Here is a 48,059-nt window from a genome sequence, read left to right as displayed (position 1 = left end):
CAATTCTCCTAGTTGTCAATCTGAACCTGTAACCATCGCATATCCATTTGACCAACCTAAAACTTTGCAACGGAACCCTCAGTCGACCTTTACGACCATTTTTCCAAAGTTGTCTCCAGCCAGCAGTTGGTTGAATGCTGCCGGAGCATTTTCAAGCCCTTCGACCACATGTTCCTTGTAGGTAATCGAACCGTCCTTAAGCCAGCCCGTCATATCCTGAACGAATTCGCTGTAAACCTCGGGACCGAAATTGTCGAAAATGATGAAACCCTGCATTCTTACCTTCATCCGCAGCAGGGTACCCATAATTACGGGGCCCATATCCGGTCCATCCGGCAAACCTGGCAGATTATACCAGGATACGACACCGCAGACTGGGACGCGCGCGAACGGGTTCAAAAGTGGTAAGACCGCGTACAGCACTTTGCCGCCGACATTCTCGAAGTAAACATCAATGCCATCGGGACAAGCGTCGTGCAATCGCGTTGCCAGATCAGCCGCACGGTGGTCTATACATGCGTCGAATCCAAGGTTCTTTACCACGTGTTCGCATTTTTCGGGGCCACCTGCGATACCCACCACACGACACCCTTTAAGTTTTGCGATCTGACCTACGGTTGCACCCACCGGTCCAGCCGCAGCCGCCACAACAACGGTTTCACCCGCCTTTGGTTCGCCGATCTTCAGCAACCCCGCATAAGCCGTGTAGCCGGGCATTCCCAGAATACCCAACGCCCATGACGGATTGTCCGGCGTCTTTCCAAGATTGACGACCTGCTCACCAGTTGAGATCGCGTAATCCTGCCAACCACTCGTGTTTAGAACGTAGTCCCCGGCTTCGTACCCTTCGAGGTTCGATTCCACTACCTGCCCCACAACCTGTGCCGTCATGACGCCACCGATCGGAACCGGTTCAGCGTAGGATTTCGCGTCATTCATACGACCCCGCATATAAGGGTCCAGAGACAGGTACACCGTGCGCACCAGCATCTCTCCGTCGTCGGGTGTTGGAACGTCCGTGATTTCAAGCCGCAGCGTGTTTTTGTCCGGGTGCCCGATGGGGCGTTCAGCAAGAACTATTCGACGGTTCGTGTGGGATGCTTGGGGCATTGAAATCTCCTGACGAATGAGTGTGGCGCAACGCAACCAAGCAAGATTGTCAAGAACTGTCCAGTCAAAATACCTTCCCCATTAACGAGGGCACCGATTGCGCAATTCAATGCCACCCATTGGTTTTGTCACATTATCCGTCGTTCCGCTGCTCGCACCTAGGTTTGGAAGTAGACCGCATCGCAGATTTCATCGCCCATCAGCTGCAAGCGCCGCCGATATCCTCTGCTAATCAATACCACGCGGTGTGGCTTTATGTTCGATTCAATTTGAGCCTGCGCGAAGTTGAGGACATGATACTGCAACGTAGGATCGAAGCATTCTACGCAACCATCCGGCGCCGGGTTGTCAAGTTCTAAGAGGTGGTCGCAGATTTTCGACCAGCTAGCAGCTTATTTTAGATGGATCAGGGTTTCATTCAGGCTGCCATTCTCACGGGTTCCGTTTTGCTTTCATAAGATTCGCCTGGCGTCAATATTCCATGCGCCGAATGCGGACGTTTGGCATTGTAGTAGGCCATCCAATCGCCGATCCCGGCGCGAGCCTCTGAATCGGTTTAAATGCCCGTAAGTAGATGCATTCGTATTTCAGAGACCGCCACAGCCGCTCGATCATGCGATTATCGATCCAGCGGCCCTTGCCATCCATCGAGATTTTGACGTCCGCATCTTTCAAGGCCTGTGTCCATTCGAAGCCAGTGAACTGACTGCCCTGATCAGAATTCATGATCTCGGGTGGGCCGTGCGTGGCAATTGCCTCTTTCAAAGCCTCAACACAGAAGCCGGCTTCCATGCTATTTGACAACCGCCAGGCCAAGACCTTGCCAGGCATTGCCAAGTTGATCGCGTTGTCCTTCTTGGATGGCGCGGTCCCATGACCATAATGACCTCATTGCCGCGGCTGAAAGGCTTCCGTTTTCCTCGCGAAATCATCGCCTATGCGGTGTGGGCATATCATCGGTTTGCTCTCAGCACGGCGGATGTCGAGGACCTTCTGGCGGAGCGTGGCGTCATCGTCCGTCGTGAAGCGGTTCGTCTCTGGGAGAACCGTTTCGGGTCTCAGTTCGCGGCTTGTATCCGACGCGACCGGCCCCGACCGCACGACAAATGGCATATGGACGAAGTGGTCGTCCCGATCAACGGCGTGAAACATTGGCTGTGGCGTGTGATCGATGGCAATGGAGATGTACTCGACATTGTGAATCAGCCTCGCCGTAATGCCAAAGCTGCAAAGCGTTTCTTCGGGCGACTGGTTGCTGCCTACGGCGAACCACGTGTCGTGATCACCCAGTATCGTGACATTGCTGCGCAATGCACTGCCGGGCAAAGATGAAGGGCCGGTTCAAGTCACCACGCCAGGCGCAACGATTTCTCGTCGCCCATGACCAAATCAGTACGATCTTTCGTCCCCGCCGCTATCGCCTTTCCACTCTCTCCTACCGCCATGCCAGAGCCGACGCGTTCGAGCTGTGGGAAGGGTATGCTATGGAACTATCGGCCTGATTGCGCGGCCTCACGCATATTCCAATCCACGTCAGATAACTTGGCAATGGCCTTGAACTTATTTCCGGTCGATTGTCTTCGGTGACGGAACACTCGATGTTAACACTCTGCGGGATAAGTCGGGTATCTTCAGAATGGTGTATCGCTATTCTGCTGAGTGGCCTTCAATAACCTGACAAAGACCAATTGACTGAATGCTAAAAACTGACACAACTATGACTAACAATCTTCTATGCAACTACAGCAGTATCGGCACTGAAAACTGTGATCAAACAAAGAGATATCGAGCGTGACGTCGGGCAAACCTTGCAAAGGCTGCGGCAGGAACGCAATCTGATCCTCTCTGAGCTAGCTACAACATCGCAGGTCTCGGCCTCGATGATCAGCCGTATTGAGAACGGAAGCGTCTCTCCGTCTCTTGGCACGCTACAGGCTTTGGCGGACGCGATGGATGTTCCTCTGATGGCCTTGTTTGCGGACACCGAAGTCTCCGCCGACGTACATCATGTCAAAGCGGGCGAAGGTCTCATGTCCCGACGTATTACGCAGGGCCACGTGCATAACTACCTGTTGCTTGGGAAACATGGCGGGCCGGGAGGTCTGTTTCAATCTGCCCGCATCACCATTTCAAAGGACCAATCTGGGACGTTGCCCAGGTACCAGCACGAAGGCTGTGTTTTTCTTTATATGATTAAGGGCGACGCAATATACAGGTGTGGCACCGAGGATTTTGTTATGGCAACTGGCGATACCCTAAGCTTCGATGCCAAGCTGCGTCACGGGTTTGGCAAGATCGTGTCGGATGAGATCGAATTCATCACTGTATCAACTCGCCCGCAGTAAATTCAGACCGTGATTTGGCACCCTCAGACCGTATAACCTATCGGACCCGTTTCATATTCTTGTATTATGTGAAACTATGAATAATCCGACCGCATATCCCAATCAGGCACTGAGCCCCCATGAAAATTACGTTCAAACAGGTTGATGCATTTCGAACCGTCGTCTCCACCGGAACTGTAACCGAAGCGGCGGCGATGTTGGGCATCTCACAGCCCGCGGTCAGCCGCCTGCTCTCGGATTTCGAGGCCGAAGTTGGTTTTCAGCTATTTCAGCGTTCTGGCCGGGTCCTGGTACCCACGGATGAGGCACGCTTGCTGGTGGAAGAGGTTCGACAGGCCGTTAGCGGCATGGAGCACATAAAGGAATCCGCCACAGCCATTGGCAAGTTCGGTCACGCGCGGCTTAACCTTGTGATCACCCCGGGGGTTTCCTCTCAGCTAGCTCCGGATCTGCTTCAGGAGTTTTCTGCCACTTGGCCACGGGCCATGGCCCGAATGGAAATCGCGCCCAGCGATGACGCCGTCGAATGGATGGTTTCGCAGAATTACGATTTCGGGATCACAACAACCCAACCCGCCAACCCGTCCTTTGACAGCCTGGTTATCCGGAACAGCGACATCTGTTGCGTCGTTCCAACCGGCCATCCTCTGGCAGAGAAGACCATAGTTCAGGCGCAGGACCTGGCGGGTAAGAACTTTATCTCCTATATGCCGTCCTCACGCTTCCGGTTTGAGATTGACCAGTTTTTTGAGGCCAAAGGCATCTCACGTCAGATGCAGTATGAGACCCGCACCACCGACGCGGTGTGCCGTCTGGTCGCGCGCGGTCTAGGAGTTTCGGTTGTCGGAGCAAGTCTGGATTATCTCAAAACCATTCCCGATTGTGTCGCGCTGCCTTTTGCGGCGCCTCTGACGTTTCGCGCAGTCCTGTTCTGGTCGAAGAACAAGCCCCTGTCCGCCGTGGGACAGTCCTTTTTGAAGATCGTGCAATCGCAGATCAGCGACGATTAAGCGCCTCGCGAAAACTGGCGCGCGCCTGCGCACTGTGGATATAGGCGTAGTCCCGAGGGTAAGGGGCACCTGCCGTCAGTTCCATCGAGACGAATTGCGGGCCGGTGGATGACAGAACCTGAGGCACCGCAGCTGAAAACTGATCCAGCTCGGTAAAGCGCTGCACGCTGGCATACCCGGCAGCCCAGGCCATGGCCGCAAAATCAACCCTATCCGCACCAGGCAGGGGATGCGACCCGTTCACCTCATAGACCCGGTTAGCCGACAGAAAATGATAGAGGTTCGTCACCCCTGAATTGGCAATCGTCACCAATGTCCCAAGATTCATCAGCAGGCTGCCATCGCCATCCAGAACGATGACCCGCCTGTCAGGATTGGCCAGCGCCAGACCCAGACCATGGGACGACGCCTGCCCCATCGCCCCGACGGCGACGTAATTAAGGTCGCGCGGATTCAGGGCAAGCCAGTCGAAACAGCTCTGATAAACAGCAACAACAATATCGTCCTCGCGGACATGAGGGATCAGGGCCTTAAGCGCTGCGTCGCGGTGCATGGTCATGATGCCTCCGGCGCCCGGCCGATCAGGAAAATGTGGGGCCTCGAAGTTGCATAAGCCGCTTCAATCGCCTGCGGGATATGAGCCTCGTCCCCTGGCCATTCGATCAGGGAATGTGACAGTTCCATCGCATTCAACACCGGCCGAACAATCCGCACCCCGTAAGAGGCCGATTGGTCCGGGTGAATATGTGGCTCCTTACCCTGCAGGCCAACCATCATAACGACCGGCAGTTCATAATCGACGCCAATGGCCCGGATCGCATTCAATGAATCCATCAGACCCGTTTGCTGCATCATCAGGATCGCGCGCGTGCCGTTATAGGACATCGCCCCGCAGATGCTGACGCCCTCATCCTCCTTGCAGATACGGGTCAGGCGAAATTCGGGATCTCGCGAAATCGGCCAGAGCAGCCCGTCACTGGTGACGATATCCGGCAATGCCACGATTTCACCAACACCCGCCGCTTTGATAGCAGCGATGATAGCCGCACCTGAAGGATGCTTGACCTGCGGCGTACATTCGGTCGGTAGAGGGGACGCAACCATCAGGCACCTCCGTCCAGAAATGCGGCAAGCCCATCTCGCGCCGCTTGCAGTTCATGCCTGTGACCAATGGTGATGCGAATATAATCACGGTAGGCGGGTGAGGCGAACCGACGCACAGCAATCCCCTGTCCGCGCAAGAAAAGATCGGCCGCTTCGGCAGATTTCCCGGTGTCCGGAAAATGAACCAGCACGAAATTGGTCTGACTTGGGACAACATGCAGACCCATTTCCGTTAGCGCGGCGCTAAACCAGGCCCGGCTGTTCAAATTGGTCTCTCGCACGAAACGGGTATGTGCCGTGTCTTCTAACGCCGCAACTGCTGCTGCGACCGAAGAGGACGCCACCGGGAAGGTCAGGCCGATCCGACGCACATTGTCCACCACATCGTTGGACCCGTACATCCAACCAACACGCGCACCAGCCAGCCCGAATATCTTGGAAAACGTCCGGCACATGACCACGTTGTTGGCAGCCTCTACCAGCTTATGCGCGGGCTCATAATCTGCCGCATCGACATATTCCTCATAGGCAGCGTCGATGATCAGCAGGACGTTTTCCGGTAGCGCGGCATGCAGGCGGCGCAGCTCTGCGCCGTTCAGATAGGTGCCTGCCGGGTTCTCCGGATTGGCGAGGTAGACGATCCGGGTTCGTTCGGTCAACGCATCGATCATCCGGTCGACCGAAGGTTTGAATGCGTCATCCGCGACCGACACCACCTCGGCATCGTTGGCAAAAGCATAGTTGGGCACCTTGAGATAACCATTGGCGCTGCGGATCAGCTCGGTGCCCTGCCCTAGATAGGCGCGGGCCAGACGGGCCAGCAGATCGTCCGATCCCTGTCCTGTGGTAATCCGGGCCGCATCCAACCCGTACTGCGCGGCAATCGCCGGGCCCAGGATATCGTCTGGGTTTTCCAAATAGCGCTCGACATTACTGATTGCCGCACAAGCGGCTGCGCGGGCAGACGGGCTGGGACCAAACACGCTTTCATTCGAGTTCAAAAGAATCGCAGGCGGTGGACCGTCAGCAGATGCTCCACCAACCATATGAGGTTTGATCCTGCCTATTCCTGATTTTGCGAGGGTAATGCCCATCCAATTCCTCCGGCACCACCAGATGGCGGCAATGGCAATTTTCACCATATATCACATAGCATGGCATTTTAAGCAATTCACTTTCAAAAAAATTATGGTATGAAGGCTGTGACTCAGCAAAAGAACCCGGATGACCGATACGTTTTCGCCCCAACCCAGCAGGCTTCACCTGACCATCGATCTGGATGCGCCAGGTCGACAGTCCGGTGATCTAATGCTGAAATGGTCCGACAATGCTGTACCGTTGGGATACCACCCGGTCCCGATCATCAGCTTACGTGGGAAACCCGGACCTTCTGTTCTGATTTTGGGCGGCACTCATGGGGACGAATTCGAAGGACCCGCCGCGATCCTGCGGCTTGCGGCACAGCTGAACCCATCTGACCTGACCGGACAGGTGATCCTGATCCCGGCCTTGAACGCCCCCGCGTTTCTGGCTTCATCGCGGGTTTCGCCATTGGATGGGCAAAACCTGAACCGGGCTTTTCCTGGCACCGCGAATGGCGGCCCGACAGCAATGCTGGCGCATTTTGTTGAAACTGTACTGCTGCCGCGCGTAGATGCCGCCATTGACCTGCACTCGGGTGGCAAGGCATCTGTATTCGAGCCCTGCGCCTTAGCGGCGCGGGGGGATGACGAGGACCTGACCGCTTCCAATATGGAACTGGCCCGCGCTTTCGGGTTGCCTCTGATCTGGGTGCTGGGCGCACATAACGACAACCGAAGTGTGAATGCCGCAGCCGCGCGGGTTGGGGTCCCGATGATCGCAGCTGAACTCAGCGGCGGAGGTGGTGTCGATCCGCATGCCGCGGACCTTGCCGAATCCGGGCTCAAACGCTGTCTGAAGCATTTAGGTATCCTGCCCGGCAGTGCACCGGACTCTGTTCCGACGCAATGTGTCGAAATCGCCGATCCATTGCATTCGGTCCATGCACCCGCAGATGGGCTGTTTGACCGACGCTGCACCGCAGGACAACAGGTTAAACGAGGCGATCTGGCAGGCACGCTGCATTTCCCCGCCGAACCGGAACGCTCGGCCGTCGAACTCACCTTTCCCACAGCCGGGCATGTTCTGGCTCATGGCAATCGTGGCATGGTGCGCCGTGGCGATCTGTTGGCATTGGTGGCTCAACCGGTGTCCGAGGAACGTTGAATGAAAACCTATTCCCCGTTCATTTCCGGTGCCTTTGTCGATTGGGATGGTGAAACCCTGCCCAGTATCGACCCCGCCACCGGTCAGGTGTGGAGCATGATCGCCCGTGGCAACACTCAGACCGCCGACATGGCCATCCGGGACGCCGACCAGGCCTTCCGCAGCGGGCCATGGGCCAAAGCCGGGCCGATAGAACGGGCGGATATGCTCGACCGTCTGGCTGACATGCTGGAAACCCGGTGGGACGACCTTGTCACACCCGAAGTCCGCGACAACGGCAAACGCATTACCGAGGTGCGCGGGCAGTTTGCCGGGTTGCACAGCTGGTTTCGATTTTTTGCGACAGAGGCACGCAAGCTGCAGCCCGAACCTCAGGCCAATTCCATCCCCGGTGTGCATAGCGTGGGCCACTTTAAGCCCTATGGCGTCGTGGTCGCCATCACGCCCTGGAATTCTCCGCTGATGATCCTTGGATGGAAGCTGGCCCCGGCACTGGCAGCTGGCAATACGGTTGTTGTGAAACCCTCGGAAATGGCTTCAGCTTCAACCTTGGAATTCGCGCGCCTGGCACATGAGGCGGGACTTCCGCCCGGAGTGCTCAACGTTGTCACCGGACTCGGTCATGAGGTCGGCGAAGCACTGGTCCGCCACCCTCTGACACGCAAGGTCACCTTTACCGGTTCGGACCTTGGCGGACGAAAAGTGGCTGAGGCTGCCTCAGCCGGTGTAATCCCGGCGGTGCTGGAACTGGGCGGGAAATCTCCGCAGGTGGTGTTTGCCGATTGTGACATGGACAATGCGGTCAACGGAATTCTGTCCGGCATCTTCCTGTCAAATGGCCAGACTTGCGTCGCCGGATCGCGGCTGATCGTTGAGGCCGTGCTGAAGGACAGGCTGTTGTCCCGCCTGATCGACCGCGCCCGCGCATTGCAGATGGGGGATCCGATGGACCCGGATACTCAGATCGCACCGCTGGCCAATGAACCGCATCTACTAAAGGTTACGGCAATGATCGAACGCGCCAAAGCCGACGGCGCGGTTTGCTTACTGGACGGCACCGCCACAACGGCAGGCCGAAATGGGTTCTATATCGGACCAACGGTATTCGACGATGTGACCCCCGGCATGCAGCTCTGGCGTGAAGAAGTGTTTGGACCGGTTCTGGCCGTCACCTCTTTCACCACCGAAGACGAAGCCATCGCACTGGCCAATGACAGCGACTACGGGCTTGCTGCCGGTGTCTGGACCACCGATGCCGACAAGGGGGCGCAGGTAGCTGAGGCAATCGAGGCGGGCACTGTTTACATCAACCATTATCGCAGCGTTGACCCTGCCTGCCCCATTGGTGGGGTCAAACTGTCGGGCTACGGGCGTGAATTGGGCCCGGACGCCATAAGGGATTTCTGTCAGGTCAAATCGATCTGGACCGGCACCACGCCGGTGTCCGATCCGTTTCCCTGACCACCGATACGCACGGAGGACGGCATGAACGATCATTTCTCAGCCCCCAAGGGCAATTTCCGCGGTCACGACCAACAAAAAGTCTGGCAACAGCAACCTGACCCGGAACTGACCGAGGTTGGCCCCGGCACTCCGTGCGGCGAATACCTGCGCCGGTTCTGGATGCCGGTAGCAATGACCGGTCAGATTGGCGACCTGCCCTATCGCCTGCGTATTCTGGGCGAAGATCTGGTTCTGTTCCGCGAAAAGAAAGAGGGCAAGCTGGGTCTGACCCATCTGCATTGCTGCCACCGCAACATGAGCCTGGAGTTCGGCATCGTTGAGGAAGGCGGAATTAGATGCTCTTACCACGGTTGGAAATACGGCTTGGACGGCACCATTTTGGAAACCCCGTGCGAGCCACCCGCCTCACAGGTCAAGAAAAAGGCCTGTCTGGGGGCTTATCCGGTGATCGAATACAAGGGTTTGGCCTTTGCATTTATGGGCCCCCCAGAGGAGCAACCCCCATTCCCAGTGATGGACACATTTGATGATGATGGCGACGAGTTGGTACCTTACCTCATCAAATCCCCGTGCAACTGGCTTCAGGTGATGGAAAACGCATGGGACCCGTTCCATGTTGTCTACCTGCATACTCTGGCCGTACGCAGCCAGTTCATCGACGCCTTTGCTGAAATGCCGATGATCGAGTTTCACGATAGTCAAACGGGCGATTTTTACACCAATGTCCGACGAGTCGAAGATATCGTCTGGGTGCGCATACATGACCATATGTTGCCGTCGTTCACGCAAAACGGCGGCCATTTCCCGGTGCCAGACGAGCCGCGCTATTTTGGGCGCTGCGGGCTGTCGCGTTGGATAACCCCGATTGACGACACCAACACGATGGTCATTGCATGGCGCCACTTCCGGGATGCGTCAGCGAATGACGATCCCAAGGGCCTGACAGACAAGAGTAAAGTGGGCTTTGGGATGACAGATTTTTATGGCCAGGATCCCGATCGACCCTATGAGATGCGCCAGCGGGACCCCGGCGACTATGACGCCTGGGTCAGTCAGGGGCCGCGGAACATCCATGCCCGCGAAAACCTCAGCTTTACGGATCGGGGCGTGGCCAAGGCACGCCGCCTGCTGCGCAACGCCATTCGCGCGTTGAAAGACGGTCAGTCCCCTCCGCAACCGACCGACAGCTTTGCCGGTCAGGTGATACCGACCTATGCCGGGGACACAATGCTACGCATCCCGCTTCAGGACGGTCGCGACGATGGTGCAGTGCTCAAGGAAATCTCGCATCAGGTGGCTGAGATCTACAAATCCGGCGACCATTTGCAGGGCGAGGCCCGTAAGACGTTCATCGTCGATGCGCTGAAAAAGTATGAGGCTAGCTGGTCATGACAAATCGTGTTCCTCATAATCCGGGCCGGGTCGACTGGTCCGGCGAAAACCCCGGCATTTATCTGAAACAAAGCTCGACGCAGGACCACTATGACACGCTGGCGCTGTTCTTCCGGGTGGTTTTGTCGCCCTATGGTCGGGGCCATGCCGCATTGATCCTGGGCGCACCGGATCAAGCGCAGGGTTGGCCGCACGCACCCAATCTGATCATGACGGACAACCAACGCATGATGCGCTGGATCGTGGATGGTTGGGTCACGAAAATGCCCACCTTCATCGGAAAGCCAGGCCTCGACGCGATGAGTTGGCTGGACTGTGACAGCGTCGAAAAACGCCCCGGCGATTTGAGATCGCGCTATTCCGAGACCCTGCGCGGCTCGGGCGTCACGGTCGAGATGATCTGGCAGGAAATGGGCCCACCCTTGCCAGTTGAGGTCACTAAGGAAAACTCGGCAACCAAAGAGCATGAGATGTATTCAGTGTTCCTTGAAGCCAAGGCGGCGCAGGTCGTCATCAACGGCACCCCGCTCCCCGGTCAGGTCGCAAGCCGCCAGTTCTTTGGCCGCACCATGTCGACCGCCTTTCTGGCCTTTTCCGAAACCTGGGTGACCCCGCAGGAGGATCTGTGATGCCGTTGAACGAACCGATCACCCCCGGAACCGTCGACTGGACCGGCGAGAACCCCGGCATCCTGCTGAAAGACGACAACAACAATTTCACCGCTATGGCGCTGTTCTTTCGCGTGGCATGGTCTCCGGTTGGGCAAGGTCAGGTGCTGCTGCTGTACGGAACGCCAGATCAGGTGGACGGACCGCCCGTGGCACCGAATGTAATCCTGAGCGACAATCCCGATCTGACCGCCTTTCTGAAGACCAATTTCATCAGCAAACTGGCCGCTTTCGCAAATGCTCCCGCTTTTGCCTCCCTGCCCGAGATAGGCGCGCAGGTCGTCCGATCCTCGGGCGATCCTATGAGCCATCGCTATACCGAAACCATCGCCGGGGAAAACCTGACGGTCGAACTGGTCTGGGAGGGGCTCGAGCCACCCCGGGCGCTGGAGCTCTCTCCGCATGAGGTCGCTTCGGGCGAGCAGAACATGTTCTCGTTACTGGTGCCCGCACAATCGGCGCAGATCATCGTTAATGGTCACACATTGCCGGGCAAGTTGGGCACACGGGTGCAGGCTGGGTATGAAACGACGACTGCCTTCCTCTATTTCTCGGAAACATGGATCATCCCGCCGGAGGATACTTGATGCTGCATCCGGCTGATCAGCTGGCATTCGACAAGGCCATGGTGACACAACCGGTCTGGAACCGGTTCAATACCGCGTCCGAGGCGCTGACGTTGGACGAAAATGTCCTGCTACATGCCGGTCCCGCCTTCGCCAGCCCGGATCAGATCACCGTGCCGATCCTGAACTCGGCCTGTGTCGCCGCAGTCTGGCAAGGGCTAGCACAGAATTTCGATCAGGCAGAGGCGATGATTAACGCAGGCGAGATCGTGCTGAAACCAGCGCAAGACCACGATGTCGTGACACCTCTTGCTGCCGTGGTTTCGGCGGATATGCCGCTGCACACAGTCTATGACGCGTGGCGTGGCGAACAACGTGTTTACGCGCCGATCAATGCAGGTAGCCGCCCGGCCATGCGGTTGGGGCTACGGTCCGAGGCGGTGCTCAACCACATTCGCTGGCTCAACACCCGGTTTCTTGATGTTCTGGAGAAAGGAATTGCCGAAGGGATCGCTTTGGTCCCGCTGGCCGTGATCGGCCTGATGGGCGGGGATGATTGCCATGGCCGCACACCTGTGGCCGCACAGGCGTTGATTGCTGAACTCAAGGATCGCACCACCAGCGGGATCACGGATGACGACGTGTTGGCCTTTATGGACAGCTCGCCCTCACTGTTTCTCAACCTCTGGATGGCGGCGACCAAATGCATGATGAAACTGGCGGAGGGTATTGAAGGGTCAAGCTTCGTCACCGCTGCAGGCGGTAATGGGCGTGAAGTCGGCATCCAGATCTCGGGCCTGCCGGGCCGTTGGTTCACAATCCCGGCCAGCCCTCCCAAAGGAGCGTTTGACGTGGATCTGCCGCAGGACCGCGCCCTCGGAGCGGTCGGGGACAGTGCCGTGGTCGAGGCATTCGGGCTGGGGGCAATGGCCATTGATCTGAGCCCTGAACAAAAGAAGGGTCTGGGTGCCTATCTGCCCGACGACGCACAAGCGCGCATGTCCGGTCTGTCAGTCGGGGCGCATCCGTATTTCCGGGCCTTGGATGTTCGGCTGGGCAGCACGGCGCGGGGTGCCGTGGAACAGGGTTCGGGGCCTGTGATCGGGCTCGGCATTCTTGACCGATTGGGCGAGGCCGGTCGCTTGGGCGGTGGCATCTACGACATGCCAGTCGCCCCCTTTGCCGACGCGTTGAAAGCGCTGGAGGCATGACCGGGCTGAACCATCATTCTGCCCATGAACTTGCCACATTGATCCGGGCAGGTGAGGTGAAGCCTTCCGAGGTGATGGCGGCCCATTTGGACCGGATCACAAACCGTGAACCCGTCATCGGGGCTTTTCAAACCCTCGATGCGGTCCGCGCCATGGAGCGTGCAAAGGCCGCCGATACTCTCCCCGTTGGTAGGCCGCTCCATGGCGTGCCGTTTGTGATCAAGGATATCATCGACACCGGTGACATGCCAACAGGATGGGGTAGCGACCTGTATGCCGGGCGCCGCCCCGACCGCAATGCAGTCTGCGTTCAGGCTTTTTTGGACGCGGGCGCGATCCCAATCGGAAAAACCATCTCCACCGAATTCGCCTACTTCAAACCCGGCAAAACCGCCAATCCGGCGAACCCGGCGCATACGCCGGGTGGCTCGTCATCCGGCTCTGCCGCAGCTGTGGCCGATTTCATGGCTCCGCTCGCATTTGGTTCGCAAACCGCAGCCTCGCTGATCCGACCAGCAGCGTATTGCGGGGTCTGCGGGTTCAAGCCAACCACCGGCCGGTATGTTCTGACGGGTGTCATGGGCTTGTCTCAAAGCCTGGATACACTTGGCCTGTTGGCTCGTGATCCCCGCGATTTTGTGCTGACCGACGCGGTAATGTGCCAAACTGACCCGGCACCGCCAGTTGAGTTCGACGAGGTTTTGCCTCGGATCAGCCTAATGCGCGGCCCGCACTGGCGGGACGGTTCGGTCGAGATACGGGACACCTGCATGCGTGCGTTGGCTGCCCTTGCCGCAACGGGGGCAGAGACCGGAGAAATTGCCTTTCCACCCGTTTTTGCCGAACTCACACAGGCTCAGATCACCGTCATGGGCTATGAGGTCGCGCGGCAGCGCGCTGCAGAATACGCTATCGGCATGCCCGCCATCAGCCCGCAATTTCATGACCTTGTCACGGCGGGGCTGGCCGTCACCGACGCAGAATACCAAGCTGCGCTGGACCTGCGCGACCGGGCGGGCGCGATGCTGGACCAGATGTTCCGCGATGTCGACGCTCTGTTGGTCCCGTCGGCCCCCGGATCAGCCCCTGCCGGTTTGGGTGCTACCGGAGATCCGCTTTTTTCCCGGATGTGGAACCTGTTGCAGGTGCCCTCGATCGCTTTGCCATTCGGGAACGACCAGAATGGCCTGCCGCTGGGCATTCAATTGATCGGTCGAAAGGGGGATGACGCCCGCCTGCTGGACATCGCGGTCTGGGCCCATGAACACTTGTCGAAATGACCGCTTAAGGAATTAGGGGCAGCAGCAAAGCAAGTGATACGGGAATGCTGACGGCTGCTATCAACGTCTGCAACGTGACAATGGCCGCCATCAGCGGCGCGTCTCCACCCAAGTGCTTGGCCAGCGTGTACGAAGACGCACCGGTCGGCACCACCGAATAGACGACGGCGATCTGCAGAACCTCCCGCGGCAACCCCACCAGTAATCCGATCACCAATACTGCCAGAGGGAAGACAATCATCTTGCCCGTGAAGGCCAGAATTAAGGGCAGCGCACTTGCGGCCATGGCCCGGACTCTCAGATTGGCACCGACGGCCAGCAATGTGATCGGCAAAGCGCCTGCACCCAGAACATCCGTCACATCATGCACGACCGCTATCCTGTCACCGATCAACTGGTTGGCACAAACCGCCAGAAAGATCGAAATCACGTATGGATTGCGCGCGAGTTCCCGCAGGATTGCAACGGCCAGGCTGTTGGTTCGATCGCCTTTGAGCGCACCAACCATCAGAACCACCATAACAATATTGGTGGTGGGCACGAGAATTGCGGTCGCCAGAATCGCGATATCCAGCCCCGCTGGCCCATACAAGTTGGCAGCCAGCGCAAGCCCGATGAATGAGTTATGTCGCGCGCTGCCTTGCAGGATCGAGGTGGCCTGCGGCGGCGCAAAACCCAACAAACGGGCGCTAAGAAGCGCAAACAGAAGCGCCACAGCGAACCCGCCCAGTATGGCAACCGAGTAAAGACCCAGAGCCGACTTGTCCAACGGCGACAGGGAAATTTTGCTGAACAGAAGGCATGGCATCAGAACCCAATAGACAAGTTTGTCATTCAGGTTCCAGAAATCCGTACTGGGAATGCCGCCTTTGCGCAGGGCCAAACCCAGCGCAATGATCAAAAAGATCGGCAGAATCGAGGTGAGTGTCGAAAGCATTACAATTCGCAGACAAAACCGGACCGGCTCGACCGGACAGTGTCATGACAAGCGTTTCTACGCAATGCGATGTCGGATAGACCCGACTCCTTCAGCCCGGGGTATCAGCATCATCGTCGATGACAGCCATCGCGTCGATCTCGACCAAAAGCGACGGATCGGCCAACCCCTGCACAACCACGCCTGTCGAACAGTGATGAACACCTTCGAACCAGCGATTGATCGCCTCGTAAACGGCCGGACGGTACGAAATATCGGTGACGTAGACTGTCAACTTGCAAACATCAGTCAAGCTTCCCCCGGCCTCTTCCATCCAGCGCTGGATGTTGCGGCAGGCCTGATCTGCCTGCGCGCCCGGGTCGCCTTCGCCAACCAATGTGCCATCCATCAGCGTGCCGACCTGTCCCTGCATGAAAACAAAGTCACCCTGGGCGCGGATCGCTTTGGAATAAGTTGCTTTCGCATGATAGCGCGTCTGGTACTTGTGGATGTGCGTTCGCGCCATGCCGATCTTCCCCTCAAGTCGTTGCGCGGATCAGATAGTCTTCGACCATATCCGCAAAGCTTTGTTCGACCGCGAACTCAATACCATCCTGACACCGCATCACCAAAGCCTTGAGTCCAAATACTTCGGTATAGGAAACCGCGTCCGTCCCGAACACGCTGTCATGCAGGTCCATCGGGCAAGCAATTGCCATTACCTGACCTGCATCTGGGCCGATTATGCGAAAGAAGGTCATCGTGTCCGAGACCCGAACAATACTGATGTCTGCCGGGCAATCCGTGGGCTTCAGCCGGGCTTCCATCGCGTCTTCCTGGGCCAGTGGGGCGCGGGTGATCCAGTGGTTACGACCAATGTAGAACAGTTCGATGCCGTCCTTTTCTGTTCGGCTGTTAGGGCTGAGCGGCAAACTCGGCAAAGCGTCCCCAGCCCATTGCGATACCGCGTCAGGCGCGCCTTTGAGGTCGAACAGAGCCATCAGCCCACACCGTTCAATTGTGACGTCATAACTCATCTCAGGACCTCAGCAAATTACCTTCGGGGTCGTGAAAGACCGGTTTCGTAACCGTGACCGGGATCACGTCATCCTTCAGCCGGACGTGGGCGGTTTCACCCTGCCGCGCGTGGCCATCTTCCAGCAACGCCAACCCAACCCAGCGGTTGTTGACAACGCTCCATACACAGGCAGTGACCAACCCGTCGGTGGCTTCTTTCCGACCTCCAGGCGTCAGTGGTGCACCTTCGGGGATTTGCCGGTTGGTATCATCCGCCAGAATTCCGACCAGCTCGCGCCGTGTACCGCCGCCTGACCTGCGCAGCTGGACCGAGCGTTTGCCCAGATAGTCAGGCTTCTTCTTGGACATCGCCCATCCCATTCCCAGATCATAGGCATCCACCGTGCCGTCGACCTCATGCCCCAACGACAGGAACCCTTTTTCGACCCGCAGTACATGGCTGGATTCCGAACCCACAGGCAGGATACCAAAGGGCGCACCGACCTCCATCACCTTGTCCCACAAGGCCGCCATGTGGCGCGGGGCTACGTTGACCTCATAGGACAGTTCACCGGTGAAACTCACCCGCACCACCCGCGCAGGGAAACCGGCGACAGTGCCTTGACGGAAAGACATGAAAGGGAACGCCTCGGGCGCGAGGTCGATATCCGAGCCCATCGCCTGCAAAACTTCACGCGCCTCGGGACCACAGATAGTGGCATTATTCCACTGGCTGGTGACAGTGGTAATCAGCACCTGCCAGTCGGGGAATTCGGTTTGCAGCAGCTTTTCCATATGCTGGTTCACCGCATCCGCGTGACCGGTCGAGGTTGAAATCATCCAGCGGTGGTCATCCAGTCGGAAGGCCACGCCATCGTCCAGGATCAAGCCATCTTCAGACAACATCAACCCATAGCGCCCGTCACCCGGTTTCAGCGTGGACATAATGTTGGAGTAGATGAAATCCAGGAATTTCGGAACGTCCCGCCCCTTCAGTTCAAACGTGCCAAGAGGCGAGCCGTCATAGACACCGACGCCTTCACGAACAGCGCGGCATTCGCGGTTCACCGCCTCTTGCAGGCCTTCACCCGGTTTCGGGAAATAGCCTGGACGCCGCCAGCGCGCCCCGGCTTCATACATCACAGCGCCGTTGTCTTTATTCCATTGGGTTACAGGGGTATGTCGATAGGGGAATAGCCGCCAGTCTTCCCGTAACCCGCCAATCGCACCGAACGAAACAGGCGTGTAGGGGGATCTAAAAGTGGTTGTTCCAACCTCTTGCAGCGGCACGCTCTTTTGCATCGCAACAGTGCCGATGATGTTGATATTGCCGGTCTTACCCTGATCGATCCCCATGCCGCCGGTCGTGTAGCGCTTGACGTGTTCCACATTGTCATAGCCTTCGCGCAAGGCCAGATGAACATCGCTGACCGAGACATCGTTCTGCACATCCAGAAACGCCTTCCCGCGCTGTCCCGGCACGTTGACCCGCCAGAGAGGTTCGATCGCGTAGGCCAGGTCTTCGCCGCCACCAACAATCCTATCCAGCGTCAGATCACCAGCCGCTGCGCCCACAGCGCGACAATTCTGAACCGCCTCGTCAGGAACGAAGGCTGCCAGATCCTCATCAAATCGCAACGTGCTGCGGGATTGCGACCAAAGATGAACGGTCGGGTTCCAACCGCCGGAACAACCCAGCACATCACAGTCGATCCAGCGACCCGCCCCTCCGGTCACAGGAACGGCTTTGACAGCGCGCACGCCTTTGCGCCCGCGTACGTCACCAGCAACGGTTGCGGCGTGAACCGGAATATCCGGCACCAGCTTCAAAGCCTCAGGCGGAACGGTTTTGCGACAGTCGAGGATGGCCTCAACTTGCATACCGGCTGCTGCCAGATCGGCCGCCACGGCATAAACACTGTTGTTGTTTGTAAACAGCACCACACGCTGCCCGGGCTTAACGCCCCAGCGGTTGACATAGGCCTGTACCGAAGAGGCCAACATGACACCGGGTCGATCATTGTCACCAAAGACCATGGCACGTTCGGTGGCCCCGGTTGCGATCACAACTTCCCCCGCTCGCACGCGCCAGCTGCGTTCCAAAACTCCATCCAGTTCGGGTTCGCGTTCGTTCACGATCATCAGATTGTGCTCGCGATAAGCCCAGACGGTTGCATTCTGCAGATGGGTGACATTCTCCATCCCACGCAGCTCAGCCACCGCATCCGCGACCCAGTCCAAGGCTGAACGCCCACCGATAAACAGGTTGCGGTTCAACAAACTACCACCCGCCTCGGTACCCTCATCGGCCAGAAACACGCGTTTTCCGGCGCGACCAGCCTCAAGCGCCGCTTGCAGCCCGGCTGGGCCCGCCCCCGCGATCAGCACATCGGTATGGGCGTTTCGGGCCTCAAAACGGCCCGAAGCCGGGGGGCTTTCGGGTGCTGCCGCCAACCCTGCAGCCCGGCGGATCGAAGGTTCGAACAGATGCCAGTTCGGCCATTTGAACGTCTTGTAATAAAACCCTGCGGGGATAAACCGCGCGAGTAACTGATTGATCCCGCCCAGATCGAACTCGGGCGACGGCCAGCAATTGACCGAGCGTGCGCTGAGCCCGTCCCGAAGCGGTACCGTGGTCGCAGGACGGTTGCCCGAGGCATCCTCGCCGTCCAATTCCACCAGCGTCGCAGGTTCTTCGACCCCGTGCCCCATAATACCGCGCGGGCGGTGATACTTAAAACTGCGGGCGGTGACACGAATACCGTTGGCCAGCAGGGCCGAGGCCAACGTATCGCCCTCAAACCCTTCATATGGTTTGCCATTGAAGGTGAAATGCAAAGGGCGATTTCGGTCGATGCGCCCGCCCGAGGCGCGGCGGTTACGTTGTGCCATCGGGTGCCTCCACAATGTCATGGGTCCGTGTATCACGCCAGATGGTGAACCATTCACCGCATCCCCGTGCGTGCCACCATTTCTCCTGAACCGGACCCAGTGGATTCGGCGTCACTGTCAGATACTCGACCCATTCCTCATCGCTGACGGCATTGGGATCGGGGCGGACCGCCCCTACCGGGCCACCATGGATAAATTCGCTTTCATTGCGCTTGCCACAGAACGGGCAGGTTATTTTCATCATGATCCTGTCCTTTCCTATCGCGCAGTGGTGGTTCCGGCTTCCATTACGAAATCCAGATGCCGGAACCTGCCCAGTGTGAAGGGTGCCATCAGCGGGTGCGGTTCACCTTTGGCCACCAGATGCGCCAGCGTCAGCCCGCCCGCCGGGATAGCCTTATACCCGCCCCACCATCCGGCGGTGACAAACAGGCCCGGCACTTCTGTCTGATCCATGATGGGTGAGGCATCATGGGCAATATCCAGATGCCCGCCCCACTGCCGCATCAGTTTGAGCTTCTTGAAACTGGGAAAAAGCGACAGCATGGCAGTCACGGTATCCTCGAATACATGTTGCTTTATGTCTCGACGGAAGCTCTGACCCATATCGGGCGCGCCGCCGATGACCATCTCACCTTTGTCGGACTGGCTGAAATAGAACCCGCTGTCCGGGCAATTCACGATCACATCAACCAGCGGCTTGACCGGCTCAGACACAAAGGCCGTCAGGTTCATCGTCCGCAGCGGCAGTTTAAGGCCCGCAGTTTCGGTCAGCGTCGTTGTATGTCCTGAGACTGCCACGACCACTTTCTTTGCCCGAACGGTGCCCCGGTTGGTCTCGACCCCTTCGATGGACCCATCAGCCCCGCGCAACAGGGATTGCACCGCTGTTTGCTGATGAATCTCAACCCCGCGCGCGTCAGCTGCGCGGGCATAGCCCCAGGCCACCGCATCATGCCGGTTCACACCCGCATCCGTATGAACCATGCCGCAGATCAAAGGCAGCCGTGCATCTGGGCCGCCGCCAGTCAACGCAGGAATGCGGCGGCGCAATTCTTCGGTTGTGATCTGTTCGTAGGTCGAGCCGTAGATGTCCATCACCAACTGCCGCCGCCGCAGCTCGCGCAGCTTGGGCCAAGTTTGAACCACATCCACCATGGTTCGTTTGGAATGCATCATGTTGAAATTCAACTCGCCCGTAAGCCCTTCGTACATGGCAACGGATTTGACATAGAACGGGATCGATTCATCCCTCATGTAGTTCGACCGAATGGTCACCGTATTTCGCGCGATGTTGCCGCCGCCCAGCCAGCCGCGTTCCAGCACGGCGACATTGGTGATGCCAAATTCCTTGGCCAGATAATAGGCAGTTGCCAACCCGTGACCCCCTGCCCCGATCACCACGACATCATAGCGGTCTTTCAACGGTGGGCTGCGCCAGACCTGCGGCCAGTTCCGGTGCCCGGTTAGCGCATTGCGAGCGAGCGAGAAAACAGAATAATTTTGCATGATGGTAATAATATTTATCACTATGCACATTTAGTCAATAAATTTATCGACATGCAAAACAACTCGCCACGGGTTCTATTCCAAAGCGGAAATTGCGGCTAAGGTAACGGAGAAAGGTGACGCAATGAGCTTTCGCGTGGAACAATTCCATCGACGTCTTGCCGGCAAATGGTCGGCCCGGTCGCTTTGGCCCTGCTTCATCATAAACTGCCGCAGTTCACCCGCCTCGTAACGCCAAAAAAACCGGGCGCAACGCGCCTGCCCTCTGCAACCACCTCTGTGAATGAGGTGACAGAAATGGACGTTACATGACACAAACACCTGACCTGAAAACCGTTCAGAATACCTATGCGCGCGACGGAGTCGTGCTGCTGAAACAAGTGCTGTCGCAGGATTGGCTGAGTAAGCTGAGCCAGGCCGTCGATGACGAAGTTGCCAAAGGTGACCGTTACTTTGCTTACAAAAACATGCGTGAAAATCCCGGCGTGTTTCAAGACTATTGCCTGAACTCTGATATTGGGCAGCGTGTGGCAGAGGTAGCAAACAGCCCCTGGACCTCGCTGATCTACGACCAGATATTTGCCAAAGAACCGGGTACAAAAACACAAACCGGCTGGCATACGGATCAACCCTATTGGCCGGTCTCAGGCCCGATCATGACCATGTGGATTGCGCTGGACCCCGTGGACCCCGACAACGGTGCGTTGGAGTTCGTAAGGGGCTCGCATGCCTGGGGCGCCAAATACCGGCCCTTCAGAACGGACCAGCTTGGGGGCTTTTTGCACAATCTCGAAGTGGACAACCCAGACTATATCGACATGCCCGATTTCGAGATGAACCGCGCCGACTACGACATCTTTCACTACCCGAAGATGAAACCCGGTGATGCGCTGGCATTTGACGGTATGATTGTACATTCAGCTATGGGCAACCGCACCTCAACCCGGCGCAGGCGCGGCTATGCGATCCGTTTCGCTGTGGACGGCGCAACCTATGAGCCCCGCGATACTGTCACCGAATGGCTGCACGACGAAAGCTTACGCCCCGGTGCGCCCTTCGCCGGGGGCCGGTTTCCAGTGATCTACAGAGCGTCATAACAAGCAAGTGGTAAACTCCGCCCTTCTTGCCAAAAATTCGGTCGGCAGGGCGGGGGTCAACTTCAAATAACCCAATCAAGTGAAACTACGTGTGTAACCTTCGCAGACGGTGCCTCAAGCCTGAACTGTTGTACTCACAGGAGTGGTTTCGGCTTCGATCGCGCGATCAAGCGTTTTGCGGAACAGTTTGGCACCCGCGTCCAACCCGAGATCTATATTGGGCGTCTTGGCGTACTTCATACCCTTGTGGACTTCTTCCAGAACGTCCTTGTCCTCAAGAAACGCCATGCGCGCGCCGTCATTCATGAATTTGGACACTTCGGCATTTTCGGGGTCGGAATTTCGGTGCTGAAACCAGAAGTATCTGGTGCGGTCTTCATCGATTGGGGTCATGAAATTATAGGAGATATTGATGAACGTTTCAGCAATGGGTTGCTTGTCATACCCGCCGGTCCCGACCGGCGTATAGATGGATTTGTTCAGTCCGATCGCGGGCATGCACATCTCATAGTGCTGTAGCCGGTCGCAATCGCCGTCAAATGCCACCAGTTTGGCGTAATAGGGCGATGGCGGTTTGTTCCCGATCCAGCGCGAGACGACGACGCCACGGTCGGTCCGCTCGACGTTCAGCGGCTCTTCATCCGTTCCGGCGCCTGCAAAAGAAGAAACATGCACCCAGGCGACATGGCTGGGATCAAGCAGATTGTCGCAGACCCACAGGTAATGGCAGTCGATATCCATTACCCCACCGTCGGTCTTGCCCCAGCTGTCATCGTCGAAATTCTCGATCGGGAAAATCTTATCGGGATCTGCCAGTTCCGGATCGCCCATCCATATCCAAAGGAACCGATACCGATCCACAACCGGATATGATCTAACCACCGCCCGCCGCGGGGTCATGCCGCGCTGCGTCGGGCTGTCCGTGCACTTGCCCGTGCAGTCGAATTTAAGCCCGTGATAGCCACATTCCACTACATCCCCGATCAGGTTGCCCTTGGACAGAGGCAGCTTGCGGTGCGGGCAAGCATCCTCCAATGCGACTGGCCTGCCATCCTCCTGCCGGTAAAGCACGATATTCTCGCCCAGAAACGTCTCGGCCTTCAGCTCGCGACCGATATCTTTGCTCCAAGCGGCGACATACCAGCAGTTTCTCAGATACATTGGAATGCTCTCCAGATTGTCAGATGGCTTATGCAAGTATGAGCGGCAAGCCGATCTTGCACCATGCTGGAATGGTAATGACTCGTATAAGTCAGGCTAATTCCCGGCGCCCGCGGCTGGCGGAATGTCCGGCTGCGCCCCAACCTCGGCACGGATCCAGTTCAGAAACTCACCGACTTTCGGGCTGTCCTTAGTTTCATGGGGTCGAACCAGCCAATAAGACAGCGGAGACTGCGTCAGCTCCGGAATTGGTCGCACCAACCGTCCGTCGCACAACGTGTCAATGACAAGAGGTTCCCTTCCTAAAGCGACGCCAAGCCCTTCGATGGCCGCCTGAACGACCAGATTGGATTGTCCAAATCGCCGTGTTCGCAAGGGCCACGGTAGCGTTAGCCCGCATTGCCGCGCCCAGAAATCCCACGTCGGGCTGGCGGGCCCATGATGCAGGTTCTCATCCACCAGCATCGTGTGTCGCGCCAGATCTTCGACCCCACGCAAGCTTGGTATCAAAGAGGGAGCGCAGACCGGAAACAGCTGCTCGGTCATCAGAAGATCGACCTGATAGCCAGGGTAATCACCCAGGCCATAGCGAATACCGATATCCGCATCCGCCCCTGAAAACGGATATTGCCCGGTATCCGTGGCAATGGAAATCGACAGGTCCGGATGAGCAAGATCAAAGTTTAAAAGGCGCGGAAACAACCAGTTGAACGCAAAGCCCGGCAGACATGAAATCACGATGGTCCTGTCGGTGCGGGTCTTGTCCCTCAGCTGGGTACAAACGTCCGAAATACGCCCCAAACCTTCAGAAATGGCCAGCGCCAGCAGTTCTCCTTCGCGGGTCGGACGCGATGACCGCGCACCACGTACCAGCAAATCGAGACCAAGCCATTCCTCAAGCGCCCGCACATGCTGACTGACCGCACTTTGGCTGACACCCAACTCAGCTGCTGCCGGGGAAAAGCCGGAATGTCGGACAACTGCCTCGAAGGCGCGCAGGGCGGAATAGGGCAGGTTTACGATCATATTAGTCACCCTAATGTCAGGCATAATCACTTTCAAATAGATTAGGCGCACAACCCGAGCCTAATCTATACTGACCGGAACCCGTAGGAGACGCGAATGTCGGACATCACACCCGAGCGCGGCGCGCGAAATCTATTGACTAATTGCGCCCACGCAACGGCAGGCGACCGGTTGTTGATCGCTTATGAACCTCCCGAACACGGCTATTTCGATGCGGATAGTGTCCAAATCGTCACGCATGCCGCGCGATCCATGGGGCTGTCGGTTGATGCAGTGAACGTAGGTTTTAATCCGGACAATCCACACCTTTCCGCGGATCTCCTGGCGCGGTTCGAAACCGCCGATATCATCCTGTTTCTGGCCCGTCTTGGGGATCAGCTCCGGTTCTCGGAAATGCCGCAGGGCAAGAAGATCATTGTCAGTTTTGCCCTGAGCCGCGAGCTTTTTGGCTCTGGTTTTTCCAACGGGCATCACGATGCCTTCCTCGACATCAAGGCAGGGATCAACAGCGTTCTGAATAGGGCCGCCGACGTGCGGGTCACCTGCCCTCTGGGCACGGACTTTCAGGGGCGGCCTGAGATGAACCTGGATACGACAGGCGATACGTCGATCCTGCGCTTCCCCATGTCGGTCTTCACACCAGTCCCGGCGCACAGCTTTTCGGGCCGGGTGGCGTTGAAATTTCTGACGGGCACCGGATCAAAATACTATGATGATTATACGGTAGAGTTCGAAAGACCGGTGTTTGCGATGCTGGAAAACGGGCGTCTGACAGGGTTTGACGGCGATCCTGCCGACGCCGCACGGGCCGAGGCTCATTATGACCGGGTCGCGGGTCAGTTCGGCATCGACCGCAATTTCGTGCATTCCTGGCATGCGGGCATCCACCCGGGCTGCGGCTACCCATGGGATATGCGCGAGAATTTCGAGCGTTGGGGCGGGTCCGCTTTCGGCAATCCGCGTATTTTGCACTTCCACACCTGCGGTGCTTATGCCCCAGGCGAAATCAGCTGGAACGTGTTTGATCCGACGATCGTAATCGACGGTGTGACCTTCTGGGAAAACGGGGCTTTCCACGCCGACCGGCTGCCCGGCGGAGCCACCATTCTGGACAAGCACCCCTGCGCGGCCGCTCTGTTCGCCGACCCCGATCTGGATATCGGTCTACGCCGCACTGGGTGAACCTTCCCGCTTGATCGAACGCGTGCCATCGCGCTAAACTGATTGCAATAGGGCCACCTGACAAGGTCCTATGGTGCGGAGCACTCCCGTCTCCGGTGCCGGTATATGCGATGAGGGCGCAGCCCCCGCACCGGCAAAAATGTGGAACTCACATGTTACAAGCAATCGTTACGCCCCTGTCTCAGGCACTGGCCGAAGGCAAGCTTACGCGTGAAGAACTGAAAGGATTCATGCAACGGTCCGACGGCCCCGGCCTGCGCCATCTGGCGCTTTGGGTACTGGTACTGGCTGGCACAACTTCCCTTGTCACCCTAGCCTGGAACAGCTGGCTAATCTGGCCCGCAATGTTCCTGCAAGGCATCGTTCTGGTGCACCATTTCTCACTACAGCATGAATGCGTACACTATACGGTGTTCCGAACCCGGTGGCTGAATGATTTGGTAGGTCAGATCTGCGGCCTGATCATCATTCTGCCACATCGGTTCTTTCGCTACGAACATTGCGATCATCACACCTATACGCAACTGACCGGGGAAGACCCCGAATTGATCCCTTTGCCCGAAACAATGGGAGAATATCTGCTTTATCTGTCCGCCCTGCCCTATTGGCGCGGCAAATTCACGGAACTGTTTCGCCACGCCAGCGGCAATCTCAGCGAGACCGAGCAGCGGTTCATTCCGAAAGTCGAACATCAGGCCGTATATCGCGATGCCCGTAGAATGCTGGCTATTTATGCGGCGATCTTTCTGGCCATGGCCATCACGGGCTGGTGGGGGCTGATCTGGTATTGGTTCATCCCTCTGTTTCTGGGCGAGCCGGTGATGCGCTTCATCCGGATGACCGAACATGTCGGACGCCCGACCGTCGCGCAGATGTCGGAAAATACGCGCACCAATCTGGTTTCGGCACCGTGGTCCTTTCTGTGCTGGAACATGAATTACCACGCGGAACATCACTATGTCGCTTCGGTCCCGTTTCACGCGCTGCCGCGCCTGCATGAGAAGCTAAAAGACCACATCCATATCGAGCCCGGCGGCTATCTGGCTGCCCACCGCGAAATCCTGCGCCAGATCCGGCACAAGGAGGAGGCGTGATCCATGACTGATGTAAAACCGTGGAAAGACGTGATCGAGGCTGCTCGGTTGGAAAAAAATTGGGTCACACGGGTCGAACTCGGCTCACGTATCATCGCAATCTACGACACGCCCGGTGGTATCTATGCCTCACTAGCGCTGTGCAATCATGGCGGCGCGGATCTGTGTGACGGGTATTTCGATGGTTATGTCATCGAGTGCCCCCTGCATCAGGGCGCGTTTGATGTGCGAAATGGGCACCCGGTTTCAGCGCCTGCTACGCGGCCGATGAAAGTGTTTGAATCCCGGGTCGAAAACGGCATGGTTCAGATCAGAGCATAGCCCCGCTTGCCCTTAACCCGGTGCCGGCAACCCCGGCATCGGGACATATCCGGGCAAAGCCTCAACACGCGCGATCCATGCCCGCACCGCCGGGTATGGAGACATCGATATTCCACCCTGATACGCCAGAGCTATGTAAGGATAGCAGGCCAGATCTGCGAGGGTGGGACGGTCGCAGGCCAGCCAGAGATGGTCTGACAAGTGTTGCTCCATGATCTTCAGGGATTTCCGCCCAAGCGCCAGCGGCTCAGCCAGATCGGTGTCGCGTTCAAACAGAACAATCGCCCGGGCCATTGCAACGCCGTGGAAGATTTCATTCACAGAAAACGACAGCCATTGCTGTATGTCGCCGTGTTCTTTCGGTGTGGTCGGGGCCCATTCGGCTGCGCCATATTTCTGTGCCAGATAGACCATGATGGCAGTACTGTCGCGCAGGACGAACCCATCATCGTCCAGAACCGGTACCTTGTTCAGCGGATTGACCTGCAAAAAAGCGCTCTGGTTTTGGTCACCGTTCAGCAAGTCTACGTCGACGACCTCATGATCCCGCGCCAGCATGGACAGCAGCAGTCGTACTTTGTGACAACTGCCCGAAAGCGGGAAATCATAGAGGCGTATCATACTGGCCTTTACGTCAGCGCTTATCTGACCGTTTTTCAAGCCGCGCAAACAATCGGCTAAGGCCGAAGCAAACCACAAAGTAAAAAGCGGCCGTGGTGATCCACGCCTCAAAGATCATGCGGGATGAGGCCACAAGCTCAACCGTTTTGTAAGTCAGTTCCTGTACAGAAATCAGCGACAGGATTGAGCTGTCCTTGATCAGCGATATGAACTGATTGGCGAGCGGTGGCACCACTTTCTTCATTGCCTGCGGCAGTACCACATAACGCAGTTCCTGGATGCGGCTCATACCGATAGAGCGCGCGGCTTCCCGCTGACCTTTGGGGATCGACTGGATACCGGCACGCACAATTTCACCAACGAATGCGCTCTCAAAAAGGGCCAGCACAATGACGCCCGAAACAAGCGATGGGAAGCGGCGCATTTCACCGAAGAAGAACTCCCAGATCTGATTGTTTTCCTGCCGCGCGATGCCGCGCGCCCATCGTTCCAGATTCAACGCATCGATCAGCTGTTGGGACAGGAAGAAGAAGAAAATGAAAACGACAACAACCGGCGGCACATTGCGCAAGAATTCCAAGTAGGTGCGCGCCAGCATACGGATGGTCAGATTGGCTGAACATCGCGCAACACCCAAAACAGTGCCCAGTATCAAAGCCAGAATGCCGGAATAAACACTGATGCGGATTGTCGCCGCCAAACCCTGCAGCAGCAGATTGGCAAAGTACTCCTCGCGACTGGAATGCCAGCCGACGATGTAACCCGGGATCTGTTCCCATCGCCATTTGTAGTTCAGCGTGCCTTCAATCGACAGCCAGATATACCCAAAAAACACGACCAGAACACCGACGATCAGGTAGTCGGGCCATCTCAGTTTATTCAGGAAGTTTTGCACCGGGCACGCTCCGCGTTGGTTTCGAGGGCGGTACTACGTCCGCCCTCGTCAGTTTGGTTACTGCGCGACCTGATCGGCCCACTCGTTGCCTGCGAACCAATAGTCATGGCGTTCTTTCAGCCAACCGGAGCGCCAGTTCTGCGCAATCCAGTTATTGAAGAAGTTCAGTGCGTCCGGATCGCCTTTACGCAACCCAAAGGCTTCTCCACGCTGGTCATAGAGACTCTCAAACGGAACGACTAATGTGTCAGGATATTTAGCAGCATCGCGGTTAGGTGTCGGCTGAGCCGCCATCGACGCGTGGGCATTACCGTTCAATACTTCCTGAGTCGACGCTCCGTCTTCGTCAAACAACAGCAGCGTTGCGTCGGGGAAGTTGGCGGCTATAACCACGGCTGGTGTCGCACCGCGACGCGCGACAAATGTGACCTCGGGGTTGTTGAAGTCTTCAAGCGTCATCCCAGCAGTCAACTCTTTGTTGGCCAGGATTGCCAAACCTGAATAAGCATACGGATCAGTGAAGTTGATTGTCAGGTTCCGCTGTGCAGTCATGGACATACCGGAAATAATCACATCAAAATTGCCCGCCACCAATGCTGGAATAATACCATCCCAAGCAGTCGGCACGAATTCAACCTCAACGCCCATATCTTCAGCCAGCTTGCGGCCAACATCCAGTTCATAGCCGATCAGATCGCCATTCTTGTCGCGCATCGACCATGGCACGAACAGCGACAGTCCAATCCGGATCACGCCATCCTGTTTGATAGTTTCAATCACACTTTCGCTGGATAGTTCCTGCGTAGCGCTCTGCGCCCAGCCTGAGGTCGCCACACCGGTAGCCACGACCGCGCCGAGGGCAGCCCCGAGCATTCTGCGAGAAAGCTTCATCTTGGTTCTCCTTGTTGTCCGACATATTTTCTGGGTTATTGGTCGACGGCATATTTCTTCTCCAGATGGCTTACGCCAATCGACAGGATCAGGGTCACCACCAGATAGACCAGTGCGATGGTGAACCAGATTTCGAAACTCATGTATGTGTCTGAAATGATGTTGCGTCCGAAGGTCGTCAGCTCGGCCACTGCAATCACGCTGACAATGGCCGAGGATTTGATGAGGTGAACGACCTCGCCGGTCATCGGCGGCAGCATGAAGCGGACAGATTGTGGCAGGATGATATATCGATACGTCTGGGAGGGGCTCATCCCGATGGATTTAGCGGCCTCCCACTGGCCAGTGGGGACGGCGTTGATCCCGGCCCGAAAGATTTCAGAAATCAAGGCAGAATGGAACACGGCCAAGGTAAGGATACTGGCCGTGTACCGGTCAAATCCAAAGATCGGCCCCAGAACATAATAGAAAAGGTAGAGCAGAACCAGCAGCGGGATGTTACGGATCAGCTCCAGAAATCCAACCGCAATTGCAGACCCGATGACCAGGTCCGACAGGCGCAGCAACGCCACGAGCAGGCCTATAACCATAGCCAGAATGAAAGCTGTGACCGACAATTTGATCGTCGCGACCAGCCCGATGGGAATTTCACCCCATTCAAACCCGACCTCGGTATTGCGATACAGAAACTGCGGCACCCGGTACCATTGCCAATTATACCCCATGCCCTGCGCGCCTGTATATGCACCATAGGCGATCAGCCCGACGATAACGGCATAGATCCCGACCGAAATCAGGATCGAGTCAAAAAACCGCTTTAAAAAAGGCGGCTTAGGCAGCGGCTGACCTTTTGGCCGGGAGATGCCCAGATCGCTCATGTCAATGCGCCAAAATCTGATCTAGGAACAAACGGCAGCGTTCGCTCGAGGGGTTGGTGAAAAACTGTTCGGGTGGTGAGACTTCGACGATCTGGCCCGCCTCCATAAAGACCATCGTATCAGCGACCTTACGGGCAAAGCCCATCTCGTGCGTGACGACAACCATGGTCATGCCGGTGTCGGCCAGCTCGACCATCACATCCAGCACCTCATTGATCATCTCGGGGTCCAGCGCGGAAGTCGGTTCGTCAAACAGCATGATCCGAGTTTCCATGCATAGAGACCGTGCAATTGCCACCCGCTGCTGTTGCCCGCCCGACAGCTGTGCCGGGTACTTGTCGGCCTGTTCCGGGATATGAACACGTTCAAGATAGTTGCGTGCAGTTTCTTCGGCCTGCGCCTTGGATATCCCGCGCACTTTCATCGGACCGATCGTTAGATTCTCTAGCACTGTCAGGTGTGGAAACAGGTTGAACTGCTGGAAAACCATACCAACTTCCTGCCGCAGCTCGCGAATTTCTTTGGCTCCGTCATAAACCTCGATCCCATCGATCACGAGGCGGCCGGAATTGTGCCACTCCAGCCCGTTAAAGCACCGGATCAGCGTCGATTTTCCCGATCCCGAGGGACCGCAGATCACGACTTTTTCACCCTGATGGACCGTCAGATCGATGTTTTTCAACGCGTGAAACGCGCCATAATATTTATCCAGATTGGTCACTTCAATCATCGGAGTGGCTTGGTTCATGTCGTACCTGCTTGGGTTCGGGACACCATGCGAATTTTTGTTTTGATGGACCGCGCGCACAAAGGAGTTTCCTCCACCGCTCCTGCAAAGGCAGGCCGGCGTGTCGTGGTGCCAGGCCTGACGAAACAGCCGAGGCCGGGCTGGCGCTGCGATTGTTTGGGGCAGTCGGGCAAGGCCTGAGCCTCCTCAAATACGTTGCACACTAATTAATATGGTTGCTTAATATGCAATACTCGTCAATAAAAAACTCAGAGGACAATTTTTGATCTGCCCTCAGATAATACTGACGACCAAGGGAGGAACCGCAAATGTCTGCCTGGATCAGCATGATATCTGACGAAGATGCTGACTCGCATCTGAAGGCCACTCTGGATCTGGCGCGCACACCGCACGGCACTGTCGACAATGTCATGCGGGTGCATTCCCTGCGGCCTAACACCATGAAGGGGCATGTGATTCTGTATCGCGCCTGTCTGCACGATAAGGCAAACAAAGTTCCCATGTGGTTTCAGGAAGTGATCAGTTCCTATGTATCCACTCTCAACACCTGCCCCTATTCTTATGCCAACCACTGGTCTAACGCCCGGCACCTGATCGGCGACGCCGCACGCGCCGACAAGATCGAAGCCGCCCTCGAGGCACATCGCCCGCAGGATGCGTTCGACGGCGCACATTTGGCTGCACTGACCTATGCTGAAAAGCTGACACTTTCGCCGGGTACGATGGTCGATTCTGATGTGGCAGCCCTGAAAGACACCGGTTGGGAGGATGGCGAGATTCTCGAAATCAACCAGATCGTAGGGTATTTCAACTACGCCAACCGGTTGCTGAATGGCCTTGGAGTCACCACCGATGGCGATGTGGTGGGGTATTATAGCAGCGACTGAAAGGACGGATCATGCAAGGAGACACTCCAGGCAGACAGATCGACCGTGCCATCGGCGCCTCGCTGAAGGAACTGCGCCAAAGTCGGAAGCAATCCGCTCGTAGCTTGGCAGAACAGTCCGGTATCTCAGCCGCCATGATCAGCCGGATCGAAAATGGGTTGGTTTCTCCCTCTATCGACACTCTGGCGGCACTGGCCGAAGCGCTCGAAGTTCCGATTGTTTCTTTGTTCCGCGAAGCGCGTACAGATCACACTGACTACACTCTTGTGCGCCATGGCGAGGGACTGAAATCAAACCGTATCTCGGCGGGGCACAGCCACGAGTATGTCAATCTTTCACTGCATTCTCGTAAAGACCTGCGATTTCAGGCGCGTCGCGTGACTTTATTGCGCGAAGGCGGGCCGCCACCCACTTATGTCGGCCACGGCGTAGTGTTTGTACAGGCACTCGAGGGCCAAGCCGTTTACCGATATGGCGAGGCCCGCTTTACGCTGTCAGCTGGAGACACGATCAGTGTGGACGCTGAACTCAACCACGGGTTCGAAGATGTTCTGACCCCTGAGTTTGTCTTTCTAACAGTTCAGGCCGAGCGCCCATGACACCCAGTTAACATGGCTCAGGCAATCGACCTTAATCTGACCCAAGGGTCCATTGCAGGCCATTTCCGAACATTGGCGATACCCGGCGCGGTCGGAATGCTTTTTAGTACACTGTACAACATCGTCGACATCTTCTTTGCCGGGCTGTTGTCGACAAGCGCCCAAGCCGGGCTGGCCCTTGGCTTTCAAGCTTTCTTCCTCTCTATTTCTGTGGGCGTCGGGCTAGGTGCAGCTATGAGTGCACTGGTTGGAAACGCTCTGGGTTCAGGCGACAACCGAGCGGCACGGCGCCTAGCGGCCCAAGGGATAACTTACGGAATCGTTGCGTCTTGCCTGCTTGCGCTGGCAGGGCTTTGGTTCGGCCCATTGTTAATCAAGCTTGTCTCGGAACCAGGCGTTTATCGTGAAGCCGGGATTCGCTATTTCTATTGGTTGCTGTTGGCAATGCCTGGGTTCCTTCTGGCTCATGGGTGTAATGGCATCTTGCAGGCCCATGGCGACGCGGTGTCTATGCAACGGGCACTTATTGTCGCGTTTCTGGCGAACATCATTCTGAACCCCCTTCTGATCTACGGAATTCCGGGCGTGATCCCGGGCATCGGCTTCAACGGTTTGGCTTTATCCACGGTGATCAGCCAGACAGGCGTGATGATCTTTTTGATCCGGCAGGTTCTTCGGCGAAGGCGAATGAAACGTATGCGCGCGGCCTATTTCAGACCACGCCTAAAACGGTTTGCAGAAATTTCGCTGCAGGTTCTGCCCACTGCCTTTTCGTTTACGATCATGTTGTTGTCGGCCTTTGTCCTGCAGTTTGCGCTGAAGCCGTTTGGTGAACATGCAATTGCTGGTTATGCAATCGCTATACGGCTTGAACAGGTTTTGTTGCTGCCCATTCTGGGTGTCACGGGTGCCCTACTGCCAATCGCCTCACAGAATTTCGGTGCTCGGGACAGCCAGCGGGTGCGCGCCGCGTTGTTCTATTGCTGGCGCGTTGGGTTTTACATGTCACTGATTGCGATCCCGATCCTCTGGCTTGGTGGTCCCTTAGTGATGCGCCTCTTTACAGCGGACCCCGAGGTTGTTCGCGTTGGTGTGGGATATCTACGAGTCGACAGTCTGATCCTGCCTTTTTACATGATGCTGTTTTCAATCAACTCACTTTTGCAGGCCTTCAAAAAACCTATTTGGACCGTTTGGATCAGCCTTTATCGTCAGGCCTTTGGGGTCGCGTTCTTTGTTTGGGTGTTTATTGGCATATTGGGGTTCAACGAAACCGGGGTGTGGTTCGGAACGGCAGCGGCCGTAGTGACCGGCTGGGTCGTCGCAATGGCGTTGACCATACGCATTGCGAAGACAGAGATCGGCGGATTGTGGGTGCCCGCCACGGCGTGAAAAAACTGCACATTTGCAAAGATCTGTTGCAAATTTTGACGATTGACACGTTTGACGACGGCAAGTGAAAGTCTGTCAGACAATGGTGGCGCAATGTAACCAAGGAATACAGTCCACACAGTTGAAGGCTACCGTGATCCCAGTTGGGCCGCGTCAGCGCCGGGGACACTCTACAACCGCTGGAAGCAGTGGTGTAGATAAGGAATCTTTGCCAGGATGTTGGTCAGCTTGGCAGTTGACCAAGGCGAATAGAAGACCGTGATGATTGATCAGGTATCCAGGCTCCCCTTTTTTGCCAGACTGGGCGCCGTGCGGTGGGCTTTCAGTGAGGTCGCGACTATCATGACCGTCCTCTTTTCGCCGTGCTCTCCGGCTAAACCGGCCATCATTCGCGCGAAGATGCCGTTTTCGCTCCAACGGCTATAAAGAATATTGTGCGGGTCATGGACTTCAGGCGCTTCTCGCCAACGCAACCGATTGCGATTGCGATTGCGATTGATGAAGATAATCCCGTTCAAGACCCACCGATCAACGACCCGAGGCTTGCCGTGGGAATTCGGGCAAAAAAAGGGCTAGCTTGGCGATCTGATCGTCAGTCGGGCAGTAAAGGTCGCTCTTGTCACCGTTGCGTTTTTTGGACCGTGAATCATACAGCCCAGCAAAAATCAATGCATCCTGAACCTAAGTTGGAAAAGAATGTCGATGGACCGGGGATCCAACAAATTAGTTTAAAACTCCAGCCGAGCATTGGCCCAGGAGCTGACTTTTCCGCCTTTTTCAGTCACAAGCGATCGGTAAAATGCCTCTTACCCCGGCGATCTCGTTTGCAACACGCAGAAGTTCGATCAAAGATGTCAGGCTCGCCATCGGAAAGCCGTCAAACAGTGGAATTCTGATCTCTGGTCTTTTTTCTGACAGCATGATTATTTTACTATCAGGAAAACTTTGATGCTATGATACTTCGAATGGATTGGGTATTCCGCTGCTCCTGCTTGCAGAACCGGTTTGGACAAGTGTAGCAAGACATTGAAAGAGTAAAATTGAAAAAACGCGACAAAGAAATGGCGGCAAATCTGACTCAGGACCCACATTCCGTTCGTTCGGGTAACAGAGAAAAAGTTCTTGAAGTTGCCATCGGCCGCGAGGTTCGCGCCTTTCGCAAGCAGCAGGAAATAACCGTCGCGGACCTTGCCCAGCTAACCGGATTGTCGATCGGCATGCTGTCCAAGATCGAAAATGGAAATACGTCACCGTCCTTGACGACCTTGCAGTCACTGGCGGATGCACTGTCGGTTCCTTTGACAAGTTTTTTCAGACAGTTCGAAGAACGCCGGGAGGCGGTTCATACAAAAGCTGGTGAAGGCGTCGAGCTGGAGCGTGAAGGAACACGCGCAAACCATCAATACAATCTGTTAGGGCATATTGGCGCCAACGGATCAGGTGTAATTGTCGAACCATACTTGATCACTCTAACCGCTAAATCCGACGTGTTTCCAACATTCCAACATGGTGGCATCGAGACGATTTACATGCTGGAAGGTGAAGTAGATTATCGCCATGGGGACCAGATTTACCCCCTGAAACCAGGTGACACCCTATTCTTTGATGCGGATGCACCCCATGGCCCGGAACGGTTGGTTAATCTGCCGGCCCGCTACATATCGGTGATCAGCTATCCGCAGACAAACTGATCGGCTTGCGCAACAGGAAATCCGTGGGTCTGTTATAGCCTTCATGGCTGCCCGTATTCACGATCGTGAACCCAAGCCTTGAAAAAACGCGATGGTTTTCAGTAAGTTCCACGCGCGTTTCCAGTTCCAGCGCAGACAGACCAAGCTCAGTTGCACGGCTTGCAGCATGATCCACTAACACGCGGCAGATACCTTGCCCCCGCAATCCTTCCTGAACTGCAAGCTTCCCCAAGTACAGGCAGTTGGGTTTGGGCGTCAGAAACATACACGCGAAAAGCGGTCGGCCGATGGCCCAGATTTCACCACCATCCTTACAATGCTCCCGCATCCCTTCCACCGTTAGCCTATGGATAGAAGACGGAGGGTCGATCCGGGCATCCATGAATTGAAATGACGCACGAAGCAGCGCAAGCACGTCATACAATGCGAAGTCATCGCTCGGAATAAGCCAAGGCGTGATGTCCGGATCAGTCATTTGAGCAAGGGCACTTCACATTGCTCACTTCGACAAAGGCGGTTCCGATTCAAGATCCGGCCAAATCCCCGGCGATGTGGGCAACCCGTCGTCAAACTGGCTGAGATAGTCCAGCATCATCGGACGGTTGTCGATGAACCCCTTATAAGTGGCCAGCTCTTCAGGCAGGTCCCGAATAACCCGGTGCAGACGGCGGCCCCATTTCGGAACAGTCATCAGATCCTGAAAACTGCACAGATAGCAACGGATCGGGAACACCAGCGCATTGGAGCGCGGCAAGCGGAAGAACGTCTGCAACTCGACCCGCAGATGCTGCTTGTGGGCGATGTTTTCGGGCGTCAGCGTGGTCTTTTGGACCCCCCATTTGTGATAGTTTTCCGGGCTGGTATCCAGCAAAGGGTTCACCGTCATTGTCCAGTTGAGACGCCGCGCGGGGGCGCCTTGCTGGATATTCAGTAGGAACTTCAGCGCGCGCTGGAAAATACCCATTTCATGGGCTTTTGGAACCGGCGCATGCCATTCGAAAAAATTCATGCCGATGTCGAAATCCAGACTCCAATCGGCTTGTGTTGTCACCATGCCGGCGTCCATCCACAGCATCTCATCACGCTGATCCAGCACGGCGAAATCGCCCTGAGCTTGTCGCGTGATGTATTCCATCGGCCCATAAGGCAGCGTGGTTTCATCCATGAAGGTAAAGCTGTGATCGATGCCCATTGGCTTGTTGATCCAACGCCACTGATTGCCGTTGCGATGCAACTCGAACAGATCAGGATAGTCTTCGGACTTGCTAACCATGATCAGTTCCAGCAAGTCCCAGCCGGCCAATGTCATATGCGGCAACGACTGACAGCGCAGCGGGTCCTGATCCAGAACCATTGCGCGGTCTTTCATCTCTGAGACGTAGTGCTCGTCCACGTCGAACCGCATCTCATAGACCGAGCCCTCTGGCCCGCCGCGATGTTGTTCCATGTTGACCGAATACATGTAGCTGTCTTCGTGAAATGGGAACGGAAAGCGTTTGATCGCCCAGTCCGAGTTGTGGAACGTATAGTCGTCGCGGAAGGACTCGTCGTTGAATTGAATGGTCATGTTGGGCCTCCTCTCAGCGGTCCAGCACGAGGGACTTACCCTCGAAACGCGATACGCAGGGCATGATTTTCTTGCCCGATGCCTTTTCTTCGTCGGTCAGCCAGTGATCGCGGTGAACAAAGTTCCCAGCGTGATCCAGCACAACGGTTTCACACTGACCGCAGGCTCCGCCACGACACAGATAGGGCGCATCCACACCTTCGCGTTCGATGGCTTCCAGAAGGCTTTCGTTCTCGCCCACATGAACGACTTTGTCTGACGCGGCCAGACGCACTTCGAACGGCTTGCCGGGCTGTGGGGCCAGAAACTCTTCGTAATGCACGCAATCTTCCGGCCAGCCTTCAGCGGCGGCCGTGTTGCGCACCCAGTCGATCATGCCCTTGGGGCCGCAGACATAGACATGCGTGCCCAGAGGTTGCCCGCTCAGCAGGTTCTCCAGATCAATCTGCTGGTTCTGGTCGTCGTAATACAGATGCGTCTCATTGGGATGGCGGTCAGTCAGTTGGTCCGCATAAGATGCCAGCGCGTGATTGCGGCAGGCGTAGTGCAGCTCCCAATGTCCGTGCAGCAGTTCAAGTTGTTTGATCTGCGCCAGAAACGGGGTGATCCCGATTCCACCGGCCAGAAACAGATGCTTGCGGGCACGCAAATCGAGAGAGAACAGGTTGACCGGATAGCTGATGGTCATCTCGTCGCCCAGCTTGACCTGGCGGTGCATGAACAGCGAACCACCCCTGCCCTCATCATCACGCCGAACCGAAATGGTGTAGGATGACTGATCAAACGGGTCCGACATCAGCGAATATGGGTTGAGCCGCGTGATGCCACCATCCTGCATTTCAACAACCGTATGAGCTCCGCCCGAAAAGGTCGGCAACTGGCCCCCGTCGATACGTTCGAACCGGAACCGCGTCACCAACTCGTTCAAGGGGGTGACTTCGGTCACTTTGGCCTGGATTTTCTCGGCGCCACTCATTCGTAAATCCCCTTCGGCTCGGGCACATTACCATGATCTTCGGCATCCACGCGGACGCCCTGATAGGCGGCAAGACGGCGGGAATAGTGATCGCGCACGAACAGGTTCAGCCCGCAATGTGCACAGACAAACGGGTCAACCTCAACATCTTCGGTGATGCCTTTGCAATGCACGCATTGCATTCGGCGCGCGACCGATCCGCGATGTTCGGTCTGAATTGCCGTGTGCGGCAGGCCTACGGCCATCACCTCGTTCATGGCCTGACCCATCATGCCCTCAGATCCGGTCAGGTAGACCTGCAACCCCATATGCGCGTCTTCCAAAACGCGGCGAATGCGCTGCAGCGAGGCTTCATAGGATGGACCTTCGTAGAATTGCGCAGGCTTCAGTGCCTGCAGTCGCTCAACGTAATCCGTTCCCTTGGGAATGTAGATCAGATGGGTTTTGGCGATCAGGTCGGGTGTCGCGATATCAAGAATGGCTTCGGCCCCTTCGGCCTCAGCGATCATGAGATGGTGTTCGCCCGGGCGGACCTCTAGCGTGCCCCAGACCGGGCGGCTTGCGATTGACTTGGGAAATTCGAACTTTGACATTGTGCCCTCAAATAGGAAAAGGGCGCCACGGTGTGTCCGTTGCGCCCCCTGAAACTCAGCCCTTTGCGGTTCGGATAGATTTGTCCTGATCGTAGAACGGCATCTCTTCTGCAGTCGCCGCTATTTCTGTCCCATCACCGTTGCGCACTGTCAGCTTGGTGCCGGGTGAGGCACAGGCGACCGGCATTCGCGCGATACCTACGTTGTGCCCGTTGATTTCGGAATACATGCCAAAGGTGACAACCCCGACCTTTTCGCCGTTTTGCAGCAAGTCCGCACCCTCATCCGCAGGGGTCGTGCCGTCAAGCTTGACGCCGTAGATCTTGAACCGCTCCTTGCCTTGCGCGGCATAGTGGTTCTCGGCCCCAATAAAGCCGGTTTTACCGGGTGAGACTGTAAATTCCAGGCCCAGTTCCCAAAGCGTATCACCGCAGGTTTCGCCGTCGAACGGGTAGGTTTCCGAATTGTCGCCCGGATAAAACAGCAAGTAGCTTTCGGTGCGCAGCAGATCGAGGGTCGAGAACTGGACCGGGACGATCCCCATATCCTTGCCTTCCGCCAGAATGTTGTCCCACAGGTGTACCGCGTGCTTGGCCTGACAGAAAATTTCGTATCCGCGCTCACCAGTATAGCCGGTCCGCGAAATCATCACTGGGCAGCCATAGAGTTTGGTCTGCATGATGCCGAAATAGGCCAAATCCCGAATTCCGGGAATGTGCTTGGCCAGGAAATCAACGGCCACTGGTCCCTGAAGCGACATGTCGTGCATGTCGTCGTCAAAAATGACCGCGCAGTTTTTGCCCGCCGCCACCGATGTCAGCTGCTCCATGCCCGTGCCGGTGCCGTGCACCACAAGCCATGTGTTCACCGACAAGCGATAGATGATGCAATCGTCAACGAATTTACCTTCGGCGTTAAGAATCGAGGCATAGGTCGACCGACCCGGCATGATCTTTTCCACGTTCCGCGTGGTGACCCGATCAATGACATAGGCGGCATCTTCGCCGACCACGTGAACCTTTTTCAGGCCGGAAACATCCATGAGGCCCGCCTTGGTGCGGATTGCCTCATAATCAGCTTTGGCGCGTTCTGGGCTGTGGTCATAGAACCATGCGGTTCCCATGCCGTTCCAGTCCTCAAGTTCGCCGCCGATGTCGGCATGGCGCTGCGCAAGGGCGGACGTCCTCCAAAGAATGGCCATGGTTCAGCTCTCCCGTTGATTGCTTTTTGTTGCCTATATTGAGGCCGATGTCAGATTGAAAATCAACACCTCTGTGCAGATTATTTTCCTGTTGGGAATATTTGCCTTCAAATTCTGAACCCTTAGGCGGGGGCTTAGAATTGAAGAAAACCCCTTATTTTCATGGCTATGAGACAGTATTCGACCCTTCAAATTGAGTATGCGACACCACCGTTAAAGATGTTTGCCCCACATATCTATTGACAGGTGCCCCACGAGATTGTCCCCTGAGTAGATAAAATTTCCCAGCAGGAAAACTCCGCAGAGAGACCTCCTGCTGCAACAACAGGGAGACTACGAAGTGGATGGCAATCTAAATGCTCTCACGACGATCTTTACCGAGTTCTACTACTGGGTAACGGTCGTTTTCATGTTCCTCATCCATGTGGGTTTTTGCATGTACGAAGTCGGCGCCAGCCGTGCCCGTAACCATATGCACACATTGATGAAAAACATCATGATCATCCCGCTGGTGACGGTCACGTTCTTCTTCTTTGGATGGTGGATCTACTGGGCTTTTCCGAGCTTTCCGTTCTGGGGCGGTCTGGACACAGAAGCGGGCGCAGCGAATCTGCCTTGGGCCGACACGATGGCAACCAATGTTAGTGACAGAATCACCGGCGTTTTCTGGGCGGCATTCCTGCTGTTCTCTTGGACGGCAGCCTCGATCGTTTCGGGTTCCGTGATCGAACGGATCAGGTCTTCGGCGCTCTGGGTACATGCGGTTATGATCGGATCGGTCTGGTGGATCATCGACGCTGCATGGGGCTGGCACTACGGTGGCTGGATGGTTCGAATTCTCGGCTACCATGATGCATACGCTTCCGGTGTAATTCACGCAATTGCAGGCGGTTACGCATTGGGTGTGATCATGGTTCTGGGCCCTCGCCTTGGCAAGTTCGCTAAAGACGGTACACCACGGGACATTCCTCCGCACAATCCGTGGCTACTGACGATCGGCATCTTCCTGATCTACACTGGCTTCTGGGGCTTCTATGCCGCGTGCAATGTGCCTGTGATTTCACCTGAAGGGATCGATGGGCAGATCACTGGCGTAACCTGGACAGCTACCAATATCTATCTGGCTCCGACGACCCTGTCGGCGATCACCTTCAACTTCCTGATGTCGCTGTCTGGCGGTCTGATGGCGGCTTATGTGATCTCGAAAGGTGATGCGTTCTGGACATTCTCGGGCGGGCTTGCCGGAATTATTACTGCCTCGGCTGGAAACGATTTGTATCATCCGATTCAGGCAATGATCATTGCCGCGATCGGCGTCGTGATCGTGTACAAGCTGCACTACTGGGTTGAACGCCGGTTCAAGCTGGATGATGCGGTGGGTGCCGTTGCTGTGCACGGTTATGCCGGGGTTGTTGGCTTGGTGATTTCAGGCTTTGTCCTCTGGGGTGTGCCATCTTCGCCGTACGAAGGATACGCAACAATCAACCCGATCGGTCAAATCACCGGCGCGGTCATCATGTTCTTTGTTCTTGGCTTCCTACCCGGCTGGGCTCTGGCCAAGATGCAGGCGGCCGCAGGTGTGCTTCGCATCCCGGAAGAGGTTGAACTTCAGGGCCTCGATTACGCCGAGCACCACGCCTACGAAGATGCCAAGACAGCGATCATTGAAGCTGACAAACAGGAATTGGCTGCCCGTGCTGGCGCGGCAGCGAAGTAAAGGAGAAAGACATGTCTACGAATGGATACACAAGCTGGGCTGTCGATCTTGCCGAGGTCGGTCCGATCTACCCCTTCCAAGGTTACGAAGTTCTGATGGTCATCATTGGTGTGGTCTTCTGGATTGGCTGGCATCGCATCCAGTTCGTCCGGGAAGGTGAACACCTTGAGAAGGCCCGCCACACTGGCGACGAAGAGAAGGTGAAGGCACAGCTGGAACGATACTGATCCAGCTTTAAGAGCTGGCAATGGGCGTGAAATCAGAGATCGCGCCCATTGCCTCTTAGGAAAAAAACTTTCCTACAATTATTGATGTCCCCCAGTTTTGTTGATACCGTCGAATCATAGTCAAACACACAAGGAGATCTGCCAGCCATGTGCGGAATTGTTGGATTATTCCTCAAAGACCAGTCTCTTGCGCCCCAACTGGGTAACATGCTGACGGACATGCTGATTACGATGACAGACCGCGGCCCCGATAGTGCCGGTATCGCGATCTATGGCGCAGAGTCGGCAGGCAAAACCAAGATTACAGTCCAGTCGCCCAACCCCGATGCTGACTTTGTCGGCCTGGCTGATGAGCTGGGTGAAAAGCTGGGCGCAACGGTTGGTCAGACAAACAACGACACACATACCGTTCTTGAAATTCCCGCCGGTCAGTTCGAAGCCGCACGCGCTGCGCTGGCCGAAATCCGCCCGTCGGTTCGGATCATGAGCCGCGGCGAAAGCCTCGAAATCTACAAGGAAGTTGGTCTGCCCAAAGATGTTGCAGACCGATTTAACCTCAACGGTATGAGCGGCACCCATGGCATAGGACACACGCGTATGGCGACCGAATCCGCCGTGACGACAATGGGCGCACATCCGTTCAATACCGGCCCCGATCAGTGTCTGGTCCACAATGGATCGCTGTCCAACCACAACTCGTTGCGCCGCAAACTGCGCCGCGAAGGTGTGGTTATCCAGACCGAGAACGACACCGAAGTGGGTGCCGCATATCTGACTTGGAAAATGATGAACGGCGCGACACTGGGTGAGGCACTGGAGACCAGCATTGATGATCTGGACGGTTTCTTCACCTTTGTTGTTGGCACCAAAGACGGGTTTGGTGTCGTACGTGACCCAATTGCCTGTAAGCCTGCGGTGATGGCCGAAACTGACCAATATGTGGCCTTTGGCAGCGAATATCGCGCCTTGGTGAACCTACCCGGCATCGAAGACGCCCGGGTTTGGGAGCCTGAACCGTCCACCGTGTATTTCTGGTCGCACAACGACAGCCCCACAACCCACGAAAAGGCCGCCTGATATGCAGACCTATGATCTAGAGGCAGACGGGCTGCGCGGATTGAACTCATCCCTGCAGGCGCAAAACGCCGAAACCAACCAAACGCGCTGGGAAATTGTGAACCCTAAAGGCAGCCACGCAATCGCCGTCGGACTGGACGCACCGATTGAGGTGACGGTCAAAGGCTCGACCGGGTATTATTGTGCAGGCATGAACCAGCAGGCAACCATCAAGGTCGAAGGCTCTGTTGGTCCGGGCGTTGCCGAAAACATGATGTCCGGTCAGGTCATCGTCGATGGTGACGCCAGCCAATACGCCGGAGCGACCGGCCATGGCGGATTGCTGGTGATCAAAGGCAATGCCAGCTCGCGCTGCGGCATCTCAATGAAAGGGATCGATATCGTCGTGCATGGCAACATCGGCCACATGTCCGCCTTCATGGCACAGGACGGCAATCTGGTTGTCTGCGGGGACGCGGGCGATGCGCTGGGGGATTCACTCTACGAAGCCCGGCTGTTCGTGCGTGGTTCGGTCAAGAGCCTCGGCGCCGATTGCATCGAGAAAGACATGCGTCCCGAGCATCTGGATATCCTGAGGGATCTTCTGGCCCGCGCGGGCAGCGACGCCAAGCCAGAAGAGTTCAAACGCTATGGTTCGGCCCGTCAGCTTTATAATTTCGACGTTGATAACACCGCCGCTTACTGAGGAAGAAGGGTATGAAAGATATGAACGATCAGATCCCCCGCACCCTGCCGATCCAGTCGGCGACATTTTCCAACCCGATCAATGCCGAGATCCGTCGCGCCGCTGCGACCGGCATCTATGACATTCGTGGTGGGGGGGCGAAGCGGAAAGTACCTCATTTCGACGACCTGCTTTTTCTGGGTGCGTCGGTATCGCGCTATCCGTTGGAGGGCTATCGCGAACGTTGCGATACCTCAGTAACGTTGGGCACGCGCTTTGCCAAAAAACCGATCGAGCTGGATATCCCGATCACCATTGCAGGCATGAGTTTTGGTGCCTTGTCTGGCCCGGCGAAAGAAGCTCTGGGCCGCGGCGCATCCGCAGCGGGCACGTCAACCACCACCGGTGACGGTGGCATGACACCAGAGGAACGCGGCCATTCAACCAAGCTGGTCTATCAGTATTTGCCTTCGCGTTACGGCATGAACCCGAACGATCTGCGCAAGGCTGATGCAATTGAGATTGTGGTTGGCCAAGGCGCAAAACCCGGTGGCGGCGGTATGCTGCTGGGTCAGAAGATCAGCGACCGCGTGGCCGAGATGCGCACCCTGCCCAAGGGTATCGACCAGCGCTCGGCCTGTCGCCATCCCGACTGGACTGGCCCGGACGATCTTGAGATCAAGATCCTCGAACTGCGCGAGATCACTGACTGGCAAGTGCCGATCTATGTCAAAGTTGGCGCAACACGCCCCTACTACGACACTGCTTTGGCCGTGAAAGCGGGCGCCGACGTTGTCGTCATGGATGGGATGCAGGGCGGAACCGCCGCCACGCAGGACGTATTCATCGAACATGTCGGTCTGCCGACGCTGTCCTGTATCCGTCCCGCCGTGCAAGCGCTGCAGGATCTGGGCGTGCATCGTGAAGTGCAGCTGGTGATCTCGGGCGGTATCCGCACCGGGGCCGATGTGGCCAAGGCTTTGGCGCTGGGTGCAGATGCGGTTGCTATCGGCACGGCCGCTCTGGTTGCCCTTGGAGACAACGATCCCAAGTGGGAATCCGAGTACCAGAAGCTGGGCACAACAACCGGTGCCTATGATGACTGGCACGAAGGACAGGACCCGGCGGGTATCACCACACAGGACCCCGACCTAGCCGCACGTCTGGATCCGGTCGATGCAGGCCGAAGGTTGCGTAACTACTTGAAAGTTATGACACTTGAGGCGCAGACCATCGCGCGCGCCTGTGGGCACAATCACCTGCACAACCTCGAGCCTGAGGACTTGTGTGCCCTGACAATGGAGGCCGCCGCCATGGCGCGGGTGCCACTGGCGGGAACCAGTTGGTACCCGGGTAAGGAAGGGTTCTGAATATATGCTGCGCGGCTCCCTGATGGGGGCCGCGTTTTTGCTTTGAAAAACTAAAATTCAACAGGGAAAGGAAAGCAATCGTGACGACAGATCTCGCAGCTTTCGCAAAAGAAAAAGGCGTCAAATACTTCATGATCTCGTTCACCGATCTGTTTGGTGGACAGCGGGCCAAACTGGTACCCGCGCAGGCGATTGCCGACATGCAGCAGGACGGCGCAGGTTTTGCCGGGTTCGCCACATGGCTGGACATGACACCGGCGCATCCCGACATGCTGGCGGTGCCGGATCCGTCCTCGGTCATTCAACTGCCGTGGAAGCCCGAAGTGGCCTGGGTTGCAGGCAATTGCGTGATGGAAGGAAGCGATGTTGCGCAAGCCCCCCGCAACGTCCTGCGCCGGTTGATTGACGAAGCTGCAAGCGAAGGCATGCATGTCAAAACTGGTATCGAGGCTGAGTTCTTTTTGCTGACCCCAGACGGCGAGCAAATCAGCGACCCATTCGATACAGCAGAAAAGCCCTGTTATGACCAACAAGCCGTAATGCGCCGCTATGATGTGGTACGCGAGATCTGCGATTACATGCTGGAACTGGGTTGGGGGCCCTACCAGAACGACCACGAGGACGCCAATGGTCAGTTCGAGATGAACTGGGAATTTGATGATGCGCTGCGCACCGCTGACAAGCACTCGTTCTTCAAGTTCATGACCAAGTCGGTTGCTGAAAAGCACGGCCTGCGCGCCACCTTCATGCCGAAACCGGTTGAAGGCCTGACCGGCAATGGCTGCCACGCCCACATCTCGGTCTGGGACGCACCGGGCGATGCGGCCAAGACCAACGTCTTTGCAGGTGAAGGCGACGGCCCCACCGGAGAGGTTGGCCTGGGAGAGCGCGGAAAACACTTCCTTGGCGGCATCATGAAACACGCCTCGGCGCTGGCGGCAATTACCAACCCCACGGTGAACAGCTACAAGCGTATCAACGCGCCGCGGACAATGTCGGGCGCAACATGGGCGCCCAATACAGTGACCTGGACAGGCAACAACCGGACGCACATGGTTCGCGTTCCCGGCCCCGGCCGGTTTGAGCTGCGTCTGCCCGATGGGGCGACCAACCCCTATCTGCTGCAAGCCGTGATCATCGCCGCTGGCCTGTCCGGTGTCCGGTCCAAAGCAGATCCGGGCAAACGTTGGGACATCGATATGTATGCCGAAGGCCACAAGGTGCGCGGTGCGCCGAAACTGCCTTTGAACATGCTTGATGCCCTGCGTGAGTACGACAAGGACAAAGACCTGAAAGCGATGATGGGTGCCGAGTTCTCATCCGCGTTCCTGAAAATGAAACATCAGGAATGGAACTCTTTCGTCTCTCACTTCTCACGCTGGGAGAAAGACAACACTTTGGACATCTAAGCCGTGTTGCAAGGTTGCACTTCTGGGCCGCGGCAATAGCTGCGGCCCGTTGGATGCTTGGGTAGTCAATGCCAACCAATTGCTAACGCTAGAAAAAACCATCAGAACGTCGGTGCATGATTTCAATCGACCGTATTTTGGCATTTGTCATGGACATCAGCTTTGATCAGAACCGCAAAACACGTAACGTGATTGCCGCAAAACGTCTTTACGTATACCCAGCATCTGCTGCCAACCGCCAATCTGGAACGTCATTGACCAGCATAAGCGCGGCCCGGCGAAGCGTCGCGCGCATCTTTTCCACAACCGGACCGGTCAATTCGCAATCCGCCAATGCGGCATCGAAAGTGTCCAGCCAAAGCTCTGCGTCGGCCTCCCGGATGGGAATATGCGCGTGGATTTCGCGCAGGTCCATATGGCCGAAACGTTCACGATAATAGGCGCGGCCGCCCAGAAACCCGCTGAGAAATTCAAATTGAGCTTGTCTGGTGTGGTTTAGCCCATGCCCCCGAAAATGCAGCCTGTGCAACGAATGTGCTGCCGGATCCGTTTCCATCCGGTCATAGAAACGCTCGACCAGAGCGCGCAGTTGGGTCTCACCACCAAGTTGCTCTATCGCAGATTCCATGTGCTGCCTTTCTGTATCTCTGGCACCTGTAATATTGCATAACAGGAAAATAAGTTTATCAACAGTGACATTCTGACATACTCATGTTCAGAAGCGGAACCAGGTGAAATCAGTGATGGTGATGACGGAATGAACGCTCTGGTGCTTGGCCTTTTGGCGGCACTTTGCTGGGGGGTACACGATCTGGCAGTGCGCTATGTTAGCCAGTCTGTCAGCGTGATTGCTTCGCTCATGGCTGTGCTGGTTTCGGGTGCGGTGCTGCAACTTGGTCTGGTTGCGATGATGGGTGAAGTCGACCCAATTCCTGGCACGGCATTGATCAGCGCTGTTGCTGCAGGGGGGTGTTATCTGTTGGCGGGCATCAGCATGTACGCCGCCTTTCAGCGCGGCCCGGTTCGTCTGGTTGCTCCGCTTGTCGCAAGTTATCCAATACTCTCCGTCTCACTGGCCATCTGGCGCGGTGCAAGCGTCAGCCCGCTGCACTGGCTTGCCGTCATAGCGATTGGTGTTGGCGTTTCTGTTGTGGCTGCCCAATCAGAACGCGACGCAACCGAATACCCAGCAGCTGGCCCGACGGTAGTGCTATCGGTACTTGCAGCAATCGGGTTCGCCGCCACCTTTGCGCTAGGACAATATGCAACCGAACAAAATGACGAATACTCAGTCTCTCTGGTTATTCGACTGACGGCAGTTTTTGCCCTGGGCATGATCGCCCTGGCATCCCGCAGATCAATCTGGCCCGGGCGGCGGGCTCTGCCGCTTCTCTGTGTCATGGGTGTTCTGGATGCTGTTGCCATCCTTTGCGTGATCGCGGCGGGTGGGTTGCCGAATGCGCAATTTGCCTCGGTAACAGCGTCCGTCTTTGGGCTGCTGACGGTTGTGTTGGCTTGGGCTATCTTGCGTGAAAAGATGCTGCCACGCCAATGGCTTGGATGTTTGGTTGCGTTTGCAGGCATAGGCTATTTGGCGCTCTGAGACGACCAATTCGAAAGCACGTTGAAACAAGGTAATACCAGTTTTGTTGGGGCGCATTTTTGCGCCCCAACGGTATGCTCAGGCTGTGAGGCCTTCTGGTTCTGGCAGTTTGTTTGCTCGGCAGCAGGCGGTGAGTGTGTTGGCCAGCAGGCAGGCGATGGTCATGGGGCCAACGCCGCCGGGGACCGGGGTGATGGCGCCGGCGCGTGCTGCGGCGCTGGCGTAGTCGACGTCGCCGACCAGCCTGGTCTTGCCTTCACCTTTTTCGGGCGCATCAATGCGGTTGATGCCCACGTCGATGACGGTGGCCCCTTTCTTGATCCAGTCGCCCGGCACCATTTCGGGGCGGCCAACGGCGGCCACGACGATATCGGCGCGGCGCACCACGTCGGGCAGATCCTTGGTGCGGCTGTGCGCGATGGTCACGGTGCAGCTGTCGCC

The 48,059-nt window shown here is 56.6% G+C and carries 47 protein-coding genes and 5 pseudogenes; 26 read left to right on the top strand and 26 right to left on the bottom strand.

What is annotated here, in order from left to right:
• Positions 1-78: 78 nt before the first annotated feature.
• Positions 79-1,110, bottom strand: coding sequence for an NADPH-dependent curcumin/dihydrocurcumin reductase (gene curA / locus AC2FLA_RS20010; protein ID WP_496724661.1), 1,032 nt, complete (start codon positions 1,108-1,110; stop codon positions 79-81).
• Positions 1,111-1,296: 186 nt separating this feature from the next.
• Between curA and AC2FLA_RS20005 the strand changes: the two are divergent.
• Positions 1,297-1,466 (top strand): annotated as a pseudogene (locus AC2FLA_RS20005) (IS6 family transposase); the annotation flags it as partial.
• Positions 1,467-1,528: 62 nt separating this feature from the next.
• On the opposite strand, the pseudogene AC2FLA_RS20000 reads toward AC2FLA_RS20005, so the two are convergent.
• A pseudogene (locus AC2FLA_RS20000) lies at positions 1,529-1,932 on the bottom strand (transposase); the annotation flags it as partial.
• A gap of 51 nt (positions 1,933-1,983) precedes the next feature.
• On the opposite strand from AC2FLA_RS20000, the pseudogene AC2FLA_RS19995 reads away from it, so the two are divergent.
• The 3 genes and pseudogenes from AC2FLA_RS19995 (at position 1,984) to AC2FLA_RS19985 (ending at position 4,465) form a co-directional block, all read left to right on the top strand.
• A pseudogene (locus AC2FLA_RS19995) lies at positions 1,984-2,612 on the top strand (IS6 family transposase).
• 264 nt (positions 2,613-2,876) lie between these two features.
• Complete coding sequence (locus AC2FLA_RS19990; protein WP_496724659.1) at positions 2,877-3,455, top strand: helix-turn-helix domain-containing protein; 579 nt, start codon at positions 2,877-2,879, stop codon at positions 3,453-3,455.
• Between the two features lie 119 nt (positions 3,456-3,574).
• A complete protein-coding gene (locus tag AC2FLA_RS19985) occupies positions 3,575-4,465 on the top strand; it encodes a LysR substrate-binding domain-containing protein (protein WP_496724657.1) in 891 nt (296 codons plus the stop codon).
• Here the strand turns inward: AC2FLA_RS19985 and AC2FLA_RS19980 are convergent.
• From AC2FLA_RS19980 to AC2FLA_RS19970, 3 genes are read right to left on the bottom strand one after another with little or no spacing between them, the layout of a single operon-like run.
• The gene (locus AC2FLA_RS19980; RefSeq protein ID WP_282154132.1) at positions 4,452-5,024 is read right to left on the bottom strand and encodes a thiamine pyrophosphate-dependent enzyme; all 573 of its coding nucleotides are present in this window, start codon (positions 5,022-5,024) and stop codon (positions 4,452-4,454) included. The two genes, AC2FLA_RS19985 and AC2FLA_RS19980, sit on opposite strands and share 14 nt — an antisense overlap.
• Entirely contained in the window at positions 5,021-5,569 is a 549-nt protein-coding gene (locus AC2FLA_RS19975; RefSeq protein WP_282121023.1) for a decarboxylase, read from the bottom strand. The genes AC2FLA_RS19980 and AC2FLA_RS19975 overlap by 4 nt, the downstream gene beginning before the upstream one ends.
• Positions 5,569-6,663 carry a pyridoxal phosphate-dependent aminotransferase gene (locus AC2FLA_RS19970; protein WP_496724654.1) on the bottom strand — a complete coding sequence of 365 codons (1,095 nt, stop codon included), beginning with the start codon at positions 6,661-6,663 and terminating at the stop codon, positions 5,569-5,571. The genes AC2FLA_RS19975 and AC2FLA_RS19970 overlap by 1 nt, the downstream gene beginning before the upstream one ends.
• A 130-nt stretch (positions 6,664-6,793) precedes the next feature.
• Here AC2FLA_RS19970 and AC2FLA_RS19965 point away from each other — a divergent pair, with 130 nt between their 5' ends.
• The 7 genes from AC2FLA_RS19965 to AC2FLA_RS19935 are packed head-to-tail and all read left to right on the top strand — an operon-like array spanning position 6,794 to position 14,397.
• Positions 6,794-7,816, top strand: a complete 1,023-nt coding sequence (locus AC2FLA_RS19965; RefSeq protein ID WP_496724652.1) for a succinylglutamate desuccinylase/aspartoacylase family protein — start codon at positions 6,794-6,796, stop codon at positions 7,814-7,816.
• The gene (locus tag AC2FLA_RS19960; RefSeq protein ID WP_496724650.1) at positions 7,817-9,277 is read left to right on the top strand and encodes an aldehyde dehydrogenase; all 1,461 of its coding nucleotides are present in this window, start codon (positions 7,817-7,819) and stop codon (positions 9,275-9,277) included.
• A 24-nt stretch (positions 9,278-9,301) separates the two neighbouring features.
• Complete coding sequence (locus AC2FLA_RS19955) at positions 9,302-10,672, top strand: Rieske 2Fe-2S domain-containing protein (protein ID WP_496724648.1); 1,371 nt, start codon at positions 9,302-9,304, stop codon at positions 10,670-10,672.
• Entirely contained in the window at positions 10,669-11,301 is a 633-nt protein-coding gene (locus AC2FLA_RS19950) for a hypothetical protein (protein ID WP_496724646.1), read from the top strand. Before AC2FLA_RS19955 ends, AC2FLA_RS19950 begins: the two co-directional genes overlap by 4 nt.
• Positions 11,301-11,927: a hypothetical protein gene (locus tag AC2FLA_RS19945; protein ID WP_496724644.1), complete on the top strand. Its 627-nt coding sequence runs from the start codon at positions 11,301-11,303 to the stop codon at positions 11,925-11,927. Before AC2FLA_RS19950 ends, AC2FLA_RS19945 begins: the two co-directional genes overlap by 1 nt.
• On the top strand, positions 11,927-13,117 hold the full coding sequence (locus AC2FLA_RS19940; RefSeq protein WP_496724642.1) for a YlbE family protein: 1,191 nt from the start codon (positions 11,927-11,929) through the stop codon (positions 13,115-13,117). The genes AC2FLA_RS19945 and AC2FLA_RS19940 overlap by 1 nt, the downstream gene beginning before the upstream one ends.
• Complete coding sequence (locus AC2FLA_RS19935) at positions 13,114-14,397, top strand: amidase (RefSeq protein ID WP_496724640.1); 1,284 nt, start codon at positions 13,114-13,116, stop codon at positions 14,395-14,397. Before AC2FLA_RS19940 ends, AC2FLA_RS19935 begins: the two co-directional genes overlap by 4 nt.
• A gap of 4 nt (positions 14,398-14,401) precedes the next feature.
• On the opposite strand, the gene AC2FLA_RS19930 is transcribed toward AC2FLA_RS19935, so the two are convergent.
• From AC2FLA_RS19930 to AC2FLA_RS19905, 6 genes are all read right to left on the bottom strand, one after another.
• The gene (locus AC2FLA_RS19930) at positions 14,402-15,334 is read right to left on the bottom strand and encodes an AEC family transporter (protein ID WP_113791538.1); all 933 of its coding nucleotides are present in this window, start codon (positions 15,332-15,334) and stop codon (positions 14,402-14,404) included.
• 91 nt (positions 15,335-15,425) lie between these two features.
• The gene (locus AC2FLA_RS19925) at positions 15,426-15,839 is read right to left on the bottom strand and encodes a RidA family protein (protein WP_496724638.1); all 414 of its coding nucleotides are present in this window, start codon (positions 15,837-15,839) and stop codon (positions 15,426-15,428) included.
• Between the two features lie 13 nt (positions 15,840-15,852).
• Positions 15,853-16,350, bottom strand: a complete 498-nt coding sequence (locus AC2FLA_RS19920) for a sarcosine oxidase subunit gamma (RefSeq protein WP_496724636.1) — start codon at positions 16,348-16,350, stop codon at positions 15,853-15,855.
• Between the two features lies 1 nt (position 16,351).
• Complete coding sequence (locus tag AC2FLA_RS19915; protein ID WP_496724634.1) at positions 16,352-19,222, bottom strand: 2Fe-2S iron-sulfur cluster-binding protein; 2,871 nt, start codon at positions 19,220-19,222, stop codon at positions 16,352-16,354.
• On the bottom strand, positions 19,209-19,466 hold the full coding sequence (locus AC2FLA_RS19910) for a sarcosine oxidase subunit delta (RefSeq protein WP_496724632.1): 258 nt from the start codon (positions 19,464-19,466) through the stop codon (positions 19,209-19,211). Before AC2FLA_RS19910 ends, AC2FLA_RS19915 begins: the two co-directional genes overlap by 14 nt.
• A gap of 14 nt (positions 19,467-19,480) precedes the next feature.
• Positions 19,481-20,731 (bottom strand): FAD-dependent oxidoreductase, encoded by a 1,251-nt coding sequence (locus tag AC2FLA_RS19905; RefSeq protein WP_496724630.1) that lies wholly within the window; start codon positions 20,729-20,731, stop codon positions 19,481-19,483.
• Between the two features lie 308 nt (positions 20,732-21,039).
• Between AC2FLA_RS19905 and AC2FLA_RS19900 the strand changes: the two genes are divergently transcribed.
• Positions 21,040-21,828: a phytanoyl-CoA dioxygenase family protein gene (locus AC2FLA_RS19900; protein ID WP_496724628.1), complete on the top strand. Its 789-nt coding sequence runs from the start codon at positions 21,040-21,042 to the stop codon at positions 21,826-21,828.
• 114 nt (positions 21,829-21,942) lie between these two features.
• Here AC2FLA_RS19900 and AC2FLA_RS19895 read toward each other — a convergent pair whose 3' ends face one another.
• Together AC2FLA_RS19895 and AC2FLA_RS19890 are read right to left on the bottom strand one after the other, a co-directional pair.
• Positions 21,943-22,989 carry an aromatic ring-hydroxylating dioxygenase subunit alpha gene (locus tag AC2FLA_RS19895; protein ID WP_496724626.1) on the bottom strand — a complete coding sequence of 349 codons (1,047 nt, stop codon included), beginning with the start codon at positions 22,987-22,989 and terminating at the stop codon, positions 21,943-21,945.
• A 96-nt stretch (positions 22,990-23,085) separates the two neighbouring features.
• A complete protein-coding gene (locus tag AC2FLA_RS19890) occupies positions 23,086-24,015 on the bottom strand; it encodes a LysR substrate-binding domain-containing protein (RefSeq protein WP_496724625.1) in 930 nt (309 codons plus the stop codon).
• 96 nt (positions 24,016-24,111) lie between these two features.
• On the opposite strand from AC2FLA_RS19890, the gene AC2FLA_RS19885 reads away from it, so the two are divergent.
• The 3 genes from AC2FLA_RS19885 to AC2FLA_RS19875 all read left to right on the top strand — a co-directional run bounded on the left by AC2FLA_RS19885 (position 24,112) and on the right by AC2FLA_RS19875 (position 26,612).
• Positions 24,112-25,197, top strand: coding sequence for a hypothetical protein (locus AC2FLA_RS19885; RefSeq protein ID WP_496724623.1), 1,086 nt, complete (start codon positions 24,112-24,114; stop codon positions 25,195-25,197).
• Between the two features lie 152 nt (positions 25,198-25,349).
• Positions 25,350-26,291, top strand: coding sequence for a fatty acid desaturase family protein (locus AC2FLA_RS19880; RefSeq protein WP_496724621.1), 942 nt, complete (start codon positions 25,350-25,352; stop codon positions 26,289-26,291).
• 3 nt (positions 26,292-26,294) lie between these two features.
• Positions 26,295-26,612: a non-heme iron oxygenase ferredoxin subunit gene (locus AC2FLA_RS19875; protein WP_496724619.1), complete on the top strand. Its 318-nt coding sequence runs from the start codon at positions 26,295-26,297 to the stop codon at positions 26,610-26,612.
• Between the two features lie 12 nt (positions 26,613-26,624).
• Here the strand turns inward: AC2FLA_RS19875 and AC2FLA_RS19870 are convergent, their stop codons facing one another.
• From AC2FLA_RS19870 to AC2FLA_RS19850, 5 genes are read right to left on the bottom strand one after another with little or no spacing between them, the layout of a single operon-like run.
• Entirely contained in the window at positions 26,625-27,233 is a 609-nt protein-coding gene (locus tag AC2FLA_RS19870) for a glutathione S-transferase family protein (protein ID WP_496724617.1), read from the bottom strand.
• Positions 27,234-27,246: 13 nt separating this feature from the next.
• Positions 27,247-28,128, bottom strand: coding sequence for an amino acid ABC transporter permease (locus AC2FLA_RS19865; RefSeq protein WP_496724615.1), 882 nt, complete (start codon positions 28,126-28,128; stop codon positions 27,247-27,249).
• Between the two features lie 57 nt (positions 28,129-28,185).
• Positions 28,186-29,019, bottom strand: a complete 834-nt coding sequence (locus AC2FLA_RS19860) for a transporter substrate-binding domain-containing protein (protein ID WP_496724613.1) — start codon at positions 29,017-29,019, stop codon at positions 28,186-28,188.
• A gap of 35 nt (positions 29,020-29,054) precedes the next feature.
• Complete coding sequence (locus tag AC2FLA_RS19855) at positions 29,055-29,897, bottom strand: amino acid ABC transporter permease (RefSeq protein WP_496724611.1); 843 nt, start codon at positions 29,895-29,897, stop codon at positions 29,055-29,057.
• Between the two features lies 1 nt (position 29,898).
• A complete protein-coding gene (locus tag AC2FLA_RS19850) occupies positions 29,899-30,645 on the bottom strand; it encodes an amino acid ABC transporter ATP-binding protein (protein ID WP_282121048.1) in 747 nt (248 codons plus the stop codon).
• Positions 30,646-30,953: 308 nt separating this feature from the next.
• Between AC2FLA_RS19850 and AC2FLA_RS19845 the strand changes: the two genes are divergently transcribed.
• Genes AC2FLA_RS19845 through AC2FLA_RS19835 form a run of 3 tightly spaced genes read left to right on the top strand, consistent with a single transcriptional unit; the run spans position 30,954 to position 33,523 of the window.
• Positions 30,954-31,532, top strand: coding sequence for a carboxymuconolactone decarboxylase family protein (locus AC2FLA_RS19845; protein ID WP_496724609.1), 579 nt, complete (start codon positions 30,954-30,956; stop codon positions 31,530-31,532).
• Positions 31,533-31,543: 11 nt separating this feature from the next.
• Positions 31,544-32,131: a helix-turn-helix domain-containing protein gene (locus AC2FLA_RS19840; protein ID WP_496699170.1), complete on the top strand. Its 588-nt coding sequence runs from the start codon at positions 31,544-31,546 to the stop codon at positions 32,129-32,131.
• A gap of 12 nt (positions 32,132-32,143) precedes the next feature.
• A complete protein-coding gene (locus tag AC2FLA_RS19835) occupies positions 32,144-33,523 on the top strand; it encodes an MATE family efflux transporter (protein ID WP_496724607.1) in 1,380 nt (459 codons plus the stop codon).
• A gap of 287 nt (positions 33,524-33,810) precedes the next feature.
• On the opposite strand, the pseudogene AC2FLA_RS19830 reads toward AC2FLA_RS19835, so the two are convergent.
• Positions 33,811-34,177: pseudogene (locus tag AC2FLA_RS19830) on the bottom strand (hypothetical protein); the annotation flags it as partial.
• Positions 34,178-34,584: 407 nt separating this feature from the next.
• Between AC2FLA_RS19830 and AC2FLA_RS19825 the strand changes: the two are divergent.
• Positions 34,585-35,214, top strand: coding sequence for a helix-turn-helix domain-containing protein (locus AC2FLA_RS19825; protein WP_496724665.1), 630 nt, complete (start codon positions 34,585-34,587; stop codon positions 35,212-35,214).
• Here the strand turns inward: AC2FLA_RS19825 and AC2FLA_RS19820 are convergent.
• From AC2FLA_RS19820 to AC2FLA_RS19800, 5 genes are read right to left on the bottom strand one after another with little or no spacing between them, the layout of a single operon-like run.
• Positions 35,192-35,689 carry a GNAT family N-acetyltransferase gene (locus tag AC2FLA_RS19820; RefSeq protein WP_496724605.1) on the bottom strand — a complete coding sequence of 166 codons (498 nt, stop codon included), beginning with the start codon at positions 35,687-35,689 and terminating at the stop codon, positions 35,192-35,194. The genes AC2FLA_RS19825 and AC2FLA_RS19820 overlap by 23 nt on opposite strands.
• A 24-nt stretch (positions 35,690-35,713) precedes the next feature.
• Positions 35,714-36,781, bottom strand: coding sequence for a heme-dependent oxidative N-demethylase family protein (locus AC2FLA_RS19815; protein WP_496724603.1), 1,068 nt, complete (start codon positions 36,779-36,781; stop codon positions 35,714-35,716).
• Between the two features lie 13 nt (positions 36,782-36,794).
• Entirely contained in the window at positions 36,795-37,757 is a 963-nt protein-coding gene (locus AC2FLA_RS19810; protein WP_496724601.1) for a PDR/VanB family oxidoreductase, read from the bottom strand.
• On the bottom strand, positions 37,754-38,350 hold the full coding sequence (locus AC2FLA_RS19805; RefSeq protein WP_496724599.1) for a dimethylamine monooxygenase subunit DmmA family protein: 597 nt from the start codon (positions 38,348-38,350) through the stop codon (positions 37,754-37,756). Before AC2FLA_RS19805 ends, AC2FLA_RS19810 begins: the two co-directional genes overlap by 4 nt.
• A gap of 55 nt (positions 38,351-38,405) precedes the next feature.
• Positions 38,406-39,551, bottom strand: coding sequence for an aminomethyl transferase family protein (locus AC2FLA_RS19800; RefSeq protein WP_496724597.1), 1,146 nt, complete (start codon positions 39,549-39,551; stop codon positions 38,406-38,408).
• A gap of 340 nt (positions 39,552-39,891) precedes the next feature.
• On the opposite strand from AC2FLA_RS19800, the gene AC2FLA_RS19795 reads away from it, so the two are divergent.
• The 6 genes from AC2FLA_RS19795 to glnT all read left to right on the top strand — a co-directional run bounded on the left by AC2FLA_RS19795 (position 39,892) and on the right by glnT (position 46,015).
• Positions 39,892-41,268, top strand: a complete 1,377-nt coding sequence (locus AC2FLA_RS19795) for an ammonium transporter (protein WP_496724596.1) — start codon at positions 39,892-39,894, stop codon at positions 41,266-41,268.
• 11 nt (positions 41,269-41,279) lie between these two features.
• Positions 41,280-41,495, top strand: coding sequence for a hypothetical protein (locus AC2FLA_RS19790; RefSeq protein ID WP_108861028.1), 216 nt, complete (start codon positions 41,280-41,282; stop codon positions 41,493-41,495).
• Positions 41,496-41,642: 147 nt separating this feature from the next.
• Positions 41,643-42,572, top strand: coding sequence for a class II glutamine amidotransferase (locus AC2FLA_RS19785; protein WP_496700129.1), 930 nt, complete (start codon positions 41,643-41,645; stop codon positions 42,570-42,572).
• A gap of 1 nt (position 42,573) precedes the next feature.
• Positions 42,574-43,257, top strand: a complete 684-nt coding sequence (locus tag AC2FLA_RS19780) for a protein GlxC (RefSeq protein ID WP_496724595.1) — start codon at positions 42,574-42,576, stop codon at positions 43,255-43,257.
• A gap of 20 nt (positions 43,258-43,277) precedes the next feature.
• Positions 43,278-44,606 carry an FMN-binding glutamate synthase family protein gene (locus AC2FLA_RS19775; protein ID WP_496724663.1) on the top strand — a complete coding sequence of 443 codons (1,329 nt, stop codon included), beginning with the start codon at positions 43,278-43,280 and terminating at the stop codon, positions 44,604-44,606.
• 80 nt (positions 44,607-44,686) lie between these two features.
• Positions 44,687-46,015 (top strand): type III glutamate--ammonia ligase, encoded by a 1,329-nt coding sequence (gene glnT, locus AC2FLA_RS19770; RefSeq protein WP_496724594.1) that lies wholly within the window; start codon positions 44,687-44,689, stop codon positions 46,013-46,015.
• Positions 46,016-46,223: 208 nt separating this feature from the next.
• Here the strand turns inward: glnT and AC2FLA_RS19765 are convergent, their stop codons facing one another.
• A complete protein-coding gene (locus tag AC2FLA_RS19765) occupies positions 46,224-46,643 on the bottom strand; it encodes a group II truncated hemoglobin (protein ID WP_496724593.1) in 420 nt (139 codons plus the stop codon).
• Positions 46,644-46,772: 129 nt separating this feature from the next.
• On the opposite strand from AC2FLA_RS19765, the gene AC2FLA_RS19760 reads away from it, so the two are divergent.
• Positions 46,773-47,618, top strand: a complete 846-nt coding sequence (locus tag AC2FLA_RS19760; RefSeq protein WP_496724592.1) for a DMT family transporter — start codon at positions 46,773-46,775, stop codon at positions 47,616-47,618.
• 78 nt (positions 47,619-47,696) lie between these two features.
• On the opposite strand, the pseudogene AC2FLA_RS19755 reads toward AC2FLA_RS19760, so the two are convergent.
• Positions 47,697-48,059, bottom strand: a pseudogene (locus AC2FLA_RS19755) (bifunctional methylenetetrahydrofolate dehydrogenase/methenyltetrahydrofolate cyclohydrolase); the annotation flags it as partial.

The organism is Ruegeria sp. CDSA033 (genome assembly GCF_059612305.1).
This window is presented reverse-complemented; position numbering and strand designations above follow the sequence as displayed.

Excerpts from the sequence above, each read along its gene's own strand:
- curA (WP_496724661.1), bottom strand. The coding sequence starts at position 1,110 with ATGCCCCAAGCATCCCACACGAACCGTCGAATAGTTCTTGCTGAACGC.
- AC2FLA_RS19985 (WP_496724657.1), top strand. The coding sequence starts at position 3,575 with ATGAAAATTACGTTCAAACAGGTTGATGCATTTCGAACCGTCGTCTCC.
- AC2FLA_RS19980 (WP_282154132.1), bottom strand. The coding sequence starts at position 5,024 with ATGACCATGCACCGCGACGCAGCGCTTAAGGCCCTGATCCCTCATGTC.
- AC2FLA_RS19975 (WP_282121023.1), bottom strand. The coding sequence starts at position 5,569 with ATGGTTGCGTCCCCTCTACCGACCGAATGTACGCCGCAGGTCAAGCAT.
- AC2FLA_RS19970 (WP_496724654.1), bottom strand. The coding sequence starts at position 6,663 with ATGGGCATTACCCTCGCAAAATCAGGAATAGGCAGGATCAAACCTCAT.
- AC2FLA_RS19965 (WP_496724652.1), top strand. The coding sequence starts at position 6,794 with ATGACCGATACGTTTTCGCCCCAACCCAGCAGGCTTCACCTGACCATC.
- AC2FLA_RS19960 (WP_496724650.1), top strand. The coding sequence starts at position 7,817 with ATGAAAACCTATTCCCCGTTCATTTCCGGTGCCTTTGTCGATTGGGAT.
- AC2FLA_RS19955 (WP_496724648.1), top strand. The coding sequence starts at position 9,302 with ATGAACGATCATTTCTCAGCCCCCAAGGGCAATTTCCGCGGTCACGAC.
- AC2FLA_RS19950 (WP_496724646.1), top strand. The coding sequence starts at position 10,669 with ATGACAAATCGTGTTCCTCATAATCCGGGCCGGGTCGACTGGTCCGGC.
- AC2FLA_RS19945 (WP_496724644.1), top strand. The coding sequence starts at position 11,301 with ATGCCGTTGAACGAACCGATCACCCCCGGAACCGTCGACTGGACCGGC.
- AC2FLA_RS19940 (WP_496724642.1), top strand. The coding sequence starts at position 11,927 with ATGCTGCATCCGGCTGATCAGCTGGCATTCGACAAGGCCATGGTGACA.
- AC2FLA_RS19935 (WP_496724640.1), top strand. The coding sequence starts at position 13,114 with ATGACCGGGCTGAACCATCATTCTGCCCATGAACTTGCCACATTGATC.
- AC2FLA_RS19930 (WP_113791538.1), bottom strand. The coding sequence starts at position 15,334 with ATGCTTTCGACACTCACCTCGATTCTGCCGATCTTTTTGATCATTGCG.
- AC2FLA_RS19925 (WP_496724638.1), bottom strand. The coding sequence starts at position 15,839 with ATGGCGCGAACGCACATCCACAAGTACCAGACGCGCTATCATGCGAAA.
- AC2FLA_RS19920 (WP_496724636.1), bottom strand. The coding sequence starts at position 16,350 with ATGAGTTATGACGTCACAATTGAACGGTGTGGGCTGATGGCTCTGTTC.
- AC2FLA_RS19915 (WP_496724634.1), bottom strand. The coding sequence starts at position 19,222 with ATGGCACAACGTAACCGCCGCGCCTCGGGCGGGCGCATCGACCGAAAT.
- AC2FLA_RS19910 (WP_496724632.1), bottom strand. The coding sequence starts at position 19,466 with ATGATGAAAATAACCTGCCCGTTCTGTGGCAAGCGCAATGAAAGCGAA.
- AC2FLA_RS19905 (WP_496724630.1), bottom strand. The coding sequence starts at position 20,731 with ATGCAAAATTATTCTGTTTTCTCGCTCGCTCGCAATGCGCTAACCGGG.
- AC2FLA_RS19900 (WP_496724628.1), top strand. The coding sequence starts at position 21,040 with ATGACACAAACACCTGACCTGAAAACCGTTCAGAATACCTATGCGCGC.
- AC2FLA_RS19895 (WP_496724626.1), bottom strand. The coding sequence starts at position 22,989 with ATGTATCTGAGAAACTGCTGGTATGTCGCCGCTTGGAGCAAAGATATC.
- AC2FLA_RS19890 (WP_496724625.1), bottom strand. The coding sequence starts at position 24,015 with ATGATCGTAAACCTGCCCTATTCCGCCCTGCGCGCCTTCGAGGCAGTT.
- AC2FLA_RS19885 (WP_496724623.1), top strand. The coding sequence starts at position 24,112 with ATGTCGGACATCACACCCGAGCGCGGCGCGCGAAATCTATTGACTAAT.
- AC2FLA_RS19880 (WP_496724621.1), top strand. The coding sequence starts at position 25,350 with ATGTTACAAGCAATCGTTACGCCCCTGTCTCAGGCACTGGCCGAAGGC.
- AC2FLA_RS19875 (WP_496724619.1), top strand. The coding sequence starts at position 26,295 with ATGACTGATGTAAAACCGTGGAAAGACGTGATCGAGGCTGCTCGGTTG.
- AC2FLA_RS19870 (WP_496724617.1), bottom strand. The coding sequence starts at position 27,233 with ATGATACGCCTCTATGATTTCCCGCTTTCGGGCAGTTGTCACAAAGTA.
- AC2FLA_RS19860 (WP_496724613.1), bottom strand. The coding sequence starts at position 29,019 with ATGAAGCTTTCTCGCAGAATGCTCGGGGCTGCCCTCGGCGCGGTCGTG.
- AC2FLA_RS19855 (WP_496724611.1), bottom strand. The coding sequence starts at position 29,897 with ATGAGCGATCTGGGCATCTCCCGGCCAAAAGGTCAGCCGCTGCCTAAG.
- AC2FLA_RS19850 (WP_282121048.1), bottom strand. The coding sequence starts at position 30,645 with ATGAACCAAGCCACTCCGATGATTGAAGTGACCAATCTGGATAAATAT.
- AC2FLA_RS19845 (WP_496724609.1), top strand. The coding sequence starts at position 30,954 with ATGTCTGCCTGGATCAGCATGATATCTGACGAAGATGCTGACTCGCAT.
- AC2FLA_RS19840 (WP_496699170.1), top strand. The coding sequence starts at position 31,544 with ATGCAAGGAGACACTCCAGGCAGACAGATCGACCGTGCCATCGGCGCC.
- AC2FLA_RS19835 (WP_496724607.1), top strand. The coding sequence starts at position 32,144 with ATGGCTCAGGCAATCGACCTTAATCTGACCCAAGGGTCCATTGCAGGC.
- AC2FLA_RS19825 (WP_496724665.1), top strand. The coding sequence starts at position 34,585 with ATGGCGGCAAATCTGACTCAGGACCCACATTCCGTTCGTTCGGGTAAC.
- AC2FLA_RS19820 (WP_496724605.1), bottom strand. The coding sequence starts at position 35,689 with ATGACTGATCCGGACATCACGCCTTGGCTTATTCCGAGCGATGACTTC.
- AC2FLA_RS19815 (WP_496724603.1), bottom strand. The coding sequence starts at position 36,781 with ATGACCATTCAATTCAACGACGAGTCCTTCCGCGACGACTATACGTTC.
- AC2FLA_RS19810 (WP_496724601.1), bottom strand. The coding sequence starts at position 37,757 with ATGAGTGGCGCCGAGAAAATCCAGGCCAAAGTGACCGAAGTCACCCCC.
- AC2FLA_RS19805 (WP_496724599.1), bottom strand. The coding sequence starts at position 38,350 with ATGTCAAAGTTCGAATTTCCCAAGTCAATCGCAAGCCGCCCGGTCTGG.
- AC2FLA_RS19800 (WP_496724597.1), bottom strand. The coding sequence starts at position 39,551 with ATGGCCATTCTTTGGAGGACGTCCGCCCTTGCGCAGCGCCATGCCGAC.
- AC2FLA_RS19790 (WP_108861028.1), top strand. The coding sequence starts at position 41,280 with ATGTCTACGAATGGATACACAAGCTGGGCTGTCGATCTTGCCGAGGTC.
- AC2FLA_RS19785 (WP_496700129.1), top strand. The coding sequence starts at position 41,643 with ATGTGCGGAATTGTTGGATTATTCCTCAAAGACCAGTCTCTTGCGCCC.
- AC2FLA_RS19780 (WP_496724595.1), top strand. The coding sequence starts at position 42,574 with ATGCAGACCTATGATCTAGAGGCAGACGGGCTGCGCGGATTGAACTCA.
- AC2FLA_RS19775 (WP_496724663.1), top strand. The coding sequence starts at position 43,278 with ATGAACGATCAGATCCCCCGCACCCTGCCGATCCAGTCGGCGACATTT.
- AC2FLA_RS19765 (WP_496724593.1), bottom strand. The coding sequence starts at position 46,643 with ATGGAATCTGCGATAGAGCAACTTGGTGGTGAGACCCAACTGCGCGCT.
- AC2FLA_RS19760 (WP_496724592.1), top strand. The coding sequence starts at position 46,773 with ATGAACGCTCTGGTGCTTGGCCTTTTGGCGGCACTTTGCTGGGGGGTA.